The organism is Mesorhizobium sp. M0998, assembly GCF_040318885.1.
GTDB lineage: Bacteria > Pseudomonadota > Alphaproteobacteria > Rhizobiales > Rhizobiaceae > Mesorhizobium.
This window is the reverse complement of record NZ_JAMYND010000009.1, coordinates 1-55,961: the sequence shown is the minus strand read 5'-3', so window position 1 is coordinate 55,961 and position 55,961 is coordinate 1. Positions and strand designations below refer to the sequence as shown.

General features: G+C 63.1%; 50 protein-coding genes and 2 pseudogenes. 24 read left to right on the top strand and 28 right to left on the bottom strand.

The features are described from left to right. Positions 1 to 220: 220 nt before the first annotated feature. Positions 221 to 667 (bottom strand): YcgN family cysteine cluster protein, encoded by a 447-nt coding sequence (locus NKH59_RS10930; RefSeq protein WP_353021934.1) that lies wholly within the window; start codon positions 665 to 667, stop codon positions 221 to 223. A gap of 235 nt (positions 668 to 902) precedes the next feature. On the opposite strand from NKH59_RS10930, the gene NKH59_RS33490 reads away from it, so the two are divergent. Together NKH59_RS33490 and NKH59_RS10915 are read left to right on the top strand one after the other, a co-directional pair. Continuing rightward, positions 903 to 3,068, top strand: coding sequence for an OmpA family protein (locus tag NKH59_RS33490; protein ID WP_502908689.1), 2,166 nt, complete (start codon positions 903 to 905; stop codon positions 3,066 to 3,068). A 239-nt stretch (positions 3,069 to 3,307) separates the two neighbouring features. Then, a complete protein-coding gene (locus NKH59_RS10915) occupies positions 3,308 to 3,823 on the top strand; it encodes a TIGR00645 family protein (RefSeq protein ID WP_352542061.1) in 516 nt (171 codons plus the stop codon). Positions 3,824 to 3,877: 54 nt separating this feature from the next. Here the strand turns inward: NKH59_RS10915 and NKH59_RS10910 are convergent, their stop codons facing one another. The 3 genes from NKH59_RS10910 to NKH59_RS10900 all read right to left on the bottom strand — a co-directional run bounded on the left by NKH59_RS10910 (position 3,878) and on the right by NKH59_RS10900 (position 6,371). After that, positions 3,878 to 4,744, bottom strand: a complete 867-nt coding sequence (locus NKH59_RS10910) for an SDR family oxidoreductase (RefSeq protein WP_353021784.1) — start codon at positions 4,742 to 4,744, stop codon at positions 3,878 to 3,880. 114 nt (positions 4,745 to 4,858) lie between these two features. Then, the gene (locus NKH59_RS10905) at positions 4,859 to 5,494 is read right to left on the bottom strand and encodes a helix-turn-helix transcriptional regulator (RefSeq protein WP_352473965.1); all 636 of its coding nucleotides are present in this window, start codon (positions 5,492 to 5,494) and stop codon (positions 4,859 to 4,861) included. 7 nt (positions 5,495 to 5,501) lie between these two features. Next, positions 5,502 to 6,371 carry a S1C family serine protease gene (locus NKH59_RS10900; RefSeq protein ID WP_353021782.1) on the bottom strand — a complete coding sequence of 290 codons (870 nt, stop codon included), beginning with the start codon at positions 6,369 to 6,371 and terminating at the stop codon, positions 5,502 to 5,504. A 169-nt stretch (positions 6,372 to 6,540) separates the two neighbouring features. On the opposite strand from NKH59_RS10900, the gene NKH59_RS10895 reads away from it, so the two are divergent. After that, the gene (locus NKH59_RS10895; RefSeq protein WP_352491490.1) at positions 6,541 to 7,491 is read left to right on the top strand and encodes a S1C family serine protease; all 951 of its coding nucleotides are present in this window, start codon (positions 6,541 to 6,543) and stop codon (positions 7,489 to 7,491) included. Here the strand turns inward: NKH59_RS10895 and NKH59_RS10890 are convergent. Then, the gene (locus NKH59_RS10890) at positions 7,488 to 7,913 is read right to left on the bottom strand and encodes a VOC family protein (protein WP_352491491.1); all 426 of its coding nucleotides are present in this window, start codon (positions 7,911 to 7,913) and stop codon (positions 7,488 to 7,490) included. The two genes, NKH59_RS10895 and NKH59_RS10890, sit on opposite strands and share 4 nt — an antisense overlap. A 66-nt stretch (positions 7,914 to 7,979) precedes the next feature. Between NKH59_RS10890 and NKH59_RS10885 the strand changes: the two genes are divergently transcribed. After that, a complete protein-coding gene (locus NKH59_RS10885) occupies positions 7,980 to 8,606 on the top strand; it encodes a TetR/AcrR family transcriptional regulator (RefSeq protein WP_352542059.1) in 627 nt (208 codons plus the stop codon). On the opposite strand, the gene NKH59_RS10880 is transcribed toward NKH59_RS10885, so the two are convergent. Continuing rightward, complete coding sequence (locus NKH59_RS10880) at positions 8,539 to 9,495, bottom strand: LysR family transcriptional regulator (RefSeq protein WP_352450726.1); 957 nt, start codon at positions 9,493 to 9,495, stop codon at positions 8,539 to 8,541. The genes NKH59_RS10885 and NKH59_RS10880 overlap by 68 nt on opposite strands. A 110-nt stretch (positions 9,496 to 9,605) precedes the next feature. On the opposite strand from NKH59_RS10880, the gene NKH59_RS10875 reads away from it, so the two are divergent. The 3 genes from NKH59_RS10875 to NKH59_RS10865 all read left to right on the top strand — a co-directional run bounded on the left by NKH59_RS10875 (position 9,606) and on the right by NKH59_RS10865 (position 14,339). Continuing rightward, positions 9,606 to 10,250 carry an FMN-dependent NADH-azoreductase gene (locus NKH59_RS10875; protein WP_352622442.1) on the top strand — a complete coding sequence of 215 codons (645 nt, stop codon included), beginning with the start codon at positions 9,606 to 9,608 and terminating at the stop codon, positions 10,248 to 10,250. A gap of 133 nt (positions 10,251 to 10,383) precedes the next feature. Then, positions 10,384 to 11,766, top strand: a complete 1,383-nt coding sequence (locus NKH59_RS10870; RefSeq protein ID WP_352771688.1) for a 3' terminal RNA ribose 2'-O-methyltransferase Hen1 — start codon at positions 10,384 to 10,386, stop codon at positions 11,764 to 11,766. Beyond that, entirely contained in the window at positions 11,763 to 14,339 is a 2,577-nt protein-coding gene (locus NKH59_RS10865) for a polynucleotide kinase-phosphatase (RefSeq protein WP_353021779.1), read from the top strand. The genes NKH59_RS10870 and NKH59_RS10865 overlap by 4 nt, the downstream gene beginning before the upstream one ends. Positions 14,340 to 14,347: 8 nt before the next feature. Here the strand turns inward: NKH59_RS10865 and NKH59_RS10860 are convergent, their stop codons facing one another. Together NKH59_RS10860 and NKH59_RS10855 are read right to left on the bottom strand one after the other, a co-directional pair. Then, positions 14,348 to 14,638, bottom strand: coding sequence for an HlyU family transcriptional regulator (locus NKH59_RS10860; protein WP_353021776.1), 291 nt, complete (start codon positions 14,636 to 14,638; stop codon positions 14,348 to 14,350). Positions 14,639 to 14,750: 112 nt separating this feature from the next. Then, entirely contained in the window at positions 14,751 to 15,434 is a 684-nt protein-coding gene (locus tag NKH59_RS10855; protein WP_352491496.1) for a PadR family transcriptional regulator, read from the bottom strand. A 270-nt stretch (positions 15,435 to 15,704) separates the two neighbouring features. Between NKH59_RS10855 and NKH59_RS10850 the strand changes: the two genes are divergently transcribed. Further along, a complete protein-coding gene (locus NKH59_RS10850) occupies positions 15,705 to 15,962 on the top strand; it encodes a DUF2798 domain-containing protein (protein WP_352542056.1) in 258 nt (85 codons plus the stop codon). 63 nt (positions 15,963 to 16,025) lie between these two features. On the opposite strand, the gene NKH59_RS10845 is transcribed toward NKH59_RS10850, so the two are convergent. From NKH59_RS10845 to dnaG, 4 genes are all read right to left on the bottom strand, one after another. Further along, the gene (locus NKH59_RS10845) at positions 16,026 to 16,406 is read right to left on the bottom strand and encodes a thiol-disulfide oxidoreductase DCC family protein (protein WP_352542055.1); all 381 of its coding nucleotides are present in this window, start codon (positions 16,404 to 16,406) and stop codon (positions 16,026 to 16,028) included. A gap of 210 nt (positions 16,407 to 16,616) precedes the next feature. Then, positions 16,617 to 16,910: a GYD domain-containing protein gene (locus NKH59_RS10840; protein WP_353021773.1), complete on the bottom strand. Its 294-nt coding sequence runs from the start codon at positions 16,908 to 16,910 to the stop codon at positions 16,617 to 16,619. A gap of 207 nt (positions 16,911 to 17,117) precedes the next feature. Continuing rightward, the gene (rpoD, locus tag NKH59_RS10835; protein ID WP_023678297.1) at positions 17,118 to 19,139 is read right to left on the bottom strand and encodes an RNA polymerase sigma factor RpoD; all 2,022 of its coding nucleotides are present in this window, start codon (positions 19,137 to 19,139) and stop codon (positions 17,118 to 17,120) included. A gap of 374 nt (positions 19,140 to 19,513) precedes the next feature. Then, entirely contained in the window at positions 19,514 to 21,475 is a 1,962-nt protein-coding gene (gene dnaG / locus NKH59_RS10830; protein WP_353021770.1) for a DNA primase, read from the bottom strand. 282 nt (positions 21,476 to 21,757) lie between these two features. Between dnaG and NKH59_RS10825 the strand changes: the two genes are divergently transcribed. Beyond that, positions 21,758 to 24,955 carry a putative Ig domain-containing protein gene (locus NKH59_RS10825; protein WP_353021768.1) on the top strand — a complete coding sequence of 1,066 codons (3,198 nt, stop codon included), beginning with the start codon at positions 21,758 to 21,760 and terminating at the stop codon, positions 24,953 to 24,955. Between the two features lie 87 nt (positions 24,956 to 25,042). Here the strand turns inward: NKH59_RS10825 and NKH59_RS10820 are convergent, their stop codons facing one another. Continuing rightward, complete coding sequence (locus NKH59_RS10820; RefSeq protein ID WP_352473947.1) at positions 25,043 to 25,432, bottom strand: RcnB family protein; 390 nt, start codon at positions 25,430 to 25,432, stop codon at positions 25,043 to 25,045. A gap of 378 nt (positions 25,433 to 25,810) precedes the next feature. Between NKH59_RS10820 and NKH59_RS10815 the strand changes: the two genes are divergently transcribed. The 3 genes from NKH59_RS10815 to NKH59_RS10805 all read left to right on the top strand — a co-directional run bounded on the left by NKH59_RS10815 (position 25,811) and on the right by NKH59_RS10805 (position 29,126). Further along, positions 25,811 to 27,475 carry a Na/Pi cotransporter family protein gene (locus tag NKH59_RS10815; protein ID WP_352473946.1) on the top strand — a complete coding sequence of 555 codons (1,665 nt, stop codon included), beginning with the start codon at positions 25,811 to 25,813 and terminating at the stop codon, positions 27,473 to 27,475. 132 nt (positions 27,476 to 27,607) lie between these two features. Then, the gene (locus NKH59_RS10810) at positions 27,608 to 27,817 is read left to right on the top strand and encodes a DUF2061 domain-containing protein (protein WP_292658743.1); all 210 of its coding nucleotides are present in this window, start codon (positions 27,608 to 27,610) and stop codon (positions 27,815 to 27,817) included. A 127-nt stretch (positions 27,818 to 27,944) separates the two neighbouring features. Continuing rightward, entirely contained in the window at positions 27,945 to 29,126 is a 1,182-nt protein-coding gene (locus tag NKH59_RS10805) for an MFS transporter (protein WP_352772051.1), read from the top strand. A 5-nt stretch (positions 29,127 to 29,131) separates the two neighbouring features. Here the strand turns inward: NKH59_RS10805 and NKH59_RS10800 are convergent. Further along, positions 29,132 to 29,678: pseudogene (locus NKH59_RS10800) on the bottom strand (GNAT family N-acetyltransferase); the annotation flags it as partial. A 56-nt stretch (positions 29,679 to 29,734) separates the two neighbouring features. After that, a complete protein-coding gene (locus NKH59_RS10795) occupies positions 29,735 to 30,184 on the bottom strand; it encodes a GatB/YqeY domain-containing protein (protein WP_352822024.1) in 450 nt (149 codons plus the stop codon). Between the two features lie 318 nt (positions 30,185 to 30,502). Here NKH59_RS10795 and carA point away from each other — a divergent pair, with 318 nt between their 5' ends. Continuing rightward, positions 30,503 to 31,720: a glutamine-hydrolyzing carbamoyl-phosphate synthase small subunit gene (gene carA, locus NKH59_RS10790; RefSeq protein WP_353021766.1), complete on the top strand. Its 1,218-nt coding sequence runs from the start codon at positions 30,503 to 30,505 to the stop codon at positions 31,718 to 31,720. A gap of 55 nt (positions 31,721 to 31,775) precedes the next feature. Here the strand turns inward: carA and NKH59_RS10785 are convergent, their stop codons facing one another. The 3 genes from NKH59_RS10785 to mntR all read right to left on the bottom strand — a co-directional run bounded on the left by NKH59_RS10785 (position 31,776) and on the right by mntR (position 34,791). Continuing rightward, positions 31,776 to 33,044 (bottom strand): TCR/Tet family MFS transporter, encoded by a 1,269-nt coding sequence (locus NKH59_RS10785; RefSeq protein WP_352473940.1) that lies wholly within the window; start codon positions 33,042 to 33,044, stop codon positions 31,776 to 31,778. A gap of 150 nt (positions 33,045 to 33,194) precedes the next feature. Then, positions 33,195 to 34,112, bottom strand: a complete 918-nt coding sequence (gene ypfJ / locus NKH59_RS10780; protein ID WP_352473939.1) for a KPN_02809 family neutral zinc metallopeptidase — start codon at positions 34,110 to 34,112, stop codon at positions 33,195 to 33,197. Positions 34,113 to 34,335: 223 nt separating this feature from the next. Beyond that, positions 34,336 to 34,791: a manganese-binding transcriptional regulator MntR gene (mntR, locus tag NKH59_RS10775; RefSeq protein WP_023678308.1), complete on the bottom strand. Its 456-nt coding sequence runs from the start codon at positions 34,789 to 34,791 to the stop codon at positions 34,336 to 34,338. A gap of 235 nt (positions 34,792 to 35,026) precedes the next feature. Here mntR and NKH59_RS10770 point away from each other — a divergent pair, with 235 nt between their 5' ends. Continuing rightward, positions 35,027 to 36,394 carry an Nramp family divalent metal transporter gene (locus NKH59_RS10770; RefSeq protein ID WP_352473938.1) on the top strand — a complete coding sequence of 456 codons (1,368 nt, stop codon included), beginning with the start codon at positions 35,027 to 35,029 and terminating at the stop codon, positions 36,392 to 36,394. A gap of 156 nt (positions 36,395 to 36,550) precedes the next feature. Beyond that, a complete protein-coding gene (locus NKH59_RS10765; protein WP_352473936.1) occupies positions 36,551 to 37,204 on the top strand; it encodes a dihydrofolate reductase family protein in 654 nt (217 codons plus the stop codon). A 53-nt stretch (positions 37,205 to 37,257) separates the two neighbouring features. On the opposite strand, the gene NKH59_RS10760 is transcribed toward NKH59_RS10765, so the two are convergent. Next, positions 37,258 to 38,127, bottom strand: coding sequence for a LysR family transcriptional regulator (locus NKH59_RS10760; RefSeq protein ID WP_352980933.1), 870 nt, complete (start codon positions 38,125 to 38,127; stop codon positions 37,258 to 37,260). Between the two features lie 92 nt (positions 38,128 to 38,219). Here NKH59_RS10760 and NKH59_RS10755 point away from each other — a divergent pair, with 92 nt between their 5' ends. Continuing rightward, entirely contained in the window at positions 38,220 to 38,819 is a 600-nt protein-coding gene (locus NKH59_RS10755; RefSeq protein WP_352541090.1) for a LysE family translocator, read from the top strand. An 18-nt stretch (positions 38,820 to 38,837) separates the two neighbouring features. Here NKH59_RS10755 and NKH59_RS10750 read toward each other — a convergent pair whose 3' ends face one another. After that, the gene (locus NKH59_RS10750) at positions 38,838 to 39,629 is read right to left on the bottom strand and encodes an SDR family NAD(P)-dependent oxidoreductase (protein WP_353021763.1); all 792 of its coding nucleotides are present in this window, start codon (positions 39,627 to 39,629) and stop codon (positions 38,838 to 38,840) included. A gap of 196 nt (positions 39,630 to 39,825) precedes the next feature. Between NKH59_RS10750 and NKH59_RS10745 the strand changes: the two are divergent. Next, a pseudogene (locus NKH59_RS10745) lies at positions 39,826 to 40,272 on the top strand (MarR family winged helix-turn-helix transcriptional regulator); the annotation flags it as partial. A gap of 49 nt (positions 40,273 to 40,321) precedes the next feature. Here NKH59_RS10745 and NKH59_RS10740 read toward each other — a convergent pair. Beyond that, entirely contained in the window at positions 40,322 to 41,500 is a 1,179-nt protein-coding gene (locus tag NKH59_RS10740; protein WP_254820339.1) for an MFS transporter, read from the bottom strand. 193 nt (positions 41,501 to 41,693) lie between these two features. Between NKH59_RS10740 and NKH59_RS10735 the strand changes: the two genes are divergently transcribed. Further along, a complete protein-coding gene (locus NKH59_RS10735) occupies positions 41,694 to 42,047 on the top strand; it encodes an ArsR/SmtB family transcription factor (RefSeq protein WP_352541088.1) in 354 nt (117 codons plus the stop codon). Between the two features lie 95 nt (positions 42,048 to 42,142). Then, positions 42,143 to 42,889, top strand: coding sequence for a metallophosphoesterase family protein (locus tag NKH59_RS10730; RefSeq protein WP_352541087.1), 747 nt, complete (start codon positions 42,143 to 42,145; stop codon positions 42,887 to 42,889). Between the two features lie 86 nt (positions 42,890 to 42,975). Here NKH59_RS10730 and NKH59_RS10725 read toward each other — a convergent pair whose 3' ends face one another. Then, complete coding sequence (locus NKH59_RS10725; RefSeq protein WP_352541086.1) at positions 42,976 to 45,402, bottom strand: DNA/RNA non-specific endonuclease; 2,427 nt, start codon at positions 45,400 to 45,402, stop codon at positions 42,976 to 42,978. A gap of 263 nt (positions 45,403 to 45,665) precedes the next feature. Here NKH59_RS10725 and NKH59_RS10720 point away from each other — a divergent pair, with 263 nt between their 5' ends. Both NKH59_RS10720 and carB read left to right on the top strand, forming a co-directional pair. Further along, positions 45,666 to 46,547 carry an SH3 domain-containing protein gene (locus NKH59_RS10720; protein WP_352996312.1) on the top strand — a complete coding sequence of 294 codons (882 nt, stop codon included), beginning with the start codon at positions 45,666 to 45,668 and terminating at the stop codon, positions 46,545 to 46,547. Between the two features lie 232 nt (positions 46,548 to 46,779). After that, positions 46,780 to 50,283: a carbamoyl-phosphate synthase large subunit gene (carB, locus tag NKH59_RS10715; protein WP_352541084.1), complete on the top strand. Its 3,504-nt coding sequence runs from the start codon at positions 46,780 to 46,782 to the stop codon at positions 50,281 to 50,283. A gap of 268 nt (positions 50,284 to 50,551) precedes the next feature. Here carB and NKH59_RS10710 read toward each other — a convergent pair whose 3' ends face one another. Beyond that, a complete protein-coding gene (locus tag NKH59_RS10710; protein WP_352541083.1) occupies positions 50,552 to 51,100 on the bottom strand; it encodes a site-specific integrase in 549 nt (182 codons plus the stop codon). Between the two features lie 496 nt (positions 51,101 to 51,596). Here NKH59_RS10710 and NKH59_RS10705 point away from each other — a divergent pair, with 496 nt between their 5' ends. After that, the gene (locus tag NKH59_RS10705; RefSeq protein ID WP_352541082.1) at positions 51,597 to 51,719 is read left to right on the top strand and encodes a hypothetical protein; all 123 of its coding nucleotides are present in this window, start codon (positions 51,597 to 51,599) and stop codon (positions 51,717 to 51,719) included. On the opposite strand, the gene NKH59_RS10700 is transcribed toward NKH59_RS10705, so the two are convergent. The 4 genes from NKH59_RS10700 to NKH59_RS10685 form a co-directional block, all read right to left on the bottom strand. After that, on the bottom strand, positions 51,712 to 52,176 hold the full coding sequence (locus tag NKH59_RS10700; protein ID WP_352998151.1) for a DUF6644 family protein: 465 nt from the start codon (positions 52,174 to 52,176) through the stop codon (positions 51,712 to 51,714). The genes NKH59_RS10705 and NKH59_RS10700 overlap by 8 nt on opposite strands. After that, on the bottom strand, positions 52,177 to 52,560 hold the full coding sequence (locus NKH59_RS10695) for a DUF6152 family protein (protein ID WP_352541080.1): 384 nt from the start codon (positions 52,558 to 52,560) through the stop codon (positions 52,177 to 52,179). A 350-nt stretch (positions 52,561 to 52,910) separates the two neighbouring features. After that, the gene (locus NKH59_RS10690; protein WP_353021761.1) at positions 52,911 to 53,399 is read right to left on the bottom strand and encodes a GNAT family N-acetyltransferase; all 489 of its coding nucleotides are present in this window, start codon (positions 53,397 to 53,399) and stop codon (positions 52,911 to 52,913) included. Continuing rightward, on the bottom strand, positions 53,392 to 54,168 hold the full coding sequence (locus NKH59_RS10685; protein WP_352541078.1) for a transglycosylase SLT domain-containing protein: 777 nt from the start codon (positions 54,166 to 54,168) through the stop codon (positions 53,392 to 53,394). Before NKH59_RS10685 ends, NKH59_RS10690 begins: the two co-directional genes overlap by 8 nt. A gap of 207 nt (positions 54,169 to 54,375) precedes the next feature. On the opposite strand from NKH59_RS10685, the gene NKH59_RS10680 reads away from it, so the two are divergent. After that, a complete protein-coding gene (locus NKH59_RS10680; RefSeq protein ID WP_352541077.1) occupies positions 54,376 to 54,945 on the top strand; it encodes a methylated-DNA--[protein]-cysteine S-methyltransferase in 570 nt (189 codons plus the stop codon). Positions 54,946 to 54,997: 52 nt separating this feature from the next. Here NKH59_RS10680 and NKH59_RS10675 read toward each other — a convergent pair whose 3' ends face one another. After that, positions 54,998 to 55,324 (bottom strand): hypothetical protein, encoded by a 327-nt coding sequence (locus NKH59_RS10675; protein WP_352541076.1) that lies wholly within the window; start codon positions 55,322 to 55,324, stop codon positions 54,998 to 55,000. Between the two features lie 295 nt (positions 55,325 to 55,619). Here NKH59_RS10675 and NKH59_RS10670 point away from each other — a divergent pair, with 295 nt between their 5' ends. Beyond that, positions 55,620 to 55,832 carry a cold-shock protein gene (locus NKH59_RS10670; RefSeq protein WP_023678332.1) on the top strand — a complete coding sequence of 71 codons (213 nt, stop codon included), beginning with the start codon at positions 55,620 to 55,622 and terminating at the stop codon, positions 55,830 to 55,832. Positions 55,833 to 55,961: the final 129 nt, after the last annotated feature.

Below are 55,961 nucleotides of genomic sequence, written 5' to 3'. Positions count from 1 at the left end.
TCTCTCCTTGTTTGAGGGTTTCCACCCGTTTTCGTCAAACCTATGCGAGGAGAATGCACCCGCCTGTCTGAATTTTTTGCGAACCGGCCATTCATCCCCCGTTCATGCGGCAAGAATGGGCCAGCCGTTAGTCTGTCCGTTTCTGGAACCGTTCTATGCAGGGCAGATGGGGAACGTACCCTTTTGCCATGGTTCCCGGTCTTCGTTACCGCAGGAAATCCTAAGGCTCGTCCGCGAGCATATGGTCGAAATAGTCGTCCGGCTCGGCAAGGTCGGTCTCGCTGGCGCTGACCCGGCCGCGCATCGAGATGCCGGCCTCGTGCACGGTCTCGTCGCTTCCCGACACCAGCCTGTGCCACCAATAGAGATCGCGGCCCTCGGCCACCAGCCGGTAAGCGCAGGTCTTGGGCAGCCAGCTGATGGTGCGCACGTTCTGCGGCGTCAGCCCGACGCAATCCGGAACACGCGCCAGCCGGTTGGCATAGTCGGAGCAGCGGCAGCTTCCAGCGTCGAACAGCTGGCAGCCGACGCTGGTCCAGTAGATCTCTCCGGTATCCTCGTCTTCGAGTTTGGACAGGCAGCACTTGCCACAACCGTCGCAGAGTGATTCCCACTCGGCCGGGGTCATCGCCTCGAGCGTCTTGGTCTTCCAGAACGGCTTTTCCATCGTCGGCATGTGGCCCCCGGACGCTTCAAGGTCAAGCACGGCAACCGTGCACCCTCGTCCGAACGATACGCCGGGACCATACGCCGGAACATACGCCAGGACCATACGAATGACATGAAGTCGCCTTCAAAACGCCGGTCAATCGCCCTGTGCCACAGCTAGAACCTACAAACAGGAACCAAACATGGTTGCTGAAAGTTTGGGCAGGGATGGGACGCCACAAGGAGTGTTTATGATGAAACGCCAACCACGGATTCTGGCAGGCACGGCGCTTGGCCTGTTGATGGCGTCCGCGCCGCTAGGCGCGTTCCCGCTGCAAGGCAATGCCGCACTCGGCCCCGTGCAACGCACAGCAGCGCCGCTCATCCCAGTGCAATCGAGTTGCGCCGAGGGCGAGTCGGCGGAGGCCTGCGCGCAGAGCCAGCAGGCAGAGCAGCCCAGAAAGAAGAAGCGCGACCAGCAGCAGCAAACGGAATCCGCTCCGGCCGAGCAGGCGGCTCCGGCCGAGTCCGAGCAACCCCGCAAGAAGCGGCGCAATCAGCAGCAGCAAACAGAATCCGCTCCGGCCGAGCAGATCGCTCCAGCCGAGTCCGAGCAACCCCGCAAGAAGCGGCGCAATCAGCAGCAGCAAACAGAATCCGCTCCGGCCGAGCAGATCGCTCCAGCCGAGTCCGAGCAACCCCGCAAGAAGCGGCGCAATCAGCAGCAGCAAACAGAATCCGCTCCGGCCGAGCAGATCGCTCCGGCCGAGACCGAGCAGCCCCGCAAGAAGCGGCGCAATCAGCAGCAGATCGAAGCGGCCCCATCGGAACAACCGGCCGAGCAGGCAGCGCCGGCAAACGACAACCAGCCCAACGTCAATCCGCGCAAGAAGAAGCAAAAACAGAACCAGCAGATCGAGGCTGCCCCGGCAGAACAGGCTCCGACTGTCGAGCCCGGACAAAAGCCGGGCAAGCGCAAGAAGCCTGCTGAATTGACCGGACCCGCCACGGAGGCGGAAGGCCAGCCGGCGCCGACCAATAAGGAAGCGACCCCACAGGCCCAACCGGCTCCGACCGAGCAGCAGGCCGCTCCCGTCCCGGGCGAACAGCCCCAGGACAAGATCAAGAAACGTGGCAAGAGGCCTGTCGGCGAACAGCCGGTGACAGGAGAGCAACAGCCCTCGACCGGCGAACAGCCTTCGACTGGCCAGGCCGCGCCGGTCCAGGGGGAAAATCCGGTCCAGGGTGAAGCCCAGGCCAATCCGAACGAGGCACCTGTTCTGGACAGCCAGAAGGATGTCTTGCGCAAGCGCAAGGGTGGCAAGGAGCGCGGCCAAAATGCCGGTAAGCAGCAGGGCAACCAGCCCGCCCAGCAGGGCGAGAACCAGGTGGAAGCCCCGAAGCCGGCTCCGGTCGATCAGGGGCCGCCACCCACCGACGACCGGGCAGCCCAGCGGGAGATCAAGCCTGAAAAAATCGTTCCGGTGACCGAGGAAAAAGGCAAGCGCGTCGAGCGTGCGCCGGACATCGAGGATGTTCGTCGTCGTCCGCGCCCCCAGGGTGCCAACGTCGTCAGGGAATTCGGCGACCGCGTTATCCTGCAGTTCAACAACCAGACGTTCGTCGAAAGCAGCGATGCACCGCGCATGCACCGCGGCGCCAGGAATGTCTATTACGAGGACCTGTCGGGCGATCGCACCCGGGAAATAGTCGAGCGTGACAATGGTGTCCGGATCGTCACCATCCGCAATCGCTACGGCGACGTCATCCAGCGTTCACGCATCGCGCCCGACGGCCGCGAATATGTGCTGAGCTATGTCGACGAGCGGAACTATGACGACGATGCAGACTGGCGCGACCCGGGCGACGACCTGCCGCCGATGCGCCTTACCATCCCGCAAGAGGAATACATTCTGGATTCCGAAGAGGTCGAGGATCCGGACGACTACTACACCTTCCTCGAACGGCCGCCGGTCGAGAGGGTCCAGCGCCTCTATTCGATCGACGAGGTCAAGCGCTCGGCCCGCGTGCGCGACATCGCCCGCCGCATCGACCTCGACACGCTCAACTTCGAATTCGGTTCGGCCTCGATTTCCGACACCGAGGTCCAGAAGCTGGAGGGTGTTGCCAACGCCATGGACAAGCTGCTGAAGAAAAACCCGGCCGAGAGCTTCCTGATCGAGGGCCATACCGACGCTGTCGGCACACCGGAAGCGAACCTTGCTCTGTCCGACCGCCGCGCCGAGGCGGTCGCCGAAGCCTTGACCAACGCCTTTGGCATCCCGCCGGAGAACCTGACGACGCAGGGCTATGGCGAGGAGTATCTCAAGGTCAACACGTCGGGACCCAACCGCGAGAACCGCCGCGTCGCCATCCGCCGGATTACACCCCTGGTAGCGCCTGTGGCCAGCGCCCAATAAACCGCAATGTGAACCGCGCGATTTGATCAACCATTGAATCGCGCGGTCATCAATCTTGAAACGCGCGGTTACCCATCCCAGATTCTGGAAAGGGCGTTCCCTGCCCTGTCCCGACTCCAGCGGGACACACGAGCCCCGCCGGTTCCCCTCCCCGGCGGGGTTTCGTTTTTTTGAAACCTTGCAAACCGCCGCAGCCTGCCCGAAATACGGCACTCCGACAATGGAGCCCGAATCGCCGCATGAAGCGCCTCGAACTCGCCATCGAATCGATCATTCTCGCCTCGCGCTGGCTGCTCGTCGCCTTCTATCTCGGACTGGGTGCGGCACTTGCAATTTATGCCGTGTCCTTCGGCAACAAGCTGTTCGAGTTCGTCTCCCTCGCCTTCACGCTCGATGACACCGACACCATCCTGAAAATACTCGGCCTCATCGATGCCGCGCTGGTCGCCTCACTGGTGGTGATGGTGATCATCTCGGGTTACGAAAACTTCGTCAGCCGCTTCGATGAAAATGACGGCAAGGTGCATTGGCTGGGCACGATCGATGTCGGCTCGCTGAAGGTCAAGGTCGCCTCGACAATCGTAGCGATCTCCTCGATCCACCTCTTGCAGGTGTTCCTGAACTCGGTCTCCTACACGACCGACCAGCTGATGTGGCTGACCATCATTCATCTGGCCTTCGTTCTGTCGGCACTGATGCTTGCCTATATCGACCGGCTGATGGGTCTTGGCAAAGCCAAGAAAGCCGAAGACTGAGCACACGTCTGTGCCGGTCTTTAAGAGATATGCCTGTCAGCTAGATACTTTCCGTCAGTAGATACCTTTGATTTTGGTATCCGTCCGGCCGAACACCTCGTCCGGCACAAAAAAGTCGCCGGCGAGCGGGCCTGTCGCACCCGGCGCATAGGCCGAGAAATCGCTGACGCCCTCAGCGCGCAGCACTTCTTCGTCAATGTAGAAATTGCCGGTCGCCTCACGCGACGGCCTGACCAGGATGGCGTATGCCGCATCGGCCATGATGTCGGGCGAACGGCTCATCGCCACCACCGTCGCCCCGCCCAGGAGGTTACGCACCGCCGCCGTGTCGATGGTCGAGATCGGCCATAGCGAATTGACCGCAATGCCGTCCCTGGCGAACTCGGCGCTCATGCCCAGCGTGCACATCGACATGCCGAACTTTGCCATCGTGTAGGCGACATGGTTCTTGAACCACTTGGCCTTCATGTCGAGCGGCGGCGCCAGATTCAAGATGTGAGGATTTTCCGCCAACCTCAAGTGCGGAATGCACATTTTGGAGACGAGAAAAGTGCCGCGCGTGTTGATCTGGTGCATCAGATCGTAGCGCTTCATATCGGTCTCCAACGTGCCGGTGAGCTGGATGGCACTGGCGTTGTTGACGCAGATATCGACGCCGCCGAACCGCTCCACGGTCTTGGCGACCGCCTCGGCGACCTGTTCTTCATCCCGAATGTCGCACAGCGCCGGCAGCGCCTTGCCGCCGGCCTGCTCGATCTCGTGCGCCGCCGTGTAGATCGTCCCGGGCAGCTTCGGATGCGGCTCGGCGGTCTTGGCCGCGATCGTCACATTGGCGCCATCGCGCGCGGCGCGCAGCGCAATCGCCAGCCCGATGCCGCGCGACCCGCCGGAGATGAAAAGCGTCTTTCCCTTGAGCGACATCCTTGCGCCTTCCTGCAACATGAAAGACACGATCCTTGCGCGGCTGAGAACCGCCGCGCAAGGCCCAACACACCGCATGCGGGTTACGCTGCGTCGGCCTTGAGACAATCTGAACTAGACCAGCACCAGGCCCTGCCGCATGGCGATGGCAATCGCATCGGTGCGGTTGGCGGCACCGAGCTTCGTCAGGATCGCTGCGACATGGAACTTCGCCGTATGCACGGAGATGTTCAGCCGCCGCGCGATGACCTTGTTGGGGGCGCCCTCGGCCAGCAGCGCCAGCACCTCGCCTTCCCGCGGCGAAAGCGTCGGCCGGACGATATGCTCGTCAGTCGGTTCCTCTTCGAACCGGTCGCTGCCATGGAAGGTCAAATCGTGATGCAGATCGGATAGAGCATGACTGTCACGCGAAATCCGGTAGCCCGCAGCCGCGAGCCGCGCGGCGGCGGCGATCAGCAACTCGTCCGCTTGCACCGGCAGCACGGCAAATACTGTATCGGCCGGCCGTTCACGGGCCGCTCGCGACGATAGCAGCACGCGAGGCATAGCCGCGTCGACGAGCCCGCCTTGTAGCCCATGATCATCGACGATGGCGACATCCGCCGCCTCACGCCCGTCGACTTCGCCGGCCAGAACCGGCCGCAGATCATCGGTCGCGGCGAGAATGGCGGACAGACTTCGCGTGCGCTCGGCGTCACCGAGCGCGATCAGCACCGTCAGCCGTCTGCCAGCGACCTCACCGCTTACCATCTATCCCTCAGCTCAGTGGCTTTTCACCGATGGTCAGGGAAACCTCACGATTCTCGCCGCCGCGCACCACGCCGAGTGTCACCAAGGCACCGGCGCTGTCCGGCCCGAGCTTGCGGATCAGCTCGCGCGGGCCATGCACCGTCTCTGCGTTCCACGACACGATGATGTCGCCGAGACTGAGACCGGCTGATTTCGCCGGCCCGTTATCGTCGAGACTCATCACCATGGCGCCCTGTGTATCACCATTGCGGACCGGATGCAGGCCGGCGCCAAGATAGCCGCGCGCCACATGACCCTTCTCGCGCAGCGTCGTGACTGCCCGCTCGATCGTTTCGTAAGGCATGACCAGCGCCCGCCGGAGTGGCCCGAACAGCAGCATGCCGATCAGTCCGCCCTTGGCGTCGAGCACAGGGCCACCCTCGAAACGGCCGCCGGCATTGACGGCAAGGTTGATGCGCCGGTCGATCGTGCCACCGCGCATTGAACGCCAGGCCGGGCCGACCTCGCCGACCGTGCCGAAGGTAGCGAGCGAGGTGCCGTCGCTATTGCCCGCCACGACCACCAGGTTGCCCGGCCGCACCGCATCCGCCTTTACCAGTGACGGGGCGGCCGGCGCGCCGGCCAGTTTCAAAACGGCCGTGCCGGTGGACGGGTCGCGGCCGACCAGTTCCGCCTTGACGGCTTCGCCCGAAGAAAACGTCAGCTCGATCTCCTCGCCGGCCTCGACCGCCTCCTCGGCAGTGACGAAATAGCCGTCCCGCCAGTGGAAAGCAGTTGACGTCCGGTGGTGCGTCGCGAAGCTGGCCGTCGCTGGTGCCGCGGCTGCCGCGATGTCGGCAATGGCGTCGGAAAACGTGCTCAGATTGAAATCGCTCATGATTTGTCTCCTGGGTTCTTCGTGACCCAGATATCGCCCGGCAGGGCGTTGGCGGATACTCGCCTGACGGCTAGTTGGGCATTTGACTGGCCATCTGGTCAGGTCGCGGCCGGTCCGGCCGCTCCGCACATATAGGCATTGTTCATCTTGTTCCAAACGGAGCCTTCGGATGGCCCTGCCCGCCCAGCAATTGCAATATGACGATGCCCTTCTCGATGCCTATTCGGCGACGGTCGCCGATGCCGTCGACCGCATCGGGCCCGCTGTCTGCCGCATCGAGCGCATCGGCGGCCCGGGTGGCCATGGCTCCGGCTTCGTCATCGCGCAGGACGGGCTGGTCGTCACCAACTTCCACGTCGTCGGCGATGCGCGCAGCGTACGCGTGTCAATGCCGGACGGCGCCTCCAGGGAAGGCCGCGTGCTCGGCCGCGATCCCGACACCGACATTGCGCTGGTGCGCGCCGACGGCAACTTTGCGGACGTCGCGCCGCTTGGCGATTCCAAGCGATTGAGGCGCGGCCAGATTGCTATTGCCATCGGCAATCCGCTCGGCTTCGAATGGACCGTCACCGCTGGCGTCGTCTCGGCACTCGGCCGCTCGATGCGTGCCTCCACCGGCCGGCTGATCGACGACGTCATCCAGACCGACGCCGCGCTCAACCCCGGCAATTCTGGCGGACCGCTGGTGTCCTCGGCTGGCGAGGTGATCGGCGTTAACACCGCGATGATCCACGGTGCGCAAGGCATCGCCTTCGCGGTTGCCTCCAACACCGCCAATTTCGTCATCTCGGAAATCATCCGCTTCGGCCGTGTGCGCCGTGCCTTCATCGGCGTTTCCGCCGACACCACCAACCTGCCGCGCCGCGCAGCCCTTTTGTCGCAAGTATCGAGCAGCACGGCGGTGCGCCTGCGCACCGTCGAAAAGAACAGCCCAGCGGCCAAAGCCGGCCTCAGGGAAGGCGACATTATTGCCGCCATCGACGGCCGCCCGGTCACCGGCGTCGACGATCTGGTGCGCATGCTCGACGCCGAGCGCATCGGCCGCGAGACACTGTGCACGGTGGTGCGCCGCTCCGGCATTACTCAGGTCACCGTGATGCCGTTGGCGCGGGCGAGTTAGCGCGCCGCAGCACCCTGCGCATATTGCGCCATAAATTCTGGGCTCGGCGGGATCGGCCTGATCACGTCGATCAGCACGCCGTTGGGATCCCTGGTGATGAAATGACGCTGGCCGAAGGGTTCGTCGCGTAGCGTTCGCAGGATCGGCAGGCCAGCGGCGGTGATCCGCTTATAGATGGCATCCGGATCCCTGACCTCGAAATTGATCAGCAGGCCAGATGTGCGGCCCCGCCCTTCCTCCGGGATCGTCTCATGATCGCCCTGGACGATGCCGAGGTTGGCGCGACGGTCTTCGGCCGAGCGCAAATGCACGTACCAGTCGGCCTCAAACAGCGGCTTGAAGCCGAAATGCGCAACATAAAAGGCTGCCGTGCCGGCAACGTCGCTCGTCATCAGCACCGGATAATAGCTCGTCGTCCTCATCTTTCCTTCTCCCGGCAAATAACATACAGTCTGCATGTAAATGGCAATAACATACAGGCTGCATGTATGCAACAAGGATCCGCTCGTCGCTCCAACCGTGATCGCACCGAGGCGACACGCGCTGAGCTCATCGCCGCGGCTCGCAAACTGTTCACCGAAAAGTCCTATGCCGAGACCGGCACACCCGAGATCGTCGCCGCTGCCGGCGTCACGCGCGGCGCGCTCTATCATCACTTTGCCGACAAGCAGGCGTTGTTTGCCGCTGTGGTCGAACAGGAGGCGCAAGCCGTCTCGGAAGAGATCGAACGCGCGTCGCCGCCTTCGCTATTTGCCCGCGATGCGCTGATTGCCGGCTCGGATGCCTATCTGGCTGCCATGCGTGCGCCCGGCCGCACGCGGCTCTTGCTGCTTGACGGCCCGGCCGTACTCGGCCGCGCCGCCATGGATGCGATCGACAATCGCCATGGCAACCGTTCGCTGCGCGAAGGCCTTGTTGCTGCGATGCGCTCGCACTCCATGACGAGACTGCCTGTGGAAGCACTGACCGCGTTGCTCGCAGCCGCCTTCGACCGCGCAGCGCTCGCCATCGAAACTGGAGCATCGATCGAGGACTATCGCGCCGTTCTCATGGCGCTGATCGACGGCCTGTCTCCGGCTCCTCCTCAGGTATCTCACCCGGTTCGAACTCGTTGAAACAGCCTAGCTGGCGCTTGAACTGGTCGATCAGCCAGGCGGCCGCCGGTTTCGGGCTGCGATCGGCGCGGTGCATGGCATAGAGCGGCGAGCGGACTTCGCTGTAAGGCTCGAGATCGAGTTCGACGAGCCGGCCGGTCGCCAGATCATCGGCGATGAGCCATCGCGGCAGCCCGCCCCAGCCCAGCCCCTCGCGCATCAGCACGTGCTTGGTGCGCACATCCGTCAGCCGCCAGGTGCGGTAGGCGAAGACGCCATAGTCACGCCCGCGCGTACGCTCGGACTGGTCCGAGACGACCAGTTGGATGTGTTCGCGGACATCCTCTAGCGCCACTGGTCTCGGCAGCAGCGCCAGAGGGTGATCAGGCGCTGCGGCTGGCACCAGGGAGAAGAAGCCGATGCGAAGCAGATTCACGTCCGTCTCACCCAGAAGCCCCCCGATGCCGAGATCGGCCTGTCCGCCGACAACATGATCGAGGATAAGGCCAAGCGAGCCGATATGCAGACGCAGCGTCACGGCCGGGAACTGCGCCTCGAATGCCTTTAGCACCCGAACCAGCACCGGCGACGGTAGCGTCACGTCGACCGACAGCGTCACTTCCGCCTCCAATCCCTGCCGGTATCCGTCGACACGCGAGCGGATGCGTTGCAGCACGCCGACCATGCGCCGCGCATCTTCCAGCGTCGCCTTGCCGACATCGGTCAGTTGCGGTTCACGCGTGCCCTCGCGCTCGAACAGCTTCAGCCCGAGCTGCGCTTCGAGGTTGGCGATGGCGTAGCTGATCACCGATTGCGCGCGATTCAATTTGCGCCCGGCGGCCGAGAAGCTGCCGGTCTCGGCCACCGCAACCAGGATCTGCAGTTGGTCAAGCGTCGGGTTCGGTTGCATCGTTCAATCCACATTTTAGATGGATAATATACAAAATATACCAGTTTTTCAAATGGGTCTGCGCACACATATCTGCCGGGAGATTTTGATCCAACCCTGGAGACCCCATTATGTCCATCCTTCTTGTCACATCGAGCCCGCGCGGCGCTGCCTCACACTCGACCCGTATTGCTACTGAATTCGCCGAAAAGCTTGTTGCCGCCGATCCGTCGAACACGCTTGTCGTGCGCGACCTCGTCGCCAATCCGTTGCCGCACATCGATGCCGATTATGCGACCGGCATCTACACGCCGGCCGAAGCGCGCACCTCGCGCCAGGCTGAAGTCGTTGGCGTCTCCGATGTCGTGCTGGATGAACTGTTCGCCGCCGATTCGGTGATTCTCGCCACCGGCTTCATCAACTTCAACATCTCCTCGACGCTGAAGTCCTGGGTCGATCACATTGCCCGTTCCGGCAAGAGCTTTGCCTATGGCGAGAACGGCCCCAAGGGCCTCGTCACCGGCAAGAAGGTCTATATCGTGCTGGCTTCGGGCGGCATCTATTCCGAAGGTGCGGCCGTGCAGTTCGATCACGCCATTCCCTACCTGCGCAGCGTGCTTGGCTTCCTCGGCATGACCGATGTCGAGGTTATCCGCATCGAAGGAGTCGGCATGGGCGCCGATGCGGTGGCAGCAGCGCTGGCCAAGGCCTCGACCAAGGTCGACGCCATTGTGGCCGCGACCGGTAATGCCGAGCGCGTCGCCACCGCGGCGTAAAAGCGTCAGCATCGTCTGAGTTGTACAAGGGCAGGCGCCCGGCGCCTGCCCTTGTTATCGTTGGCGACAACCTATTGTGGTGGGTCACACAACCGCCATTGGTTATTCCGCTTGTCTGCGCTATCGGTCGCGGATGTTCCTTTCCGTTGCCACAACGCACCGTCCGGCCACCGATCTCGGTTTCTTGCTGCACAAGCATCCGGATCGCCTGCACGAGACCGACCTGTCTTTCGGCAAGGCGTGGCTGTTCTATCCCGAGGCAACCGAAGAGCGTTGCGAGGCTGCACTCCTGCTCGATGTCGATCCTGTGGGACTGGTGCGGGGCAAGGGCCAGGCAGAAGGCCTGCTCGACCAATATGTGAACGACCGGCCTTACGCAGCATCATCCTTCCTGTCGGTAGCGCTGAACAAAATGCTGCGGACGGCGATGACCGGTACATCGAAGGAGCGCCAGGAACTGGCCGACAGCGAACTGCCGCTGGAAGCCGTGGTTACGCCACTGCCAACGCGCGGCGGTGAGGTTCTGGTTCGAAGTTTGTTCGAACCCTTGGGCTGGACAGTCGATCTGACGCCAATCGAAGGAATCGGGGGTGCTGCGGGCGAGCCCCGATACGGCCATCTAAAGCTGACCGGCACGGGCCGGCTCAGCGCCTTGTTGAACCACCTCTATGTGCTGATCCCAGTGATGGACGATGCCAAGCATTACTGGGTCGGCGAAGCAGAGATCGACAAGCTGCTGTCCAAAGGCGAAGGCTGGCTGGAAAACCATCCGGCCAAAGACCTGATCGTGCGCCGCTATCTGGGCAATCGCCGGGCTTTGGCCCGCATCGCCCTGGAGCGGCTGGCTCCCGAGACGGCTGGCGAGGCACAACCTGCCGAGCCGCGCGTTACGCCCGAGGAAGCGCTGGAGACGCCTATCCGGCTCAACGATCTGCGCATGGACGCAGTTGTCCACGCCATTCGGGCGACGGGAGGAACCACTGTTGCGGACCTGGGATGCGGTGAAGGCAAGCTGCTCGACAGGCTGGTGCGCGAGCGATGGATTCACAAGCTGTTCGGTCTGGATCCGGCGGCGCGCGAACTGGAATGGGCCGCAAAGCGTCTCAAGCTGAACGAATTAGGCGGGCCGCCCGAGGGCCGGGTCACGCTGCTGCATGGATCGCTGACCTACCGCGACAGCCGTTGGGCCGCAGCCGACGTCGCCGTTCTGGTCGAGGTCATCGAGCATCTCGACGAGGACAGGCTGCCCCTGGTCGAACGCATCGTTTTCGGTGAGACGGCGCCCAAATCCGTCATTGTGACCACTCCGAATGCGGACTACAACGCTCTGTTTCCAAGACTGGTCCCTGGCGCATTTCGCCATCCCGATCACCGTTTCGAATGGAGCCGGGCTCAGTTCCAAGCCTGGGCGGCCAAAATCGGCGAGATCTATGGCTATGCAGCCACCTTCAGCGGTATCGGAGCCGAGGACCCGACCCTCGGCGCCCCCACCCAGATGGCAGTGTTCACCCGATGAGAGAACCTGATAAGACCAACCTCACCATTCCTGACTTCGCCCTCGTCGTGCTGATCGGCTCGACCGGATCGGGCAAGTCGACTTTCGCCACCAAGCATTTCCTGACGACTGAGATTATCTCCTCGGACCAGTGCCGGGCGCTGATCTCCGACGACGAAACCGACCAGGACGTCTCTGCGGATGCCTTCGATCTGGTTCGCGAAATAGCCGGCAAGCGGCTCAAACACCGCAGGCTGGCCGTCATCGATGCCACCAATGTGCGAGCCGCCGACCGCAAGCCCTGGATTGAGCTGGCGCGCAAGTGGCACGCTTTGCCCGTCGCCGTGGTCCTCGATCCAGGCGTCGAGGTGTGCGTCGCACGCAATGTGGTGCGAGCCGACCGGCAGTTCGGCGCCGGGGTCGCCCAGCGCATGACAACCGAGGTCCGCAAGGGTCTTGGGGGCCTCCAACGCGAGGGCTTCCGCCAAGTCTGGAAGCTTACCAGCGAGGCCAGCATCGACGCGGCCGAGGTGTCGCGACAGCCGCTGTGGACCGATAAGCGCGACGACCATGGCCCGTTCGATATCATTGGCGACATCCACGGCTGTTCGGATGAGCTTCATATCCTGCTCGCTCGACTGGGCTACAGCGTCGCCTGGTCTGAGTATCAGGGCGACCGAACGGTCACCGTGGTTCCACCAGAGGGCCGCAAGATCGTCTTTGTCGGCGACCTCGTCGATCGCGGCCCCAACTCGCCCGACGTGCTGCGCATTGCCGTGAGCATGGTCGCGGCTGGAACGGCTTACTGTGTCCAGGGCAACCATGAACGCAAACTCAGCCGCTGGCTAGAAGGCCGCAAGGTCACTGTCGCTCACGGCCTCCAGCAGACTCTCGATCAGCTAACTGCACAGGACCGAGGCCTGCGCGAGGCGCTGCCGGCCTTTCTCGACGGCCTGCGCAGCCATGTCTGGCTCGATGGCGGAGGCCTCGCCGTCGCCCATGCCGGCCTCAAGGAAGAGATGATCGGACGCGGTTCCGGCGCTGTGCGCGAGTTCGCTCTGTACGGCGAGACCACAGGCGAGACCGACGAGTTCGGGCTGCCCGTCCGTGCCGACTGGGCTGCGGCCTATCGTGGCAAGACGGCCATTATCTATGGACATACGCCCACGCTATCGGCCGAATGGGTCAACAACACCCTGTGCATCGACACCGGATGCGTATTCGGCGGCAAGCTGACGGCCTTGCGCTGGCCGGAACGCGAACTGGTCGAGGTGCCGGCAATCGAGACCTGGTCGGAGCCGGTACGTCCGCTGGGCGGGTCCGGTCCCGGTAAATCGGCACAGGCCGACGCCGACGGCGTGCTCGATTATCAGGACGTCTCCGGTCGCCGTTGGATTGAGACCGGACTGAGGGGCCGGATTGTCGTGGCCGAGGAGAACGCGTCGGCAGCACTGGAGGTGATGAGCCGCTTCGCGCTCTCGCCGCAATGGCTGATCTATCTGCCGCCGACCATGTCGCCGTCCGAGACCAGCAGCCAGGACGGCTGGCTGGAACGTCCGGAGGATGCCTTCGCTTACTTCCGCGAGCGCGGCGTTGCGCAGATCGTGTGCGAGGAGAAGCACATGGGTTCGCGGGCAGTGATCGCGCTCTGCCGGAACGCGCAGGCGGCACGCAGCCGCTTCGGGGTCCCTGGCGACGAAACCGGCGCAATCTGGACCCGCACCGGACGCTCCTTTTTCAATGACAGTGCCATGACGGAGGACCTACTCGCCCGTCTCCGCGCCGAGGTCGACACGGCGGATCTGTGGAAAGAATTGAACAGCGACTGGCTGCTGCTGGACGCCGAGATAATGCCTTGGTCGGCCAAGGCCGGCAGTCTGATCGAAAGCCAGTATGCGCCTGTGGCCACATCCTCTGCCGCCGGTCTCAAGGCCAGCAGCGAGGCGCTGGCCCGCGCGATGGCGCGCGGCGTCGATGCAGCCGGCCTGAACGCACGCCTTGAAGACCGGGCCGTCCGCGCAGCCAAATACGCCACCGCCTGGGCGCCCTACGTATGGCCAGTTTCGGGCGTCGAGGACCTTAAGGCCGCGCCTTTCCACCTGCTGGCCAGCGAGGGACGTGTTTGGTTTGACCAGGACCATGTCTGGCACATGTCGCTCGCGGACCGTCTGGCTGCCAGTGGCGGCGTGGTCACGCCGACTCGATGGCGTATGGTTGATCTGGCCGACGGCAGCGCGTGTGCCGAGGCCGTCGCCTGGTGGGAAGCACTGACCGGCTCAGGCGGCGAAGGCATGGTGGTCAAACCACGCGACTTCGTCAGCCGTGGCGAGAAGGGGCTCATCCAGCCGGCGCTGAAGGTCCGCGGCCCGGAATATTTGCGCATCATCTATGGTCCCGAATATGACGCGCCCGACAATCTCGTCCGCCTCCGAGAACGCGGCCTGGCCGGCAAGCGCAGCCTGGCGCTCCGGGAGTTCGCGCTTGGCCACGAAGCGCTAACGCGATTTGTCGCCAAGCAGCCGCTACGCCGGGTTCACGAGTGTGTCTTCGCCGTGCTGGCGTTGGAAAGCGAGCCAATCGACCCAAGGCTGTAGTAGCCGATCTATCCGAAGATCTTTTCGCCCTGCTCGTCGACCAGCTGGATGCCCTTTTTGATCGAGATGTCGACGGCATCATCAAGCCCGGCAAAGCGGTCGGCGCGGATGAATTTGTGCTCCTTCATCACGCCGTCGATCTCTTTCGAAACCACGCCGCTGGTCTGGTACTGGCCCTCCGCCTTGTAGGGCGTGGCGCTGATCAAAAATCCCTTGTGCTCGATCTGCTTTACAGGCGCCGCTGTCTTTGGCTCGGCGGCTTCGTTGCCTCCGCCGAAAAGACGCTTCAGAAAAGACATGGGGTATCCTCCAACGGCAATCATCCTGCACCACATAGCGCGGTGCAGGATGATTTTCAGTACCGGTCCTTGGCTGGACCGGCAAGGGCCGCCTGCGGCCTGCCGTTAGAGGTCAGTCGCGCGTCAGCGCTTCCAGGGCTTCCGCGGCAGCTTCCAATATGCTGATTGCCTCGGCCTGCTTTGCTTCAGGCGCATCGACGATCTCGCCGAGCGCGGCGCGTAGCCGGTGGCGCACGGCGCGAAACTCGTCGCGCTTTTCCGAGCGGCCGCGGCCGCGCCGGCCACCGTCGCCGTCATCGTTCCAGCCGAACCAGTCGCGCGCCTTGGCCATCTTGCGGCCGAAGCGCTCGAGATGTTCGAGCACGTGGTCGATCATCTCGCGATTTTCGTTGAGGTGCGCCTGCCCAGCCTCGGTGATTGAAAACACCTTCTTGTTGCCTTCCGCCGCAGAAACGGCGTAGCCGGCCTCCTCCAGGAAGGTCAGCGTCGGATAGACCACGCCGGGGCTCGGGCTGTAGACGCCGCTGGTGCGCTCCTCCAGCGCCTTGATGATGTCGTAGCCGTGCCGCGGCGCCTCGGCCAGCAGTGACAGCGTGATCAGCTTGAGATCGCCGTCGGCCAGCATGCGGCCGGCGCGGAACATGTCGCCCGGCCCGCCGCGTCCGCCGCCTCTCATGCCATGCCCGAACGGGCCAAAGCCGCCGCCACGTCCGCCGAACTTGCCGGCCATATGCATGAAGACGCGCTCGGCGCGTTCGCCGAAACGATGATGGCTGAAATGATTGTCTTTGTGCATTGTCTGCTCCTTGAGTTATGTCTTACGATATATCTCAACTAAGTGCCCGCCACGGCCGAGTCAAGATATATCTTACGATGTATCTGAAAATGGCACCAGCAGGATTGATTTCGCCAGCGAGGGCAGCTAGACGGTGCATGAGGGCCGAAGGCCGCTCCGTAAGCGTCTGACGTGAAGCAACGCATCCACCCCGGTCGTTCCGGGCAGTTACGCCGACAATACGGGCGAATGGATGCAAGGCGACGAACCGGATGCTTCAGGGAAATCCAAATGACCATGAAAACCCGGCGCAGCAAGCTGCCTGCGCGCAATGCCGCCGTGCTCGGCCCGCTGGTGCTGTCGTTGCTGATGACGTTCATCGTGTCGTTCATCTCGACACTGAAAAGCCTTGGCTTCCAGCCCGACATGCTGGCCACTTGGCTGACGGCTTGGGGCCTGTCCTGGCTGGTTGCCTTTCCGACGCTGCTGCTGGTGCTGCCGGTGGTGCGCCGCATCGTTGGCTGGCTTTGCGAGCCCGTGGCTCGATAGCAGGGCACGCGAAAGACCTGGAAACAATCTCCGGACCTTTCGGTGCGGAGCGAATAATACCCGTTACCAGCGGCCTTTGCGCCGGTTCCAGGCATAGAGCAGATCGGCAAAGCGATCATAGCCATAGCGCGTCAACGGCAGTGCGCCGGGATTGCCGAACAGCGTTGCGAGCCAGGCTTCGCCGGGCGTCGTGCGCCATACAGCAATGGCAACATCGGCGCCGACCAGCAATTTGCCGTCGGCGTCGATCGCATGCAGCCTGCGCCGGATGTCCTCCAGGCCGATGCCGTACCCGGCCAGCGCCGCCGGTTCGGCATTGATGTCGCGAAATTCGATCCGCCCGGCCTTGACCGCCTCGATCAGCCGCCGCTTCTGCCGGCTGATGCCGGCATCGCAGACCGGACAGCGCGTATTGTACCAGACAGTCAGCAGAGGCTTGGCCATGTTTCGAAACGGCACCAGAGGACACGCACGGATTATCCGAGAAATGCCGTTGCGCCGCAACGTGATACGATACCGGCGGAATGGCCGGCTTCGCTGATCCAGGTCGCCCAAAGGGTACGCAGCGGTTTTACGATAACGACATGCATAAAAAGAAGAGCCTAAAGCGCGTCGCAAGGGCCGTTCAGCGCGACGCGCTTCAGGCGCCGCGGCTCAGCCGAGCGAGGTGATGATCTCGCGATAGGCATCCTCGGGGAAAGCCTTGAGTGTCCGCGTCCTGACGTTTCCGCCCGTCGCCAGCATCAGCGAGAAACGAGCCAGGACAGCATCGTGGGGCGCTTCGAGCACGGCCACCATGTCACAATCCCCCATGGTGAGATAAAATGCCTTGAAGGACCCGCCCATGTCTCCCAGCAGCTTCTTGGCGGCATCGAGCCGCTTCGGCGATTCGCGCACATTTTTGGCGCCTTGCTCCGTCCAGTTGATCAGCACGATGTAAGTTGTCATGGCACACCTCCCTCCGGTGCCACGGAGCACGGCGTCTAACCGCCGGGGCGGGCATCCGGGTTTGTCGCCCAGAGAATGCGTCCGTCGCGGAATTATCCTCTCGTAGGGCGCGACCCGCAAGAGCGGCGCGTCCAATCGTGATCGCCTGTGTCCAAACGGAAAAGGGCGCCACCGGCGCCCTTTAAACTGCTTATCCGTCACCCGGCCTCAGCTGTCGAGGAAGCTTCTGAGCTTGCGCGACCGGCTCGGGTGCTTGAGCTTGCGCAGCGCCTTGGCTTCGATCTGGCGGATGCGCTCGCGGGTGACCGAGAACTGCTGGCCGACCTCTTCAAGCGTGTGGTCGGTGTTCATGCCGATGCCGAAGCGCATTCTGAGCACGCGCTCTTCGCGCGGCGTCAGCGAGGCCAGCACGCGCGTCGTCGTCTCGCGCAGATTGGCCTGGATCGCCGCGTCGATCGGCAGGATCGCCATCTTGTCCTCGATGAAGTCGCCAAGATGCGAATCCTCCTCGTCGCCGACCGGCGTTTCGAGCGAGATCGGCTCCTTGGCGATCTTCAGCACCTTGCGCACTTTTTCCAGCGGCATGGCGAGCTTTTCCGCCAGTTCTTCCGGCGTCGGCTCACGGCCGATCTCATGCAGCATTTGGCGCGAGGTGCGCACGATCTTGTTGATCGTTTCGATCATGTGCACCGGAATGCGGATGGTGCGCGCCTGGTCGGCGATCGAACGGGTGATCGCCTGCCGGATCCACCACGTCGCGTAGGTCGAGAACTTGTAGCCGCGGCGGTATTCGAATTTGTCGACCGCCTTCATCAGGCCGATATTGCCTTCCTGGATCAGGTCGAGGAACTGCAGGCCGCGATTGGTATATTTCTTGGCGATGGAGATGACGAGGCGCAGATTGGCCTCGACCATTTCCTTCTTGGCGATCGCGGCTTCGCGCTCGCCCTTCTGCACCTGGTTGACGATCTTGCGGAATTCCTGGATCGAAATCGCCGTCTCGGTGGCGAGGTTCTGGATCTCGGCGCGCAGGTCGCGGATGGCGTCCTTCTCGTTCTTGGTGAATTCCTTCCAGCCGCGCGAGGTCAGATTGCCGATCGAGCGCGTCCAGTTGGGATCGAGCTCCGAGCCCTGATATTCCTTGAGGAACTCCTCGCGACGCACGCCATAGCTTTCGGCCAGCCTGAGCAGCTTGCCTTCGTTCTGCACCAGGCGCTTGTTGATGTCGTAGAGCTGTTCGACCAGCGCCTCGATGCGCGCCGTGTTCAAGGACAGCGACTTCACCGCCTTGATCAGCTGGTCCTTCAATTCCTTCAGCCGGCGGTCCTGGCTGGGCGACAGCGTGCCAGCGGCAGCCAGCCGGTTCTCGACCTGCTGGTCCTGCAGCTTGCGCAGTTTCTTGTAGGTGTCGGCAATGACGTCGAGCGTCTCCATCACCTGCGGGCGCAGTTCCGCTTCCATGGCCGCCAGCGACAGGCTCGCCTCGTCATCGTCTTCCTCGTCGTCGTCCACCAGGCCACGCGTGTCGCCGCCGACATTGGTAATGTCGTCCTCGTCCTCGCGCGAACGGCGCGACTTTTCCTCGGTCTTGGCTTCCTCGATACGCTCGACAACCGGCGCCTGCTTGGCCTCCGGCCCGGCATAGGTCGCCTCGAGGTCGATGATCTCGCGCAGCAGGATCTTCGATTCGTTGAGCTCGTCACGCCAGATGATGATGGCCTGGAAAGTCAGCGGGCTTTCACAGAGGCCCGCGATCATCGTCTCGCGGCCGGCCTCGATGCGCTTGGCGATCGCGATTTCGCCCTCGCGCGACAGAAGCTCGACTGAGCCCATCTCGCGCAGATACATGCGGACCGGATCGTCGGTGCGGTCGGTCGGCTCTTTCTTGGTCGTGGTGGCGGCGACGGCGGTGCCGGTCTGCTCGGCCAGCTCGTTGGCGTCTTCCTCGGCGTCAGCGGCGGTATCGGCGGCTTCGGGCTCCTCGCCCTGCTCGTCGTCCTCGACCACGTTGATGCCCATGTCGGAAAGCATGGCCATCGTGTCCTCGATCTGCTCGGAGGTCACTTCCTCCGAGGGCAGCACCGAATTCAGCTCGTCCATGGTGACATAACCGCGTTTCTTGGCGGCCTTGATCATCTTCTTGACAGCATCGTCGGAAAGGTCGAGCAGAGGGCCATCGGTCGCGGCCTCGCGTTCGGTCTCGACTTCTTCCTTTTCTTTTGTCGCCATAGTCTTTATTTTCTCCAAGCGGCTGAGTATCAAAGCCGCGTAAGCTGCCGGTCCGGTCAAATTGGATGCGCTCTTTCCAGAACGCGCTTTACCGGGCCAGTAACTGCATCTCTCGTTAAGTCCAGATTAACCCTGATATCTGTGGCAAGCTGACTGCCTGTCCAGTGATCAGTACCTTACATCGCTGCATTCCCGTCGATGCCGGGGCGGGTTAACGTTTCGAATCGACCTGATTCCGCCATTCTGCCGGAAGGTCAAGCGCCTCTCGCATGATTCGCATGAAAAAAGCGAATCAATTACCCGACTTAGAGCACCGCACGCTTGATTCAACGCGCAAGCACGTCCTTACATTTCAGTCTTCTGGAGGCTTCGATCTAAACGCGCCCAGCTCTGCCCGACGATACGCCAAACCCTTCAATCAGCGCTTCCGTTGCCTGCACATCACGAAATTGCGCCTGGATTTCGACCAGGTGCCGGTAATTTTCGTCCGTGGGATCGCTGGCGAGCGCTGCTTCCGCCTGCTTCAGCTCCTTATGTAAGGTGCGCGCGCTGCGCTGCAAGTGGAGAGCTTGGCTGAACGCATCGCGAGCATCGTCGAGTGCTGCCGTTTCAAGCGCCGGCCATTGCCGCGCACGCTTGATCAGCGCCACCGCGCGCTGCCAGATCTCACCGCAGCCGGCCCGCTCGATCGTCGCGATTACAGCCTCGCGGTTGTTGGCCATATCGTGCGCCATAGCGTCGAGGATGGCCGCATGCAGCCGCTTCAGATCGGAATTGGCGAGATCGAGGAACTCGACATGGGCGAAATTCTCGTCGATCAGCACGGGATGGTTGACGAGGGCCGCAATGATCGTCGCCTCGCGCACCGACATGCCCTCGCCGCCGCGTTTGACCAGCGCCGAGCGGCCGAGGCTTTCGGTGATCGCGGTGCGCCCACCGGCATTGCCGCCACGTGCAAACTGTCCGCCGGGTGCTGAGACCCTGCCCGGGAAGCGCTCACCTGGCCGTCCGTCCTGACGTCCCTGGCGTCCGCGCTGGGTCCCGAAGAAGCTCTGTACGCGCTCGCGCATTTCCTGTTGGTAGTGATAACGAAGGCTCTCGTCGCGGATGCGGCTGGTCAGTTCGCGTAGCGTCTTTTCGAGCTCCGCCCGCCGTTCCGGCGTGTCGAAGATGCCGCCGGCGGTCTCGCGCATCCACAAGAGGTCGGCCAGCGGCCGTGCCTCGGAAAGCACGGCGCGGAACGCATCCGGCCCGTCACCCTTGACCAGATCGTCGGGATCCTTGCCCTCCGGCAGCAGGGCGAAGCGCACGGAGCGGCCTGCCTGGACCGCCGGCAGCGCCATGTCGGCGGCGCGCCACGCTGCCTTCAACCCGGCCTGGTCGCCGTCGAAGCACAGCACCGGCTCGCCAGCCATGCGCCATAGAAGTTCGAGCTGGTTTTCAGTCAACGCGGTGCCGAGCGGCGCCACCACGTTTTCGAAGCCGGCCTGCGCCAGCGCGATCACATCCATGTAGCCTTCGACGGCAATGACGGTGCCGCCCTTGGCCAGCGCCCCCTTTCCCAGTGATTGCCGCGCACGGGCGAAATTGTAGAGCACGTTGCCCTTGTGGAAGAGCTCCGTATCGGGCGAGTTCATATATTTGGCTAGCGCATCCGGCGCCAGTGCCCGCCCGCCGAAGGCGATGATCTTGCCCCTGGAATCCGGGATCGGGAACATGATGCGGTCGCGGAACCAATCGTAGGAAACCGGGACGTCGTCGCCATGGCGCACCAGCCCGCACGCCTCGATGTCGGCCTTGGGGACACCCCTGGCGGCAAGATGCTCCTTCAGCGCATTGCGGCTGTCGGGGGCATAGCCGAGGCGGAAAGACTGCTGCGTCGCCGGGGTCAGCCCTCGGTCGCGCAGATAGGCGCGGGCCTTTGCCCCTTCCGGTCCCTGCAGCCGTTCCTGGAAGAACGCCGTCGCCATCTCCATGACGTCAGTCAGGCTGGCGCGTTCCTTTTCGAGCCGCTCCTCCTGGGCATCGCGAACCGGCATCGGCACGCCGGCCATGTCGGCGATCTTCTCGACCGCTTCAGGAAAGCTCATCCCGTCAAGTTCGGTCAGGAACTTGAAATGGTCGCCCGAAACCGAGCAGCCGAAGCAATGGTAGCGGCCCTTCTTGTCCTCGCAGTGGAAGGACGGGCTCTTCTCGCCATGGAAGGGACAGCACGCCCAATAGTCGCCGCGCGGCGCGTTAGTCTTCTTCCTGTCCCACGCGACGCGCTGGCCGATCACCGAAGAAATCGGCACGCGGTCGCGGATCTCGTCGAGGAAAGCAGGCGGAAAGCGCATGGGGGACAGCTCGTTTGGCCTCCATATAATCACGCCGGCGAAGCCCGACGACTCCTAATGCGGAACCATACCCGGTTTTCACAGGGCCAAGGGGTCCAGGCGCCTGACGTTGCGTGGCTGCCACACCGCAGCGGGAATAGTCTCAAGCTTACCTGACCCGTGGCTTCAAGATTGACTTTGCATGAACTCGCCAATCTAGATGATCATAAGCAAAGGCGACTCGTCCGGAATTCAGCGCCCGTAGAGAGCAGGCCCGCCGGTCGGGGGATTTTGGGGGACGGGGTGACCGTAGCTCTGGATGCGCATGTCACCATGCGGCTGCGGCGTTTGCCGTTGTCCGCACTTTCCTTTCTGTTGTCGTCGATTTTCCTGCTTTTGTTCGCAACGCTGAGGCGCGCCCTCGCCGCCATTCTCGTGCTCGTGCTCGTGCCGACCGCGGCGTTCGCGCTGCCGACGGTGACCATCAACCAGGCAGCGGGCCAGAGCGATCCGGCGGGTTCGTCACCAATTCGGTTCGACGTGGTCTTCAGCGAGCCGGTGACCGGCTTCAATGGCAGCGACGTCGATCTTTCCGGCACCGCCGGCGCCACCACCGCGTCCGTTACCGGCTCCGGCAGCTCCTACAGCGTTTTGGTCAGCGGCATGACGGGTTCGGGGTCCGTCGTGGCCACAATACCGGCCGGCGTGGCGACCAACGCCGCCGTCGATCCGAACGAGCCCTCGACCAGCACCGACAATACCGTCACCTACAATCTGCCGCCACCGCCGCTGACAGTGACCATCAACCAGGCTGCCGGCCAGAGCGATCCGACCGGTTCGTCGCCAATCCTCTTCGACGTGGTCTTCAGCGAGCCGGTGACCGGCTTCAGCGGCAGCGACGTTGTGCTTTCCGGCACCGCCGGCGCCACCATCGCTGTCGTCACCGGCTCCGGCAGCACTTTCAGCGTCGCGGTCAGCGGCATGACGGGTTCAGGGTCCATCGTGGCCACAATACCGGCCGGCGTGGCGACCGACGCCGCCGTCGATCCGAACGAGCCCTCGACCAGCACCGACAATACCGTCACCTACAATCTGCCGCCACCGCCGCTGACAGTGACCATCAACCAGGCTGCCGGCCAGAGCGATCCGACCGGTTCGTCGCCAATCCTCTTCGACGTGGTCTTCAGCGAGCCGGTGACCGGCTTCAGCGGCAGCGACGTTGTGCTTTCCGGCACCGCCGGCGCCACCATCGCTGTCGTCACCGGCTCCGGCAGCACTTTCAGCGTCGCGGTCAGCGGCATGACGGGTTCAGGGTCCGTCGTGGCCACAATACCGGCCGGCGTGGCAACCAATGCCGCCGTCGATGCGAACGAAGCCTCGACCAGCACCGACAACACGGTCACCTTTACACCGCCCGTGATCACGGTCTCGCCGCCGTCATTGCCCAGTCCGGTCTACAACCAGGCCTATTCGCAGCAGCTGACGGCCAGCGGCGGTATGACGCCCTACACTTTCGCGCTGACGTCCGGAACCCTCCCGTCGGGCATCAGCTTCGACGCGGCCGGTCTGCTCTCCGGAATCCCGACTAATACCGGCACGTTCGACCTGGTCGTGGCGGCAACCGACGCAAACGGTTTCATCGGTTCGAAATCCTACACGCTGATCATTGCCGAGCCGACCGTCGAGCTGACGCCGGCATCCTTGCCAAACCCCGTATACAACCAGGCCTATTCGCAACAGCTTGCGGCCAGCGGCGGCGCGGTGCCTTATACTTTCGCGCTGACGTCCGGAACCCTCCCGTCGGGCATCAGCTTCGACGCGACCGGTCTGCTCTCCGGTACCCCGACCAATACCGGCACATTCGACTTCACCGCAGTTGCAACCGATCAGAATGGGAAATCCGGTTCCAAGGCCTATTCGGTGACCATCGACAAGCTTGGCACCACCACCTTGGTCGTTTCCAGCCTCAACCCTTCCAATCAGGGCGATCAGGTCACTTTCACGGCAACGGTTTCGGCTCCCGGCAACCCGCCGCCGGCCGGAACGGTCACCTTCAGTGTCGACGGCTCGCCCGCTGCTACGGTCGCGCTCGCCGGCGGTACCGCTGCCCTGACGACGTCCGCCCTCCCGGTCGGCACCCGTCAGGTTGTCGCGACCTACAATGGCGACGCGAACAACGCGACAAGCACCTCCAGCGCGCTCGCCCAGGAAGTCCACGCCCTGGGCTCCATCACCATCCGCCAGACCACCGACAGCGGCGACGGCTCCTTCGGCTTCTCCTCGCCGGCGCCCGGCCTCAACTTCACCATCGCCACCAGCAGCGGCTCCGGCGACGGACCGGCCGTTTCGCTGCCGACCGGCTCCTACAGCATCACCGCCGCCGACATGACCGCCGCCGGCTTCGCCTTGACCTCGATCAGTTGCAACGATGGCGATTCCGTCGGCAATGTGGCGAACCGCACGGCTGTGATCAACATGGCGCCCGGCGAAAGCGTCGTCTGCACGTTCGCCAGCACCAATTCACGCGAAAATACCACGGCGCTCATCAAGGAATTCATGGAGACACGCGCCAGCCTCATCCTGGAGAACCAGCCCGACATCCAGCGCCGCATCGACCGGCTCGACGGCGTCGCCGGCGGCGGCAGCCCAGTGGCCACCCTGCTCGCGTACCTGCCCGGCATGGCCGACACCAACTCGGTCAATGTCAGCGCAAGCCTTGCCTCCATGCGGCGGCTTGGCGGGGAAGATGCCAACAGCCTGTTCGACATCTGGTTCGAAGGCACTTACAGCCGCTTCGACATCAATGACCAAGACGGCAAATTCGCCCTCGCAACCTTTGGCGCCGACTATCTGGTCAGCCGCAATCTGCTTGTTGGCGCCTTCGTCCAGATCGATCGTACCGACGGCTTCACCGGCAGCGGCGGCGGAACCGCCGAGGGCACCGGCTGGATCGCCGGGCCTTATTTGACCGCTCGGCTGACGGACAATCTGTATTTCGATTTGCTCGCCGGAGCTGGAACATCCTCGAACAGCGTCAGCCCCATGGATACCTACACCGACGGCTTCGACGCCAGCCGTTGGCTGGTCAGCGCCACGCTGCAAGGGGAATGGCAATATGACGCCTGGACCTTCTCGCCGCGGGCGCGCTTCTCCTATTTCGAGGAAAAATCGGGAGCCTATGTCGACGGCCTGAACGTCCCCATTCCCTCCGTCACCGCCGGCCTCGGCCAGATCGCCTTCGGCCCCGGCGTTTCCTATCGCCATGTCACGGATGACGACGTTACCCTCGACTTTAACCTGCGGCTCGACGGCGTCTTCGACATAAGCGACACAGCGACCGAAAGCGGCGCCGACAATTTCCATGGCCGCGTCGGAGCCGGCGTCGATACCCGCATGCCGGGCGGCATGCGTCTCGGCCTCTCCACCAGCTATGGCGGCATCGGCTCCGATTCGGCGAAGTATTTCAGCGGAACCGTGAAACTTTCGGCCGCGCTGAATTAGGATCAAGATGGACCAATGAAAAAAGGCGGCCTTGGTGGGCCGCCTCTCTTTCATTGACCAGCGCCGTGCCGGTCAGACGTTCCGCGGTCACTGCGTGGCGATGGCGCCGAAGATCAAGCCGGAAAGAACGCTGACCAGCAGATAGTCATTGCCAACCCGGATCCATTCCTGCCCGGGACCCGGACGGCGCAGGCCATAGTGGCGATAGTCGCGGATCGGCTGGTGACGCTTCCAGCTGGAATATCTCTGGCCGTTGCGCCAATGGCTGCGCTTCACAACGATCTTCTTCTTCACTAGGACGCGCTTGTTCACGTCGACATGCTTGTTCACGTCGACATGCCTGCCAGGCTTCTGCCAGTCGACCTGGCTGTAGTTCGACTGCGGCGCGTTTGGTGTGTTCAGAGGTGCGGCCTGGCCCTGCCAGGTGGTTGCAGCCAGCATCGAGAAGGCAATGGCGGAAAGAACGATGCGTTTCATGGCGGGTACTCCTTGGTTGTCGATGCCTACGGAATAGAGCCGGAAGGATGAACCGAAACTGAACACCGAGATTACGTTTTCGTAATGATTTCTTACATTTAGAACGACTAATTCAGCGCTACCTTTAAAGCGGGCGCCCGAGAATGGACGCATGACCCGCCGCAACTCCGCAGGCTATGCAACCATTTTGTCAGCCATCCATTTCCGACACGCCCCGTCGCGTGGCAACACGCGTCCGAACCGGGCAAAATTTATTATTCGGCTAAAATAAATCGGAGTAATATCAACCTCTGCAATGTCCACGATTCGCGCCCACTTTTGCCTCTTTGACTTCACCGCGCCCGCGTCGCTGGCACCTGTCGCGTTGCGGGGCCTGGCATGAGTGGCTCGGTCGTCTTGCTGCACCTGGCCGGTGCGGTCGCACTGATGCTGTTTGCCACCCGTCTGGTGAAGACCGGCGTCGAGCGCGCCTATGGCGATGTGCTGCGCCACAAACTGCGCGCCACAATGCGCAATCCGTTCATGGCGGTTCTGGCCGGCTGCGGCCTGGCTGTCGCGCTGCAAAGCTCGACCGCCGTCACCTTGCTGGTCGGCTCGTTCGCCGGCTCCGGTATTGTCAGCGGCATGTCGGGCCAGCTTGCGGTGCGCGGCGCCGAGATCGGCTCGGCACTCGTGGTCAAGCTGCTCACCTTCGATCTGTCGCTGCTGGTGCCGATCTGCCTGGTCGCCGGCACCGTCATGTTCATGGCCACCGAGCGGCGCGACTGGCGCCAGTTCGGCCGCATCCTGGTCGGCATCGGCCTGCTGCTTCTGTCGCTGGAGATGATCGGCCAGGCGTCGGAGCCGCTGCGCCAGAGCACGCTGATGCCGCTCATCGTCGATTACTTCTCCGGCGATCCGGTTACCGCCTATCTTCTGGCGGCGTTGGTCACCTGGCTGTTCCATTCCTCGATCGCCGCGGTGCTGCTGATGGTGACGCTGGCCGGCCGCGGCTTCATCCCGCCCGAACTCGGTATCGTGCTGGTGCTGGGTGTCAATCTCGGCTCTTCGATCATCGCGCCGCTTCTAACCCGCAACGCAGAACCCGGCGTTCGTATCGTGCCGATCGGCAATCTCCTGATGCGCGGCATGGGTTCGCTGATCATGCTGATCCTGTTCCTGACGTTCAAACCGCCGGTCGCCTTCTTGGGCAACACGGTGCCCGAGCAGATCGTCAATGCCCACATTGTCTTCAACATCCTGATCCTGATCGCCGGCCTACCGCTGGCGAGCCTGGTCTATCGCGCCTCGGAAAGGATCGTGGCGTTGGGCACCAAGCCCCAGGCCGCCAACGCGCTCGACGTCGTCGAGCTTTCGGCGCTCAACGAAAGTGCGCTCGACGTGCCGAGCCAGGCATTGGCCAACGCCACCCGCGAGGTGGTGCGGGTCTGCGAAACGGTCGAGATCATGCTGAAACGGATCATCGAGCTCTATGAGAGCGCCGATGCCGACAAGATCGGCGCGTTGGCCGCACTCGACGACCGTGTCGACAGGAAGCACGCTGCGATCAAGCTCTATCTGGCCAGGGTCACCAAGAACCCGCTGAGCGAGGACGAGGCGCTGCGTTGCCAGGAGCTGATCGGCGCCTGCGTCAAGCTGGAGCAGGTCGGCGACATCATCGTGCGCAACATGCTGGTCCACGTGAAGAAGAAATTCGAGCGTGGGCTGGAGTTCACGCCGGAAGGCTGGCGTGAGCTTTGCGCCTTCCATGCCTTGGTGCTTGCCAATGCCAGGCTTGCCTTCAACGTGCTGGTGTCCCGCGATCCGGAGACCGCTCGCCAGTTGGTGCTGGAAAAGGACCGGCTGCGCGACCGCGAGAAGGAAACCAGCCAGAGCCATTTCGTGCGGCTGCGCGACGGCACCGCCAAGAGTGTCGAGACCAGTTCCATCCATCTCGACACCATTCGCGACCTCAAGCAGATCAACTCGCTGCTCGCCTCGATGGCCTATCCCGTTCTTGAAGAGCGTGGCCTGCTCACCGGTTCGCGGCTGAAGGCCGGATAGATTGCATCCACAGGCCGGGAAGCTTCACAACATCGCCTATGAAAATTGCTGTGGGCCAATGCGCAGAAATTATCTTTGCGCCACCTCCTGTCTGTCGGCTAAAGATCGCCGCATCTACCGGAAGGAAAGTCGATGGACACCCATTCTCGCAGCTTCGCCAAAGCGCTTTCCTGGCGCATCACCGGCACCATCGATACGATGATCATTTCGCTCGTCGTGACCGGAAGCATTAAGCTCGCCGCTGCCATCGGCCTGACCGAGGTCGTCACCAAGTCGCTGCTCTACTATCTTCACGAACGTGCGTGGCTGAAAATTCCTTACGGGAGGAAGGCAGCCGCCTAGCTCTTGCCTCCGCGCGGACGCCTGACCGGCGATCAAGAAAAGCTAAAGCGGCGTCGACAATTTCTGGATTGCCCGCTGCCCTCATCCGTGGTTTGAGGCGACCTTACCCGAGGATCGCCTTTCCGCCATGCTCCCCCTCATTGCCCTGTTCATTGCCGCCTTCGCCTTCGGCACCACCGAATTCGTCATCGCCGGCGTGCTGCCGCAGGTGGCGGAGGGCCTTGGCGTCGCGATCCCGACCGCCGGCTATCTCGTTTCCGGCTATGCCGGCGGCATTGCAGTCGGCGGCCCGCTGCTGGCGCTCGCCACCAAAAGCTTCTCCCGCAAGGCCCTGCTGCTTGGACTGACTGCAGCCTTCACCATCGGCCAGGCCGCCTGTGCGCTGGCGCCCGACTTCGCCTCGATGCTGCTGTTGCGGATAGCGGTGGCCGTGGCGCATGGCGCCTATTTCGGCGTTGCCATGGTGGTGGCCGTCGGCCTCGTGCGCGAAGACCAGCGCGGCATGGCGGTGGCGCTGATCCTGTCCGGCCTCACCGTATCGAACGTAATCGGCGTTCCGGCCGGCACGGCAATCGGCAACATCTGGGGATGGCGTGCGACATTCTGGGTGATGTGCGCGCTCGGTGTGGTGGCCTTCACGGCAATCGGCGCCCTGCTGCCGCGCAAGACGGGATCGTCGAGCCCGTCGGCGAGCCTTGGAAGCGAGGTCCGCGTGCTCGCACGCCAGCAGGTCTGGACCTCGCTCATTATTATGCTGATGCTGATGATCGGCCAGTTCGGCCTGTTCACCTACATCACGCCGACGCTGCTTGAGGTCACCGGCCTCGACGAGAAATGGATACCTTGGGTGCTCTTGCTCAACGGGGTCGGCGCAACGATCGGCGTCTTCGTCGGCGGGCGGCTCGCCGACTGGAAGCTGATGCCGTCGCTCATCGCCATGCTTTTCCTACAGGCGGCAATGCTCGCCTTGATCTACGCTGTCAGCCCTTACCCGCTGCCGATGGTGATAGCGATCTTCGTCTGGGGCGGCCTCAACTTTGCCATCGGCACGCCGATCCAGACCCGCATCCTGACCTGGACCGCGGACGCCTCCAACCTTGCCTCGTCGCTCATCCCGTCGGGCTTCAATGTCGGCATCGCGCTCGCCGCATCGCTCGGCGCGGCGATGCTCAATGCCGGCTATGGCTATCGCAGCCTGCCGGTGGTTGGCGCGATCGCCATGCTGGTCGCGGTCGCGGTTGCGCTTGCCTCGCATGTCTGGGAATGGCGCAGCCGGGCTGCGCCGCCGCTGCCGGCTGCCGCCGAATAGGGCTGCAGATCGATCCGGTAGCGCAGGCTTTCCGCGCCGCCATAGGCGGCGTCCTCGAAGAAACGCCCGACGAGCCGGCCGCCATTGGCCAGAACGACCTTCTGCGAGGGCATATTGTGAGGCTTGCAGGTGATTTCGACGAAGGGCAGGCCAACCGCCCTCGCCTCCACCAGCATCAGCCGCAGCGCCTCGGTCGCATAGCCGCGTCCCCGTTTCCACGGCACCACCGCATAGCCGATGTGGCCGAGCACATGCGACGGCAGCGCCGCGGTGCCGTGCTGCCAGCGCAGGCCGATTGAGCCTGCGACTTCCCCGTCCCAGATCCAGCGCCGGAATCCGGGCAGCCGCGGCACCGTCGGGCAAGGTGATCGGCGGTCCCTTGCCATCGGAATCGTCGAGATCGCCAAGGAAAGTCGCTGGATCCTTTTCGATAGCCGCAAGCTGCTCGCGCGTCGCGTCGAGCAGCCGCACATTGTCCGGCGACCAGCCGCGCTCGAGGGCCGCCTTGTAGGACGGCAGGTGTTCAAACGCCGGTTTGACGAGTTCGATCACGGGCGCGAGCTTTTGGCTGCCGGATTGCGGGCGCGACGGCAAGGGCCTTCGGCGGCTTACTGCAGCAGGCTCTTGACGATGCCGCTCGCCTTGGAGAAATCCATCTGGCCGGCGTATTTTTCCTTGAGCGCCGCCATCACCTTGCCCATGTCCTTGACGCCGCTGGCACCAGTCTCGGCGATGGCGGAACGGACGGCGCTTTCCGTCTCGGCCTGGCCCAGCTGCGTCGGCAGGAAGTCGCGGATGATGGCCATCTCGTCGCGCTCCTGCGCTGCAAGCTCCGGCCGCTTGCCGTCATCGAACGCCTTGGCCGATTCTTCGCGCTGCTTCACCATCTTGGCCAGGATCTGCAGGATCTCGTCATCGCTCGCCGGCTCCTTGCCGGCGCCACGATTGGCGATGTCGCGGTCGTGAATGGCCGCCTGGATCAGACGCAATGTCGGCAGCCGCCGCTTGTCCTGCGACTTCATCGCGCTCTTCAGGGATTCGGCGACTTTGCCTCGCATGGTGCTTTCTCCTTCGAATGCGGCGGACAATAGTCGTGCCGATAGCTCAAGGCAAATGCGACACTACCGCCAAATCCCTGATATTGTTCGACGAAATAAATCCGGGCTCGCACTTCCTGGAATCATTGACCGCCTCGGCGCCTTCCCCTATCTACTGGGCCTTGCATGAATTGAATTCTAGTGCACGTCGCCCAAAAATGCGTAGCGGTTTTGGGCAACGACAGGCACAAATGAAAACTTAGCGCGCCGAGGCTGTGAGATCGCCGCTTCGCGCCTTTCGTTGCGCCGACTAAGGTCGCAACCTTTAGGAGTGCCGCCATGGCAACGATGACAGCCGCGTCGACCCCCCCTTGGGCCAGCGAGAGGCCGACAGCCCTGCTGGTGCTGGCCGACGGCACTGTCATAGAGGGCCGCGGTCTGGGCGCCACCGGCTCCGCCGTCGCCGAGGTCTGCTTCAACACCGCGCTGACCGGCTACCAGGAGATACTCACCGACCCATCCTATGCCGGCCAGATCGTCACTTTCACCTTTCCGCATATCGGCAATATCGGCACCAATGACGAAGACATCGAGGACCTCAACCCGCTGGCCCGCGCCGGCGCGGTCGGCGCCGTGTTCAAGGCCGATGTCACCAACCCGTCGAATTACCGCGCCGGAACCGGTCTCGACCAGTGGCTGAAGAAGCGCGGCATCGTCGCACTTTCAGGCATCGACACGCGGGCGCTGACCGCGCTGATCCGCGAAAAGGGCATGCCTAATGCCGTCATCGCGCACGCGCCCGACGGTATCTTCGACGTCGATGACCTCAAGCGGCGCGCCGCCGCATGGTCAGGGCTTATCGGGCTTGATCTCGCCAAGGAGGTGACCTCCGGCCAGTCATCGGTCTGGCGCGAGACGCCCTGGGTCTGGAACGAGGGCTTTGGCGAACAGGCTGATCCGTCGATGCACGTCGTTGCCGTCGACTACGGCGTCAAGCGCAACATATTGCGCCTGCTGGCCGGCCTCGGCGCCAAGGTCACTGTGGTGCCGGCAAAAACCGGCGCCGAGGAGATCCTGGCGATGCGGCCCGACGGCATTTTTCTATCCAACGGCCCTGGCGATCCGGAAGCCACCGGCGACTACGCCGTGCCGGTCATTCAGGATCTTTTGAAGACCGATATCCCGCTTTTCGGCATCTGCCTCGGCCACCAGATGCTGGCGCTGGCGCTGGGCGGCAAGACCGCAAAAATGCATCAGGGCCACCACGGCGCCAATCATCCGGTCAAGGACCACACCACCGGCAAGGTCGAGATCGTCTCGATGAACCATGGCTTTGCCGTCGACGCCGACTCGTTGCCGAGCGGTGTCGAGGAAACCCATGTCTCGCTGTTCGACGGTTCGAATTGCGGCATTGCGCTCACCGGCAGACCGGTCTTCTCGGTCCAGCATCATCCCGAAGCCTCGCCCGGCCCGCAGGATTCGCACTATCTGTTTCGCCGCTTCGTCAACTTGATCCGCGAAAAGCGCGGCGAGCCGGCACTGGCCGAGCGTGTTTAGCGCATTGCGTAAAAACGGATTTGACTGACGGCGCCGGCCGGGCTCCCGGCGCCGATCAAGCCCCGTCCGTCACGGCTTCCCGCGCGTGCATGCGTTTGACTTCCTTCGGCGTCGGCTTGGCCACCCTGGTGACGAAGACGACGAGCGCCAGCGTGAGGAAAATCGCGCCGAGCAGATAGGGGGCACCGCCGAAAACCACGGGCGCGTTCGGGCCCGTGAACCAGGAAAAGATCGCCGTATAAAGCAGCGGTGTGATGATCGAGGTGATCGAGAAGATCGAGGTCATTGCGCCTTGGAGTTCGCCCTGGGCGGAAGGTGGCACCTTGGCGGCCGCCAGGCTTCTGAGCGGCGGGTCGGCCAACGCCTCGAGACATCCGACGACGATCACTGCATAGATCATCCAGCCTTGTGACGCGAAGGCGTAGCCGAAGGCGCTGAGTGCGGTAAATGCCAGACCGATTACCGCCGTCTTCCACTCGCCGAGCTTAGGGATCACGCGCGGCAGGACTGTCGCCATGACGATCGCCCCGCACAGGCCGAAAGCGCCGAGCGAGAAGCCGATCTGTTGTTCGCTCCAGCCATAGCGATAACTGGAGACGAACGACCAGACCGCAGGATACATCATGTGCCCCAGCGTCATCAGAAAGAAGACAAGTCCGATCCAGCCGATACCTTCGTAGTTGCGCATCTGGACGAGCGTGCCGACCGGGTTCGCGCGTTTCCACTCGAAGCGGCGACGGTGCTTGTTATCAAGTGTTTCCGGCAACAGAAACAGCGCGATCAGAAAGTTTGCGAAAGCAAGCCCGGCAGCGAAATAGAACGGCACACGCGGCCCGAACGTGCCGAGCAACCCGCCCAGAACCGGCCCGATGACGAAGCCGACGCCGAAAGCAATGCCGAGCAGCCCGAAATTCTTCGCACGATTTTCGTCGGTCGAGATATCGGCAATGAACGCCGATGTCGTGGAATAACTGGCGCCGGAAATGCCGGCCAGCACGCGGCCGATGAACAGCATCGGATAGGACCAGGCGATAGCGCAGATCAGATTGTCGATAGCGAACGTCAGCACCGAGGCAAGCAGGATTGGCCGCCGCCCGAACCGGTCGCTCAACCCGCCCATCACTGGTGCGAAAACGAACTGCATCGCGGCATAGACGAAGAACAGCCAACCGCCCTCGATAGCCGCCTCGCTGATGCCGACGCCGGTCAATTCCCTGAGATAGGCCGGCAGCACCGGCATAATGATGCCGAAGCCGATGATGTCGAGCAGCAGGGTGGTGAAAACAAGCGCAAGGCCCCGCCTGGCGGTTTTGGGGTCTATCATGATGGTATCTCCTCAGGCCGCCCGAGCTAACGGGAACACACCTTATAGGCGAGCACATCGCTGGGAACAATGAGGGAACGGCCAGAGTGCTTTCATCCTGACATCCCCTGACTGCGATCCAGTCTCTCGGATTACGAGAAAACCGTCGGCTCAGATCGGGTTGTTGAACGTGTCGCAGTCCGAAAGCTTGCCGTTCTGGAAGCCTCGCGCCAGCCAGGTCTGCCGCTGCTGCGACGTGCCGTGGTTGAAGCTTTCCGGCACGACGTAGCCCTGCATCTTCTTCTGCAGCGTGTCGTCGCCGATCTGCTTGGCGGCGTTCAGTGCCTCCGCCATGTCGCCCTGTTCCAAGATGCCTTTCTGACCGGTGAAATGCGCCCAGATGCCGGCAAAGCAGTCGGCCTGCAACTCGACCTGCACCGACATGTGGTTGGCGTCCGCTTCGCCCATGCTCTGCCGCATCTGGTTGAATTTGGGCAGGATGCCGACGAGGTTCTGCACATGGTGGCCGACCTCATGCGCGATCACATAGGCCTGTGCGAAATCGCCCGAGGCACCGAACTGCTGATCGAGCTGCTGGAAGAAGGTGGTGTCGAGATAGACTTTGCGATCGTTGGGGCAGTAGAATGGTCCGGCCGCTGACGAGGCAGAGCCGCAAGCAGAGCCGATCCGTCCGCTGAACAGGACCAGTTTTGGATCTTGATAGGTCAGGCCCTCGGACTGAAAAATACCGGTCCACGTGTCCTCGGTCTCGGCCAGCACAGTCGACACGAACTGCTTCATCTCGTCGGAGGCGGGCGCACCGGTGCCGCCGCCTTGCGCACCGCTATTGTCGGTGATCTGACCGCCGCCGGGCTGCAAGCCGCTGTTATCGAGGATCTGACTCGGGTCGAAGCCGAAATACCACCCTGCCAGGAAAATCAACCCTACGATGATAATGCCCGACATGCCGCCGCCGCCCGCGCGACCGCCGATCGGGATGCGAAACTGCCCCGGCCCGCCGCCAAGCCCGCCGCTCTGGCCGCGCTCGTCCTCGACATTGTCACTCTGACGACGGCCCTTCCAGAGCATGGCAACCCCCGTGATGCAATTTTCCGGCCGATCGGGCCGTGTCCCGGTTCGATCGGACACGACAACAATTATCTCAACGGTTACGCCAAGTCACAGTATTTTTCGTGCGAACAAGCAATGCTTGCTGACGCTTGCCTGCTCTGGCCGAGACATCGCAAGGTCTGTGCCGTTCACCCTGCTCGTGGGAAGCGAGTCGCGCGAAGAGATACGCTGGCCGTGCTTTTCAGCGGGCGGCGATTATTGCCTTGCGAAAGGCTTCGAGCGTCTCGGCGCTGACATGATGCTCGATGCCCTCGGCGTCGATGCGCGCCGTCTCGGCGCTGACCCCGAGCGAGCGCAGGAAGGCCTCGACCGTCTGGTGGCGAATGCGGCTCTCTTCCGCAACCTTGCGGCCGGCATCGGTCAGGAACACGCCGCGATAAGGCTTCCGGGAGACCAGCCCGTCGGCGCACAGCCGCGTCAGCATTTTCGCGACCGTCGGCTGAGCGACGCCGAGCCGTGCCGCGATATCGACCTGGCGCGCCTCGTTGCCATCCTCGATCAGGTCGGCGATGAGCTCGACATAATCCTCGACCAGCGCGCTGCGGCGCGCTTCACGCGTCTGCCTGAAGCCTTCCGAGTGGATTTCTGCGTCAGGCAGCGGCTTTTCGCGAGGAACCGGTCTTTTCTTCAGCGCCAATACGCGCTCCTCCCGGCAGTTTGAATCGACATTGCGGTCATAACACGGAACCCTATTGGTTCTGGCCGTTTATTTCCATTCGGTGGCCGGCGCAACCGGCGTTCACTGCCGTTCCGGCCGCACGCCAAGCGGCCACAAGAAAAAGCTTAGACAATGAAATATAGCATATTGCATAATGTTCAGCCGTGGCATAGATAAGGAGACACCATCGATCGTTCCAGTGGAAAGCCATTTCATGTCGGAAGCCGAAGCCACCTCAGCCCCCCGGTCCATGTGGCGATTTGCCCGCCCGGAGGACGACGAGCAGCCCAGCCTTCGCGAAGTCAACGCAACGATCGCGGTGCCGCACTCGGGGATCTGGCTTCGCCGGCTGTTCGCCTTCATGGGGCCGGGCTACATGGTTTCGGTCGGCTATATGGATCCGGGCAATTGGGCGACCGACCTCGCCGGCGGGGCCCAATTCGGCTACACGCTGCTTTTCATCATCATGTTGTCGAACCTGATGGCGATCCTGCTGCAGGCACTCGCCGCCCGGCTCGGCATCGCCACCGGCCGCGACCTTGCGCAGGCGTGCCGCGCCTATTATCCGCGACCAGTCAATTTCATGCTTTGGGTCGCTTGCGAACTGGCCATCATCGCCTGCGACCTGGCCGAGGTCATTGGCACGGCGATCGCCTTGCAACTGCTGTTCGGCATTCCGCTGATAGGCGGCGCCATCATCACCGCGCTTGATGCCTTCCTGCTGCTGCTGCTGATGAACAAGGGCTTCCGTTTCCTCGAGGCCTTCATCATAGCGCTTTTGATTATCATCTTCGGCTGCTTCGCCATTCAGATCTTTGCCGCCGCCCCGCCGGTCGGCTCCATCCTGCACGCGATGTTCGTGCCGTCGTCCGAGATCGTCACCAATCCGGCCATGCTCTACATCGCCATCGGCATCATCGGCGCCACGGTGATGCCGCACAATCTCTATCTGCACTCCTCGATCGTGCAGACCCGGGCCTACGAGCGCACCGATCGCGGCAAGCGCGATGCCATCAAATGGGCGACGACCGACTCGACCATCGCGCTGATACTGGCGTTGTTCGTCAATGCTTCCATCCTTATCGTGTCGGCGGTGGCGTTCCACGGCACCGGTCATCATGACGTTGCCGAGATCGGCCAGGCCTTCGAGCTTCTGTCGCCGCTGCTTGGCCTCGGCATCGCTTCCATCCTGTTTGCCGTAGCGCTGCTCGCCTCCGGCCTGAACTCGACGGTGACGGCGACGCTCGCCGGCCAGATCGTGATGGAAGGGTTCTTGCGGCTGCGCATCCCGCAATGGGCGCGCCGCCTGCTGACGCGCGGCATCGCCATCATCCCGGTGGTGGTGGTCACCGCGCTCTATGGCGAGAAGGGAACCGGCCAGTTGCTGGTCTTCAGCCAGGTAATCCTGTCGATGCAGCTCCCCTTCGCTGTCGTACCGCTGGTGCAGTTCGTCTCGGACAAGCGCAAGATGGGCAATTTCGCCATTTCGCGCGCCGTCGCCGTACTGGCCTGGGTGGTTGCCGCGCTCATCCTGGTGCTCAACTTCAAGCTGCTCTACGATACGGTCGTTGGCTTGGGCTGAGCGTTCTCGGCTCCAAGCTGAGACGATAAGGTCGGCAGTCACCTGCCCCCGGTCCTAGACTAGAAATTTGCCGGCCGCTGTCGGACAAATGTCCGTTCGCCCGTCCTTGGCTCGAACTCCGGCCATGACGGCACGGACCAGGGAAAGGGAGCTCCAATGAGGAAGATCATCGCCGCAACATTCGTCAGCCTCGACGGCGTCATGCAGGCGCCCGGCGGCCCGCAAGAGGACCCTGTCGGCGGCTTCAAATTCGGCGGCTGGACGTTTCACTACTGGGACGATGTGATGCGCGCCGCGATGGGCGAGACGTTTTCAAAACCGTTCGCGCTGCTTCTCGGCCGCAAGACTTACGACATCTTCGCCGCCCACTGGCCTTATCAGAAGAATGATCCGATCGCCGACAGCTTCAACGCCGTCACCAAATATGTGGCGACGCACAGGCCGGATTCGCTGTCCTGGCAAAACAGCCAGCCGCTCGGCAGCGATGTCGTCGCGACGTTGCGCCGGATGAAGCAGGAGGACGGCCCGGACCTGCTCATTCAGGGATCGAGCGAGCTGATCCAGACCTTGCTCGCCAATGACCTGATCGACGAGATCAGCCTGCTGATTTTCCCGCTGGTGCTGGGCAAGGGCAAAAAACTGTTCGGCAGCGGCACAATACCCGCCGCCTTCAAGCTGACCCGTTCGCAGGCATCGACCACCGGTGTCATCATGGCGAGCTATGAACGCTCCGGCGAGATCAAGACCGGGTCATTTGCCACGGAGCAGCCGTCCGAAGCCGAGATCGAGCGGCGCAAGAACTGGAAGTAGATGCCGCAGGGCGATCAAGGACGGCTGAACACTGGCCGTCCTTTTTGCTGTTTTTAAGCCGCCTCTCGTCGCCCTGCCAACCCATCGCGGAGGTGGCCCGCGAATGCCAGTGCAGCCGGCGCGACGGCGTGCTTCGGCAAATGCAGATTGATCGAAAAATTCGGCAATGACGGCAGCTCCGGATCGTTGGCCAAAATGTCGAGGTCGACAGGCACGGTCGACGCCAACCAGGTGGTGACGGCCAAGTCCGAACGCACTGTCGCCGTCGTCGCGTCGATGCTGCCGTTTTCGAATACGGTGCGCCATTCCAGCCCATGCTCGTTAAGCGCCTCCAGCACCACCGGGCGGAACGCACAGGTCTCGGCGACCATCGAAACCGGCAAGGGGCGTTTGCTGCGGGCGGCGCCGCCTTTGGCGCCGACCCAGACCAGCCGGTCGACAACAAGGCATTCGCCGGCCGACCGACCGATCGGCTCCTCGATCACCGCGAGCTCTATCGTGCCGGTCGCCAAGGCTGCGGCCAGCTCCGGCGACGAAGCACAGACAAGCGAGATCTCGACCTGCGGATAGGCTTCGGCATAGGCCTTCAGCACCGGCGCAAGCAAGGTGCCGACAAGGTCGTACGGCACGCCAAGCCGCACCTGACCGGCAACTGCATCGCCCGCCATCTCCGCCAGGATCTCGTCATTGAGGGAAAGCAGGCGCTTGCCCTTGCCGAATAACTGCTCGCCGGAGCGGGTCAGCCGCAATCCACGCCGATCGCGATCGAACAGGCTGCAGCCGAGAACCTCTTCCAAACGCTTGATCTGCTGGCTGACGGCACCTTGCGTCAAATGCAGCGCGTTGGCCGCCGCCGTCATGCTGGCCTTGTCGGCAACGGTGACGAAGGTTCGAACCAGGGCAGTATCGAGGTTGCGGAGCATCCGGCTATTATATTTGCTAATGCATGTCATAGCAAACATTGCATTTACTGATGAGCCGAACAGCCTACCGTGCAGGCTTCAAAGGAAGCAGCATGTTTGAACCTGTCCTTCCCCTCGTCCTGTTCGCGCTGGTCTCAACCTCAACGCCCGGCATGGCCACGACCTTGTCGACGGCGTCCGGCGCGCAGTTCGGCTTTCGCCGCTCTATCCCGCTGATGGCCGGGAGTGCGGCCGGCCTGGCCACGGTGGCTGCGGCAGGTGCTGCCGGGCTCGCCGGTCTGCTGGCCGCCGCTCCTTCGCTGCAACTGGCAATGAAAATGGCCGGTACCCTCTATCTGACGTGGCTTTCCCTCAAGATCGGCCGCAGCGGTCCGCCCAATCTGGACGTGGCCATGGCAAAGCCGAACAGCTTTTTGGGCGGCGCCGGCCTGCAATGGATGAACCCAAAGGGCTGGGCCATGGGGCTGGGAGCGGCGGCATCCTTTGCCGGGCTCGCCAACGGGCCGCTGCAGCTCGCCTTGCTGCTCGGCACGGTCTTCGGCCTTGCAGCGGCCCTATCGCTGGCAGCATGGTGCGTGGCGGGCACGCTGCTCGCCGGGTTGCTGCGAACCGAGCGGCAGTGGCGCATGCTCAACGCCGTGCTTGGCCTGCTGCTGGCCGCCTCGATCATCCCGATGTGGCGGACAGCGTAAGATCAGTCTTTAGCCATGTCAGGCAGCGTAACGCGCCGCCGGCTTGCCCGCCAGAAGACTGCCGAAGAAGCCTTGCCGCGCACCAAGATAGGTTTCCAACCCAGCCGGATCGGAGAGCCCGGGCGCGGTGACGGTTTCGCCCTTGGCCAGGCCGACAAGCGCTGCATCGACCAGATCGTCGGCAGTCATAACGATCTCTGCCGGCAGGTCGGCAATATCGCTTCCGGCAACTTCCCAGAATTCTGTCCGCGTAGCCCCCGGCAAGACCACCTGCACGGCGACCTTCGTGCCCGCGACTTCCCGCTGCAAGGCCTCCGTGAAGTTGACGACATAAGCCTTTGTGCCGCTGTAGATGCCGCCGAACGAGGTGTCGAAGGCCAGCACCGACGCGATGTTGACGATTGCGCCGCGGTTGCGCGCCAGCAGCTCCGGCAGAACCGCGCGGGTCAAACGAGTCAAAGCCACGACATTGACCTTGATCATGCGCTCGGCCACATCAGCGTCGGCCGTTGCCACCATCTGCGCGCCGCCAAGGCCGGCATTGTTGACCAGCAGCGTCACGCTGTCGTCGGTTGATATCGCCTGCTCGACCCGCCGCAGATCGCCGTCGTCGGCCAGGTCGGCGCTGATCACACTGATTTTGATGCCATACGCGTAGCGGAGCCTCTCCGCCAATTCCTTCAGCCGGTCGGCGCGCCGCGCCACCAGCACCAGATCGTAACCTTGGCCGGCGAGCCGGTTGGCATAGACCGCGCCGATGCCGGAGGAGGCGCCGGTGACGACCGCCGTGCCTTTGTCCTGATTGCTCATTGTCTTGTTCCTTCTGGTTCGATTCCAAATGCCAGTGCCGCAGGGCAACACCTCTGCTTCGACTGGCACACGATTTATTGGTATATGCCACTATTTGAAAGTAGGCATATGCCACCATCTTGTCAATCCGGGGAGCAAGGACTATTTCTGGTTTGCATCGAGGGGTCCCTTCCGGCCCCTGATTGGAAATCCGCCAATGTCCCAAACCACCCTGCCCGGCCTGGCGCTTTGCAACAACGCCATGCTGCGCCGCGCGACGCGGAAACTCGGCCAGTTCTATGACGATGTGCTCGCGCCCTCCGGCATTAAGGCCACGCAACAGGGCCTGCTTTATCAAATCCACGTCGGCAACGAACCGACGATGGGTGCCATCGCCGCGGCCCTCGTCATGGACCTGTCGGCCCTCGGTCATACGCTGAAGCCGCTGATCCGGGACGGCTATGTCGAGACCTTCGCCGACCCTGTCGACCGCCGCATCAGGCGCGTCAGGCTGACATCGCAGGGCCGGATCAAGCTCGAAGAAGCTCTGAAGCTGTGGCAGGTCGCTCAGCAGCGCTTCGAGGAGATGTTTGGAAAAGAGCAGGCGGCAAGCCTGCGAGCGGCACTGGACGAAATCGCCGCGCTGGATTTTGACGCACCGCCGCCGCGACTTCAACTATCGGCGGCCGGCAGCCAAGCTTTGCCCACAAGCCTTACTCGGCCGGCATCGCCACCGGACGCGCCGCCAGATGGCCCGCCAGCACTACGCCCAGACCGATGATCGGGAACGCCGCCGCGACCACGCCGAGGTCGGCCGGTGCGCCATAGCGCAGCACAGCGGCGCCGACCACGGCACCCAGTGCCACGCCGAGATAGAGCGCCGAAGCGTTCAGCGACAGCACGATGGGCGCGGCATCGGGCGCCAGCTTGATAATGCGGCTGGCCTGCGCCGGCGGGAATGCCCAGCCGACGATGCCCCACGGCACCATCATGGCCATGAGCGCCGGCCCGGCGATCTCGCGCGGCAGGAACATCGGGATCAGCGAAAACGTGACCAGCATGGCGGCACTCAGCGCCAGCGACCAGCAGACGGTGCGCGTCGCGCCGAAACGGTCGGCGGCCTGACCGCCGCCGATATTGCCAATGACCGCGCCAACGCCAAAGGCGAGCAGCATTCCGGGAAGCGCGATCGGGTTCAGTCCGCCGCCTTCGATCGCCAGCGGCGCGACAAAGGCAAAGACGGTGAAGGCGCCGATCAGCGCCAGGATCGTCGTCACCAGGATAGGCATGACGCCGGGGCGAAGTGCCGCTGCAAGCCGCATCCGGAGCGGCAGCCTGGTGCCGACGATGCCGCGCGGCAGCCGGTACCACAGGATCGCGCCGGCGAGCGCACCGAGGCCGGCGATGGCAAAGAAGGTGCCGCGCCAGCCGGCAACCGTTGCAACGAGCGCGCCGAGCGGTGCTCCGACCGCGACCGCAACCGTAGTGCCGCCGACGACCACGGCAATGGCGCGGGCGCGGTGATGATCGTCGACAAGCGCAACGGCCGTTCCCTGTGCGGTCGCCGCGAACAAGCCTGACGACAGCGCCATGACGATGCGCGCGATCAACAGCAATTCGAAGGAGGAGCTTAGCGCCGCGGCGACGTTGCCCAACACGAAGAACACCAGCGTCCACAGGATGACGCGGCGCCGGTCCCATTCGCCGGTCAGCGTTGCCAGGATCGGCGTGCCGATCGCATAGGCGAGCGCAAACGCGGTGATCAGCGTGCCGGCGAGCGGAACGGAGATGGCGGCATCCTTTGCAATGTCGGGCAAAAGGCTGGAGATGACGAAACCTTCGGTCGAAATCGTGAACGATCCGAGCGCAAGCCAGATTAGGCGCTTATCCATGGCAATTTCCTTAGTTCAAAGGTTATTGAACAATTGGACATAACAGGGCATGATGTCAATAAAGCCGCTGCAAAATAGCCGAACCATCCTGACAGCCCGGTGTCAGGACCGGGCGACGGGACGAAACTATGTGTCCATTGGCCACGAGAGGAGATGCGTTGAAATCGGCTCCGAATGTGCTTAATTCCTGGGCATGACCTTGCCCCATCCCACCGCCGACCAGATCAGCCTGCCGAACGTGCTTGCCGTGCTCGGCGACCCGACGCGACTGGCCATCGTGCGCTATCTCGCCAGCAAAGAGGGCGTGCCGCTGAATTGCAGCCGGTTCCTCGATCTCTGCTCGAAGACCAATCTGAGCTACCATTTGGCCAAGTTGCGTGAGGCCGGCGTCACCCGCACCGAGGCGGTTGGAACCAGCCGGCTGATCACGCTGCGCCGTGACGATCTCGACCGCCGCTTCCCGGGCCTGCTCGACAGTGTTATTGCCGCGGCCGGCGACGCATCGTTGCCGGCGGTCGGCGGCCAAGAGATCGAAGTCCGCGCCTGAACGAACCCAAAGCTAGGTTCCGCTCTCGCCCGCTTCGCGAGACGAGCAAAGTAGCTTCACCCGCCCTCCAGCCATTCCAATTAACGGAGCCTGCCATGCGCATTGCCGTCCTCGCCGACATCCACGGCAATGTCCTGGCGCTCGACGCCGTGCTCGATGATCTGCGGCAGCGCGGCGGCGCCGACCTCATCGTCAATCTCGGCGATTGCGTTTCCGGCCCGCTCTGGCCGCGCGAGACCATGGAGCGGCTCGAGACGCTCGACCTGCCGACGGTGCGCGGCAACCACGACCGCCGCGTTGCCCACGACACCGCCGACGAGACCATGTGGCCGTCCGACCGCTACGCGCAGGAACGGCTGACCGCAGGCCAGCGCGAGGCGCTATTTGCGCTGCCCGTCACGCTGGAGGTGGCGCCCGGCATACTCGCCTTCCATGCCCGGCCCGACCACGACGAAAAATACCTGACTGACGCGATCGTCGACGGCCGGCTGGTGCGCGCGCCGCTGGTCGCAATCGAGCGGCGCCTCGGCGCGATCGATCCCGCCTGCCGCATCATGCTTTGCGGCCACAGCCATCGCAGCGAGCTGGTCCGCATTCCCGGCGGTCCGGTCATCTTCAACCCGGGCAGCATCGGCTGCCCGGCCTATCACGATGATACGCCGCCGGCGCATGTCTCCGAGCAGGGCTCGCCGCACGCCCGCTACGGCATCGTCGACTTGCACCGCGACAGTTTCGAAGCCATCGCCGTCGATTATGACCACGAGGCGGCGGCGCGCCAGGCCGAGCAGGCGGGACGGCCCGAATGGGCTCACGCGCTGCGCACCGGCTTCATGCCGGGCTGAGCTTGCTCATCCCAGGCTGAGCTTGCTCATGCCTAGCTGAACGGATGACCGCCTTCGAGCGGCAGAAGTCGCGACCGGTCCAATCTTCAGTCGTCAGACGCCGATCGCTTCGATCGCTTGGCAGGACGTCGGGCGCTGGCCGCCGAAGTCTTGGACGCCGAAGTCTTGGACGTCGAAGTCTTGGTCGCCGAAGCCTTTGGCCGTGACGTCTTGGGCGCCAGTTGCGTTGGGTTGAAAGTCTGTGCTGGGGCGGATTCGGAACCGGCCCGAATGTCGGCGTCGCGCACCTGCTGGCCAAAGTTCAGGCCGGTCAGCTCTTCAATCTCGGCCACCGTCGAAAGGAACTCCGATACCCTGGCAATTTCAAGCGGGTCATCGAATGCCTCGGCACGCTCGCCGAACGCTTCGGGCATCACTTCCAAAACCGGCTTCTGGTCCGCCAGCAGCGCGATGGCGCGCAGGCCAGCTTGATCGGACCACAGCGCGATCTTCCAGAACTTCAGCGGAACATGGCTGTCGAAGCGGTAGGGAGGATCGTCCTCGCCGAACACTGGCCCGGCAAACACCGTGACACGGCCTCGCGTCGTATAGGCGTTGCGCAGCACATAGGTTTCTACCGCGCGCCATCTCAACTTCCCTTTGGAGCCGGGATGGTTAAGCGAGCTTCCTTGATTGAAGAAGCCGACTTGCGGCGCAGCATTGGTATAAAAGAACGTGTCGCGTTCTGCCGCGACCGCCTCCTGATCGACGCCCCATGCGGGGTCGCCGCGAAGTGTAATATGGCCCTTCTGGAACATTCGAGCGATTCGTTCCTTGGATTTTGCGACGGGAAATCCAGGGACATTCTGGCTCGAATAGAATTCCTGGTTCATCTGCTCGCCAAGGTCGATGCGCCGATCGGGCCGGAAAGCATCGCTGGCTTCCGAACCGGAAATCGACTCCACCCCCAATTCGACAAGCGACGGGTTGTCGATGACCGTCTTGTCCTCACGATTGACCGCCTTGGTGCGGGATCCATCGATATTGCAGGCCGTGACGAAGGCAAGCCTGCGATCGGCGTTCATCAAGATCGAAAAATGATGGTAGCGCAATTCGTGCGGGTCCTCTCCCGGTTTGGCAAGAAGGTTTTTGGCCAACCGGTAGGGTGAATTGGCAACCGTCGGCATTGCCAGGACAAAGCCCGGTATGAAGCCGGGCTCATACCCTCCACGATCGTCGAAATCCTCTGTTTTCCAACCCGCGGCCTCGGCGATGGCCACCTTCCCGGGTTCGCTTGCCGGGCCTTTGCCGTCGTTTCGTCTCGCATCGCCTCCGTCGCGGTTGATCAGCGGCGCCCGGACATTTATCTCGACGGGAAAAGTCCAGGTGACCGAGCCATCGGCATTGTGTCTCGTCGCCGGCCGATTGCGATCCGGTTCCGGCCGCTGCACCGGCTTGTCCGGCACATCTTCGCGAATATCGGCGTTCAGCCGAACTGTCTCGTCCATCATGCGCGGCATGCCGGCCCAAATCGCCAGAGCTTGCGAAACCGCCGATGCCGAGGAGCCCGGCAGCTTGGACTTTCTAGCACCCAGATGGTCAACGATGGCGCTGATCCGTATGCCTTCGTTGATCTCGCGCGCAAGCGCATAGCCACCTATGCCCGTCACCTCGTGGAACGGGCCGGCCCAATGGTGCAGGGCGATAGGTTCCCATTCATTGTTGAAGACCGGGGAGCCGGAAGAACCCTGTTCGGTGTCGGCGACATAGTGCAGCACTTGCACCGTTTCGTCGCGGGCCACCAGCCGGTTTTCACGCAACACCAGTTCCTTGAAGCGGCCATCGGGATGCTGGACGATGTTGGCGATTTCGCCGAGCATATGCTTGTCGCGCGCATCCGACAGCGAGATAAAACCGAACTCCCCCAGTTCCTTTGGGCCGGAACGCCGCTCGCCGACTCCGATCAGCGTATAGTCCAGACCCTCTATGCTATCGCTCACGAAACAGGATTCAGGATCGAACAGGAACGTCGTCGGCGTACGCACGGCATTCGCACCGTCCTGCTCATAATCGAACTGGACCTGGAAGCGCCGGGAATCCGCCTGCGACGAAATCACATGGTTGTTTGTGAGGAACAACCTTGGCCCGACCAGAAAACCCGATCCTTGCGGATTGCCGTTGAGAAAGGCAACGCGGCCAACCGCATCGGCAGCACGGCGCCCACGCTCGAGGAATGCGACCCCGATGAAATCGAGCGTTGGGCCGAGAATAGCCTCCGGCCCTTGCTGCTTGGCGGCGGCCTTTCTTTCCCCGGCAGACCTCATGTCAATTGCTGCCGATATCATCTCCGCTTCGGTGCGGCTGAGCGACGCCTTTACCTGCAACCTGTCGAGGCGCCTGGAGAGGGTCTGTTCGGCGGCCAGCGGATTGCCGTTGGCGATGTGACCAAGTGAAGCCTCAATCTCGGCGCGCGTTTTCTTGATACGCTGGCGAACTATGTTTTCCACCTGCGCAAATATTTCAAGGTCGACCATATTGCCCTCCTCAACCTTACTTGAGAGAGTGCATATTTACATGAAATGTGCAATATTTTGCCGGCTGTTAGTTCACGGAAGTGGCTTGGTCGCGATTCAACACGCGGCACCTTTTCGGGCTTACACAGCGCCGTCTCGTCGCCTATAAAAGCCGGCTGGCGTGCGATGGCGCTTTCGTGCCTGGCCGCGCCTTCGGCAATTGAACCTACCGCCCATGGCAGATGATTAGGCGCACAGTAACACTCCCGACGACGCTGCTTGCGGTGATTGCCGCTCCGCTGATCCTGGCGGAGTTGCCGGCCAACGGCCAGGAGCCGGAGCCCATCGTCTCGATTGTGACGGGTCTCGCTCCGGATGACCTCCTGAACGTGCGCGCCACGGCGTCGGCCATGGGCAAGATCGAGGCGCGGCTGCCGAGTGGTTCGAGCGTGAAAAATCTCGGCTGCGGCGACGTCAGCGGCTACAAATGGTGCAAGGTTGAAGACATTGATGACCCGAAGATGAGCGGATGGGCGCCCGCACGCTACCTCGACCCTATCAATCCCCGGCAAGTGACACCGCAGGTGGCGGCCAGTGCGGAGAACCCTGCGCCTCAGCCGCTGCCCGACCTGACAACGCGCCTCGGCGCGACCGCTCCCGAAACGCCGCTGAATTCCCCTGACGCGATCGGCAGGGTGGCGATCGAGGATGCTTACCGCCTGGCCCTGGCCGGTGGAAACCCCACGACTGGACAGGTTGATGGATCGCCGCCCGCGGCAGTGGGTCCCGTCCAGAATTTCGGCGCGGCCAACGCGGCGCCCCCGGCCGACGCACAGACCGTTGCGCGGCTTCAGCCGCCGGGGACACCGGTACCCGGTGCCGGCAACGCCATCCCCTGTGCGCGCTATCTCGGCCAGCCGATGACCAGCTGCAAGGCAGGCGTGGTGCGCACCGGCGACAAGACCGACGTGACCGTGACCTGGCCCGATGGCGGCACGCGCATCATCAGCTTCAAGGCCGGCAAGCCGGCCGGTGCGGACGCACCCGGCGAATTCCGCTTCACCCGCGAAGGCAGCCTGAACATGATCCGCGTCGGTGCTTCCGAACGCTTCGAGATTACGGACGCTTTGGCGTTGGGGGATAGTGGTAAGGGAGTAGGGCAGTAGGGCAATAGGTTCAAAGGGGGCTCGAACCTCTGCCCTACTCCCCTACTCCCCTACTCCCCTACTCCCCTACTCCCCTACTCCCCTACTCCCCTACTGCCATTTTAGGGGGTTACATCCGGCAAAACTCTTCCCTATAAGGCCCTCCTAGCCTGATACCAGAATCGCGAGCACAACCGGCCGGGTCATCCCGTCCGGCTTTTTGTGCAAGCCGCCCGCCGAACGGACCCTCGACATGCCAAGACGCACCGACATCAAGTCGATCCTGATCATCGGGGCCGGCCCCATCGTCATCGGCCAGGCCTGCGAATTCGACTATTCCGGCACCCAGGCCTGCAAGGCGCTGAAGGAAGAGGGTTTTCGCGTCATCCTGGTCAACTCCAATCCGGCCACCATCATGACCGATCCGGAGCTGGCCGACGCCACGTACATCGAGCCGATCACGCCCGAAGTGGTGGCCAAGATCATCGCCAAGGAGCGGCCGGACGCGCTGCTGCCGACCATGGGCGGCCAGACCGCGCTCAACACGGCTCTGTCGCTGCGCCGCATGGGCGTGCTCGACCGCTATCAGGTCGAGATGATCGGTGCCGACGCCACCGCAATCGACAAGGCCGAGGACCGCGCGCTGTTTCGCGAGGCGATGAACAAGATCGGCCTGGAAACGCCGAAGTCGATGCTGGCCAACGCCACCGACGTCAAGAATGCCGACCGCAAGACGCATGAGGCCGAGCGCGCCGAGTTGAAGGCGGAAAAGCCCGAAAATCTCGACGCCGCGCTCGATGCTCTGGAAACGCGCTGGAACCTCGGCGAAGGCGACCGCAAGCAGCGCTATATCAGCCATGCCATGGCGATTGCAGCACAAGCGCTCGACCATGTCGGCCTGCCCGCCATCATCCGCCCGTCCTTCACCATGGGCGGCACCGGCGGCGGCATCGCCTACAACCGCGCCGAATTCTTCGAGATCGTCCAGTCCGGCCTCGATGCCTCGCCGACCACCGAAGTGCTGATCGAGGAGAGCGTGCTCGGCTGGAAGGAGTACGAGATGGAGGTTGTCCGTGACAAGGCCGACAATTGCATCATCGTCTGCTCGATCGAGAACATCGACCCGATGGGCGTGCATACCGGCGATTCGATCACCGTCGCCCCTGCGCTGACGCTGACCGACAAGGAATACCAGATGATGCGCAACGCCTCGATCGCGGTGCTGCGCGAGATCGGCGTCGAGACCGGCGGCTCCAACGTGCAGTTCGCCGTCAACCCGGCCGACGGCCGCCTGGTGGTGATCGAGATGAACCCGCGCGTCTCGCGCTCGTCGGCGCTCGCCTCCAAGGCGACAGGCTTCCCGATCGCCAAGATCGCCGCCAAGCTCGCCGTCGGCTACACGCTGGACGAGCTTGAGAACGACATCACCGGCGGAGCAACGCCGGCCTCGTTCGAGCCGAGCATCGACTATGTCGTGACAAAAATCCCGCGCTTTGCCTTCGAGAAGTTTCCCGGCGCCGAGCCGGTGCTGACCACCTCGATGAAGTCGGTCGGCGAGGTCATGGCCATCGGCCGCACTTTCCAGGAATCGCTGCAGAAGGCCTTGCGTGGACTGGAGACCGGCCTGACCGGTCTGGACGAAATCGAAATCCCCGGCATCGGCCATGGGACGACAGCTGCCAGCCACGTCGACGACCGCAACGCCATTCGCGCCGCACTCGGCACGCCGACGCCGGACCGGCTGCGCATGGTGGCGCAAGCGATCCGCATGGGCACCTCGCTGGAAGACGTGCACGCCATGTGCAAGATCGACCCGTGGTTCCTCGAACAGATCGCCGGCATTCTCGACATGGAAGCCCGCATCCGCGAGCACGGCATCCCCGAGGACGCCGCCAATCTACGCATGCTGAAGGCGATGGGTTTTTCGGACGCCCGCCTCGCGTCGCTGGTCAGGAAGGATGTCGAAGAGATCCAGAAGATTCGCGACAAGCTCGACGTTCATCCGGTCTACAAGCGCATCGACACCTGCGCCGCCGAGTTCGCTTCGCCCACCGCCTACATGTACTCGACCTACGAGGTGCCGTTCGCAGGCGCGCTGGCCAACGAGGCGCAGGTCTCGTCGCGCAAAAAGGTCGTCATCCTCGGCGGCGGCCCCAACCGCATCGGCCAGGGCATCGAGTTCGACTATTGCTGCTGCCATGCCGCCTTTGCGCTGCGCGACGCCGGCTTCGAGGCGATCATGATCAACTGCAATCCCGAAACCGTCTCGACCGACTACGACACCTCCGACCGGCTCTATTTCGAGCCGCTCACGCCGGAGGACGTGTTGGAGATCCTGCGCGCCGAGCAGGCGTCGGGCGAACTGGTCGGCGTCATCGTCCAGTTCGGCGGCCAGACGCCGCTGAAGCTCGCCGATGCGCTGGAGAAGGCCGGCATCCCGATCCTCGGCACCTCGCCCGACATGATCGATCTCGCCGAGGACCGCGACCGCTTCCAGAAGCTCTTGCACAAGCTCGGCCTCAGCCAGCCGAAGAACGGCATCGCCTATTCGGTCGAGCAGGCCCGCCTCGTCGCTGGCGAGCTCGGCTTCCCGCTGGTGGTGCGCCCGTCTTATGTGCTCGGCGGCCGCGCCATGCAGATCATCCACGACGAGAGCATGCTGCAATCCTATTTGCTCGACACCGTGCCCGGCCTGGTGCCGGAGGACATCAAGCAGAAATACCCCAACGACAAGACCGGCCAGATCAACACGCTGCTCGGCAAGAACCCGCTGCTGTTCGACACCTATCTCTCAGGCGCCATCGAAGTCGATGTCGATTGCCTCTGCGACAGCAAGTCGACCTACGTCTCCGGTATATTGGAGCACATCGAGGAGGCCGGCATCCATTCGGGCGACTCGGCCTGCTCGCTGCCGGTGCATTCGCTGCCTTCCGAACTCGTCGACGAGCTGGAGCGCCAGACAGCAGCACTTGCCCGGGCGCTCAATGTCGGCGGCCTGATGAACGTGCAATATGCGATCAAGGACGGCACGGTCTATGTGCTGGAGGTCAACCCGCGTGCGTCGCGCACCGTGCCTTTCGTCGCCAAGACCATCGGGCGGCCTATCGCGAAGATTGCTGCCCGCATCATGGCCGGCGAAAGCCTGGAAGACGCCTTCGCCCATTACGGCGCCATGCCCGACCCGCGCAATCCCGGCCACATCGCGGTCAAGGAAGCGGTGTTCCCGTTCGCCCGTTTCCCCGGCGTCGACATTTTGCTCGGCCCGGAAATGCGCTCGACCGGCGAGGTCATGGGCCTCGACCGCGACTTCGCGCTGGCCTTCGCCAAGAGCCAGCTCGGGGCGGGTGTTGATCTCCCCCGCGCGGGCACGCTGTTCGTCTCGGTGCGCGACGAGGACAAGAAAGGCATCCTGCCGGCGGTCAAGCGTCTCGCCGGCCAGGGATTCAAAGTGCTGGCCACCTCCGGCACCGCCCGCTTCCTCGCCGAAAACGGCGTCGCCGCGGAGAAAATAAACAAGGTGCTGGAAGGCCGCCCTCACATCGAGGACGCCATCCGCAACCGCCAGGTGCAGATCGTCTTCAACACGACGGACGGCCAAAAGGCGGTGTCGGACTCGAAATCGCTGCGCCGGGCGACGCTGATGCAGAAGGTGCCGTATTACACCACGCTTTCGGGCGCGGCTGCGGTGGCGGAGGCGATTGCGGCGTTGAGGGCGGGGAGCCTGGAGGTTCGGCCGCTGCAGGAATATTTTGCCTGATGAGCGCTTTTTTCCCTTCTTCCCTTGTTGGAGAAGGTGGCCGAGCGAAGCTCGGTCGGATGAGGGGTGTTTCAGCTTGACGGTCACGTAATCTGGCGTCCACCGCCATCGCGGGAAAATTTGCTCGGAACCGACAAATCAGCTATCTACTCGGGCATCTGGAAAAATTCAGATTGGTGGAGGCCGCTGGTCTTAGGTATGGACCCTATTACCAGCGGCCCCGGTGTCTCGGCTAAACCGAGAAAGATTCTCCGTTTGGACGGGAGAATCAATCAGATGCTGCCATAGCTCGCACGACATTTGCAATCTTATTTGCTTCAGCGGGCGTCAAATCAAATGGCAAGCCTTGGATTTGAATTATCAAATTTTCCCGAATCGGGATTGGAAGCACCGACACGCTGGTCGGCGGGGCCATCATCGCTGATGTAACCTGTCGAGCAGCTGGCCTTTCCCCCTGAATTTGCGCGACCTTCTGGCGCTCGCTTGTCTTCCGAAATCCAGCAGCCCCCCCTACTTTAAACGTCATTGGGTTGTCTTGGTAGTTTAAGAAATCCTCCACCGACGACTTTACGCGGCTTTTGTAAGTGTTCAGGCTCCCGGGAGTATAATTTCCTCCGGAAATGTTTGAAAACCTATGCATCAAACGATCGAGATCCACTTCGGCCAAATCAGAAGCCTCTACTTCGTCGAGTAGAGCAAGGACTTTGCCTGCCGCCGCTTTTCTGGCGTTGGCAGTGGTCTTGTTCAGGAGCCCCTTCCTGGCTAGGTAGTCCAAAAACTCTAGCAGAGCTTCTCGTGATCTAGGCTTCACATCCATAGCAATCTCCGTTGGCACCACAAATGACGGAGTCGGATGTCAATGTCAAACGAATTTTGTCCAGTTTGATCGTTTTTTTAAAACGACGGCGTTTGATTGAACAAATGGACTATGTGGCGGGCAAGCATGGCTCGACTAAGTCGCCAGGATGGCGCACGGTCATATCCTCCACGTTGTCAATGAACGTATCGCAGACGGAATCCAGGCCGGCGGCTCGAAGCTGCACGCCAGCGGGTTTGCCGCGAAGTATCTGGTATAGACGCTGGTGATGGCGTTGTACTGCGCCGGAATTGACGGCGTAGATGCGCACCATCACCACATCGTCGAGCGAGGATCCCCGCTTCCAGGCAATGTTTCAGCGCCTTCAGCGACGCCTCGGTCCGCGTTTCTATGTCGCCGCGCACCATCTCGCCTGTCACCATGTCCACCGGTGGCGTCGCGAACAGGAAATCATTGGCCCTGACGCGGTCGAGCACGGCACGCCGAGCGATCGCACTTGGCCGATATCACCGGCACCTCGATGATTTCCTTCTTCATGGCAAGCTCGTTCCAGATGCATTTTGCAGGGAGCTTATCTGCCCGCCTCGGCCGGACCATCGCCGACGCTCGGTTTAGTTGAGAAACCCAATAAACCGTCCGGCGAAAAGCACGGACGTCCACAGCATCAGCGAAAGCACCGCCAGCATGGTCGTGGCTCCGCCGGCCGGCTCGTCACCGCCTTTTACGCGGCGCACGAAGACAAGGAAGTTGGCGCCGGCGAGGAGGATGAGTGTCATCTTGGCAAGGAAGATCGGCATCGCCGCATATTCGCTCGCCCTGACCGAAAACAGCAGCGAGCCCGTGACCAGCGCACCGCCAAACGCGACCAATGCGGTGCGGCGCAGCAGCGCGACGAACGCCGCCTGCGGCAGCGAGCGGAAGGCGCCCAGGATCCTGAGGTCCATGAGCCAGACGCAGGTCAGCAGCACGCCGATCGACATGATGTGCAGCGCATTGACGATGGGGTAGGCGACGAACGAGGCCTTCAGTCCCCGCACCAAAGCGAGTTGCTCGATGCCGGCGAAAAACCCGTCCATTCAGGCCGGCGGCACGCGGTCAGGATAGACGTCATAGGTCTTGCCGCCGACGATGACGCGGACTGCCTTCACGCGTTTTTCGCTCTCGTCGCGCGAGCGGTTGCCGATCGCGGTCACCTCGTCGCCGACCTTGGCGACCTCCTCGGTGAAGCCGGCGGCAATCGTGCGGGACGGCGTCGCCATCTCCACCCGCCAGGCCTCTCCCTTCGCGTCGACATCCAGCGTGGCGTGCGGGTTGCCGATATAGATGGCCGTGATCTTGCCCCGGAGTTCGAAAAACCCGTCCTGCGTCCACGACCAGCCGTGATGGGCATAGGCCGGACTGACGGCGGCAAGGATCACCGCCGCTGCCAGCGTGATGCTCCGGTTGAAAGGTGACCGCATCGCTCGTCTCCTCGGTTCATTTCGATTGGAGGGTAGCTCACGGCGCGGCAGCGTCAAATCACATAAGGGCCTTTTGGGTCGCTGCGCTCCACAGCCATGGTAACGGCATGGATCCTAGGGTCTGCGCTCCGCTTCGCGTTCGCTCCGCCCTAGGATGACGAAGCGAGGGGAGGTTTCCAGCCAATCTCCAACGTCCGCGATTGGCCTTATGCCACTGTACCTTCGTCATCCTAGGGCGGAGCAGGAGCGAAGCGACGTTGCGGAGACCCTAGGATCCATGCCGTTACCTTCGAGCGTCGCAGCCTGCTTGAATATCAACGCACTTACCCGAAGCCAGCTTTGCCCTGCCTTCACCCCGCCCAGTCGACTTCGACCATCCCCAGCCGTTCGTAGCGCCGGACGGCGGCGGCGTTCTCGACCGTGTTGGTCTTGAGGTCGACATGCACAGCACCCCTTGCGTGAAACACGGCGAAAGCGTGGCGCATCAGCGCCTCGGCGATGCCGTTGCCGCGCGCCTCCGGGTGGACGGCAAGATCCTTGACGAAAGCCCGCGTCCAGCAGAGCGCCGCGCCCGCCAGCCGGCCCTTGTCGTCGATGACCAGGAAACACAAAGCTGGGTCGAATTCCGCGCCGGCCGAAATGCGCGGCCACCATTCGTCGAACGGCCCGTCGGCGCCGTCGTCGAACACCGCGGTCAACAGCGTATGCAAAGCGAGTGCATCGGCGGCTTCGAAGCCGCGCATGAAAAAGCCTTCGGGCCAGCGCGGCGCCAGAAGCGTGTCGTCGAGGATCTTGCGCAGGCGGATGTCGTTTGGCGCCGGCGGGCGCGGCTCAGGCATCGGGTTGCATGCGGCGGCGCAGGCTGTCGCTGCCGAGGCCGGTTTCGCCCAGCATCCCCTTACGCTTGGCGTCATAATAATAGCCGCTCTGGTAGAGCCGGTCGGCGCGCTTGGGGTTGCCGCCTGAGACCAGCCAGGCGCCGCGCAGATATTTCACCGCATATTTCAAATTGGTCTCGGCATCGAACAGGCCGCTTGCCGGCCCGTCATAGCCCATGCCGCGCGCCGTCGCGTGCTTGATCTGCATCAGCCCCCAATGGCCGTGATTGTAGGCTTTCGGGTTGAACGTGCTCTCGCGGTTGACGACGCTGCGCACCAGATCGACCGGCACCTGATAAAGCGCGGAATATTTCTCGATCAGCCGCTCGATCTCGCTGCGGCCGCCGGCGTTGGACTGACCCTCGGTGGGGTCGGTCGCGGCCAGAGCGGCCGGGTCCTGCGGCAGCGTGTAGGAAACCGGCTGAACGCCGGGCATGGCCTCGGTCTGTTGGCTGACCGGCATGGCGACGGCTGGCGTCGCGGTAACAGGCAGCGCGTTGGCGGTCATGACGGCGGGGGTACTTGCCGCCAGCGGCGTCGGCCCGGCAAAGGCGGCGGCCGGCTCGATCGGCAGCGCCGCTGTCTGGGCGACGCCGGACGGCTCCGGCAGCACCGAAACCGTGTCAGGCAGCGCCAGCGTAAAGCCGGCATCGGTATTGGCCGTATTTTCGGTGAAGGCCGGCGTCGGGGTCACCGGCGAAGTCGAGGTGCAACCGCTGAGAGCGGCCACGGCCAACACCGCCGCAAGGACGGGAAAGAGGAATTTTGCTGGCAAGCGGCGCTCGGGTCCGGTTCGTCGGGTGTTAAGAAGTCCTTACACCAGCATCTTTCCTCGGGCAATCCGCGGTAGCTGGTGGTTTTCGGGTGGCGAGCCGGGCCGCGAAATGCGATATTGTTCTGGATTTGTACTTCGAAGGATTCCGGAAAGGAGCACGCCATGCACGCCTCTCATGCCACCGCCGGCCACGCGGTCTTCGAAACCGTGCTCGGCTTCATGGGCATCGCCTGGAGCGATGCCGGACTGACCCGGCTCTGCCTGCCGCAGCGCAATCGCGACGCGGTCGAGCGCCGGCTGCTGCGCCATGCCGCCGCCGACCAGCCTGCGAAGCCCGAGCCGCAATGGGTTGCCGAGCTGATCGCGTCGATCAAGGCCTATGCCGCCGGCGAGGATATAGATTTCTCCAACGTGCCGGTCGATCTCAGCGGCGTCGACGAGTTCCGCCTGGCGATCTATGACGCGGCACGAAAACTCGCCTTCGGCGAAACCACCACCTATGGCGAACTGGCCAAACGCGCCGGCCATGCCGGGCTGGCGCGTGAGACGGGCGCCGCACTCGGCGCCAACCCGGTGCCGCTGGTCATCCCCTGTCACCGCATCCTTGCCGCCGGCGGCAAGATCGGCGGATTTTCCGCGGCCGGCGGCTCGGCCACCAAAGAAAAGATGCTGGCAATGGAAGGCGTACGCGTCGGCCCGCCGCCCCCGGCGCAGGTGTCGTTCGGGTTTTAGTGGTGCTGATATTCAGGCGAGGCCGGCACCCGGCGCACCATTTCGTCCCACTCTAATCCGGAAGCAGGCGCCGGCGAAAACGCCGGTCGATCTCCACCCGCTTGCATTTGTAGACGGTGCAGGAATTCGTGTCGGCGCTCGGCACCGAGGCCCGCGCCCTGACCTCGCCGATGTCGCAGAATTGCTGGCTCCGCACATAGCGGTCATAGAGCGCCAGCCCCGGCACGCGCGCCGATCTGTAGCGCAGGATGACCGCGCCCTCGCGCGCGATCGTCGCCTGCACCCTGCCGCAGCTCATGCGGGTCGGGTCGTAGCGTGAGACCGCCTGCGCCTCGGCGGCCACCAGGGTCAGGCAAGCGGCAAGCAGAACGATTTTCATGTCCCTCCCCCCAAAACCCGTGCCCGAAGCTGTCGCGATCCTCCCGCGTCAGGCGCGCAACGACGACGCTCTCACGTGATTGGGGCGGCCGTTGGGCAGCGTTGCCGTCGCGCCATTTTCCGCCCCGTCTTGTTTTTTGCGCGAAGGCATATTATATGCGGTCCATTGATATTTCGGCCGATCGATCCGGGCCTCGCGATCTTCGCGTTTGCTGACGTTCTATCTCCAAAATCTCGATACAAACCGGCTGGGTTTCGGCCCAGTCAAACTAAAGCAAACGTAAAGGACTATCGAAATGGCAACAGGTACGGTCAAGTGGTTTAATTCCACCAAGGGTTTCGGCTTCATTCAGCCTGACAGCGGCGGCGCGGACGTTTTCGTCCACATCTCCGCAGTCGAGCGTGCTGGACTGTCGACCCTGGTTGAAGGCCAGAAGATCAACTTCGAGATCGAGCAGGACCGCCGCACTGGCAAGTCGTCCGCTGGATCTCTGAGCAAGGCAGCCTGATTTTGCGAATGGCGCGCGCCGGGGCGTAGCCCGGGGGCCGCGGCAAGTGACGGATTTAAAGGCGGTCGCCGGCGAAGCGCGCCGGGGCGGCAGACCCCCGCACACCCCACCAGCAGCATGCTGCCGGCC

What these genes read in the sequence shown, in the direction of transcription:
- NKH59_RS10930 (WP_353021934.1), bottom strand. Translation starts at nt 667, where the DNA reads ATGGAAAAGCCGTTCTGGAAGACCAAGACGCTCGAGGCGATGACCCCG.
- NKH59_RS33490 (WP_502908689.1), top strand. Translation starts at nt 903, where the DNA reads ATGAAACGCCAACCACGGATTCTGGCAGGCACGGCGCTTGGCCTGTTG.
- NKH59_RS10915 (WP_352542061.1), top strand. Translation starts at nt 3,308, where the DNA reads ATGAAGCGCCTCGAACTCGCCATCGAATCGATCATTCTCGCCTCGCGC.
- NKH59_RS10910 (WP_353021784.1), bottom strand. Translation starts at nt 4,744, where the DNA reads ATGTCGCTCAAGGGAAAGACGCTTTTCATCTCCGGCGGGTCGCGCGGC.
- NKH59_RS10905 (WP_352473965.1), bottom strand. Translation starts at nt 5,494, where the DNA reads ATGGTAAGCGGTGAGGTCGCTGGCAGACGGCTGACGGTGCTGATCGCG.
- NKH59_RS10900 (WP_353021782.1), bottom strand. Translation starts at nt 6,371, where the DNA reads ATGAGCGATTTCAATCTGAGCACGTTTTCCGACGCCATTGCCGACATC.
- NKH59_RS10895 (WP_352491490.1), top strand. Translation starts at nt 6,541, where the DNA reads ATGGCCCTGCCCGCCCAGCAATTGCAATATGACGATGCCCTTCTCGAT.
- NKH59_RS10890 (WP_352491491.1), bottom strand. Translation starts at nt 7,913, where the DNA reads ATGAGGACGACGAGCTATTATCCGGTGCTGATGACGAGCGACGTTGCC.
- NKH59_RS10885 (WP_352542059.1), top strand. Translation starts at nt 7,980, where the DNA reads ATGCAACAAGGATCCGCTCGTCGCTCCAACCGTGATCGCACCGAGGCG.
- NKH59_RS10880 (WP_352450726.1), bottom strand. Translation starts at nt 9,495, where the DNA reads ATGCAACCGAACCCGACGCTTGACCAACTGCAGATCCTGGTTGCGGTG.
- NKH59_RS10875 (WP_352622442.1), top strand. Translation starts at nt 9,606, where the DNA reads ATGTCCATCCTTCTTGTCACATCGAGCCCGCGCGGCGCTGCCTCACAC.
- NKH59_RS10870 (WP_352771688.1), top strand. Translation starts at nt 10,384, where the DNA reads ATGTTCCTTTCCGTTGCCACAACGCACCGTCCGGCCACCGATCTCGGT.
- NKH59_RS10865 (WP_353021779.1), top strand. Translation starts at nt 11,763, where the DNA reads ATGAGAGAACCTGATAAGACCAACCTCACCATTCCTGACTTCGCCCTC.
- NKH59_RS10860 (WP_353021776.1), bottom strand. Translation starts at nt 14,638, where the DNA reads ATGTCTTTTCTGAAGCGTCTTTTCGGCGGAGGCAACGAAGCCGCCGAG.
- NKH59_RS10855 (WP_352491496.1), bottom strand. Translation starts at nt 15,434, where the DNA reads ATGCACAAAGACAATCATTTCAGCCATCATCGTTTCGGCGAACGCGCC.
- NKH59_RS10850 (WP_352542056.1), top strand. Translation starts at nt 15,705, where the DNA reads ATGACCATGAAAACCCGGCGCAGCAAGCTGCCTGCGCGCAATGCCGCC.
- NKH59_RS10845 (WP_352542055.1), bottom strand. Translation starts at nt 16,406, where the DNA reads ATGGCCAAGCCTCTGCTGACTGTCTGGTACAATACGCGCTGTCCGGTC.
- NKH59_RS10840 (WP_353021773.1), bottom strand. Translation starts at nt 16,910, where the DNA reads ATGACAACTTACATCGTGCTGATCAACTGGACGGAGCAAGGCGCCAAA.
- rpoD (WP_023678297.1), bottom strand. Translation starts at nt 19,139, where the DNA reads ATGGCGACAAAAGAAAAGGAAGAAGTCGAGACCGAACGCGAGGCCGCG.
- dnaG (WP_353021770.1), bottom strand. Translation starts at nt 21,475, where the DNA reads ATGCGCTTTCCGCCTGCTTTCCTCGACGAGATCCGCGACCGCGTGCCG.
- NKH59_RS10820 (WP_352473947.1), bottom strand. Translation starts at nt 25,432, where the DNA reads ATGAAACGCATCGTTCTTTCCGCCATTGCCTTCTCGATGCTGGCTGCA.
- NKH59_RS10815 (WP_352473946.1), top strand. Translation starts at nt 25,811, where the DNA reads ATGAGTGGCTCGGTCGTCTTGCTGCACCTGGCCGGTGCGGTCGCACTG.
- NKH59_RS10810 (WP_292658743.1), top strand. Translation starts at nt 27,608, where the DNA reads ATGGACACCCATTCTCGCAGCTTCGCCAAAGCGCTTTCCTGGCGCATC.
- NKH59_RS10805 (WP_352772051.1), top strand. Translation starts at nt 27,945, where the DNA reads ATGCTCCCCCTCATTGCCCTGTTCATTGCCGCCTTCGCCTTCGGCACC.
- NKH59_RS10795 (WP_352822024.1), bottom strand. Translation starts at nt 30,184, where the DNA reads ATGCGAGGCAAAGTCGCCGAATCCCTGAAGAGCGCGATGAAGTCGCAG.
- carA (WP_353021766.1), top strand. Translation starts at nt 30,503, where the DNA reads ATGGCAACGATGACAGCCGCGTCGACCCCCCCTTGGGCCAGCGAGAGG.
- NKH59_RS10785 (WP_352473940.1), bottom strand. Translation starts at nt 33,044, where the DNA reads ATGATAGACCCCAAAACCGCCAGGCGGGGCCTTGCGCTTGTTTTCACC.
- ypfJ (WP_352473939.1), bottom strand. Translation starts at nt 34,112, where the DNA reads ATGCTCTGGAAGGGCCGTCGTCAGAGTGACAATGTCGAGGACGAGCGC.
- NKH59_RS10770 (WP_352473938.1), top strand. Translation starts at nt 35,027, where the DNA reads ATGTCGGAAGCCGAAGCCACCTCAGCCCCCCGGTCCATGTGGCGATTT.
- NKH59_RS10765 (WP_352473936.1), top strand. Translation starts at nt 36,551, where the DNA reads ATGAGGAAGATCATCGCCGCAACATTCGTCAGCCTCGACGGCGTCATG.
- NKH59_RS10760 (WP_352980933.1), bottom strand. Translation starts at nt 38,127, where the DNA reads ATGCTCCGCAACCTCGATACTGCCCTGGTTCGAACCTTCGTCACCGTT.
- NKH59_RS10755 (WP_352541090.1), top strand. Translation starts at nt 38,220, where the DNA reads ATGTTTGAACCTGTCCTTCCCCTCGTCCTGTTCGCGCTGGTCTCAACC.
- NKH59_RS10750 (WP_353021763.1), bottom strand. Translation starts at nt 39,629, where the DNA reads ATGAGCAATCAGGACAAAGGCACGGCGGTCGTCACCGGCGCCTCCTCC.
- NKH59_RS10740 (WP_254820339.1), bottom strand. Translation starts at nt 41,500, where the DNA reads ATGGATAAGCGCCTAATCTGGCTTGCGCTCGGATCGTTCACGATTTCG.
- NKH59_RS10735 (WP_352541088.1), top strand. Translation starts at nt 41,694, where the DNA reads ATGACCTTGCCCCATCCCACCGCCGACCAGATCAGCCTGCCGAACGTG.
- NKH59_RS10730 (WP_352541087.1), top strand. Translation starts at nt 42,143, where the DNA reads ATGCGCATTGCCGTCCTCGCCGACATCCACGGCAATGTCCTGGCGCTC.
- NKH59_RS10725 (WP_352541086.1), bottom strand. Translation starts at nt 45,402, where the DNA reads ATGGTCGACCTTGAAATATTTGCGCAGGTGGAAAACATAGTTCGCCAG.
- carB (WP_352541084.1), top strand. Translation starts at nt 46,780, where the DNA reads ATGCCAAGACGCACCGACATCAAGTCGATCCTGATCATCGGGGCCGGC.
- NKH59_RS10710 (WP_352541083.1), bottom strand. Translation starts at nt 51,100, where the DNA reads ATGGATGTGAAGCCTAGATCACGAGAAGCTCTGCTAGAGTTTTTGGAC.
- NKH59_RS10700 (WP_352998151.1), bottom strand. Translation starts at nt 52,176, where the DNA reads ATGGACGGGTTTTTCGCCGGCATCGAGCAACTCGCTTTGGTGCGGGGA.
- NKH59_RS10695 (WP_352541080.1), bottom strand. Translation starts at nt 52,560, where the DNA reads ATGCGGTCACCTTTCAACCGGAGCATCACGCTGGCAGCGGCGGTGATC.
- NKH59_RS10690 (WP_353021761.1), bottom strand. Translation starts at nt 53,399, where the DNA reads ATGCCTGAGCCGCGCCCGCCGGCGCCAAACGACATCCGCCTGCGCAAG.
- NKH59_RS10680 (WP_352541077.1), top strand. Translation starts at nt 54,376, where the DNA reads ATGCACGCCTCTCATGCCACCGCCGGCCACGCGGTCTTCGAAACCGTG.
- NKH59_RS10675 (WP_352541076.1), bottom strand. Translation starts at nt 55,324, where the DNA reads ATGAAAATCGTTCTGCTTGCCGCTTGCCTGACCCTGGTGGCCGCCGAG.
- NKH59_RS10670 (WP_023678332.1), top strand. Translation starts at nt 55,620, where the DNA reads ATGGCAACAGGTACGGTCAAGTGGTTTAATTCCACCAAGGGTTTCGGC.